At 53.6% G+C, this 57671-nt stretch carries 22 protein-coding genes, 11 tRNA genes, 18 rRNA genes and 3 pseudogenes (2 of these 54 running past the window's edge); 47 read left to right on the top strand and 7 right to left on the bottom strand.

Annotation, left to right across the window (positions count from 1 at the left end; translation table 11 throughout):
* From J8G15_RS12075 to rrf (J8G15_RS11915), 33 genes are all read left to right on the top strand, one after another.
* Nucleotides 1-296, top strand: the 3' portion of a protein-coding gene (locus tag J8G15_RS12075; protein ID WP_210542240.1) for a chemotaxis protein CheW. 196 nt of this gene lie to the left of the window's left edge; only the last 296 of its 492 coding nucleotides appear in the window; its start codon lies off the left edge, out of view; its stop codon occupies nucleotides 294-296.
* Between the two features lie 37 nt (nucleotides 297-333).
* On the top strand, nucleotides 334-1227 hold the full coding sequence (locus J8G15_RS12070; RefSeq protein WP_210542238.1) for a CheR family methyltransferase: 894 nt from the start codon (nucleotides 334-336) through the stop codon (nucleotides 1225-1227).
* A gap of 63 nt (nucleotides 1228-1290) precedes the next feature.
* Nucleotides 1291-1968 carry a chemoreceptor glutamine deamidase CheD gene (cheD, locus tag J8G15_RS12065; RefSeq protein WP_370627418.1) on the top strand — a complete coding sequence of 226 codons (678 nt, stop codon included), beginning with the start codon at nucleotides 1291-1293 and terminating at the stop codon, nucleotides 1966-1968.
* Nucleotides 1969-2269: 301 nt separating this feature from the next.
* Nucleotides 2270-3340 (top strand): chemotaxis response regulator protein-glutamate methylesterase, encoded by a 1071-nt coding sequence (locus tag J8G15_RS12060; RefSeq protein ID WP_210542237.1) that lies wholly within the window; start codon nucleotides 2270-2272, stop codon nucleotides 3338-3340.
* A gap of 303 nt (nucleotides 3341-3643) precedes the next feature.
* Nucleotides 3644-5180, top strand: a 16S ribosomal RNA gene (locus J8G15_RS12055).
* Between the two features lie 99 nt (nucleotides 5181-5279).
* Nucleotides 5280-5356, top strand: a tRNA-Ile gene (locus J8G15_RS12050).
* A gap of 26 nt (nucleotides 5357-5382) precedes the next feature.
* Nucleotides 5383-5458 (top strand) — tRNA-Ala (locus J8G15_RS12045).
* Nucleotides 5459-5792: 334 nt separating this feature from the next.
* Nucleotides 5793-8671: ribosomal RNA gene (locus J8G15_RS12040) — 23S ribosomal RNA — on the top strand.
* Nucleotides 8672-8836: 165 nt separating this feature from the next.
* A 5S ribosomal RNA gene (gene rrf / locus J8G15_RS12035) occupies nucleotides 8837-8949 on the top strand.
* A gap of 335 nt (nucleotides 8950-9284) precedes the next feature.
* Nucleotides 9285-10821: ribosomal RNA gene (locus J8G15_RS12030) — 16S ribosomal RNA — on the top strand.
* A 99-nt stretch (nucleotides 10822-10920) separates the two neighbouring features.
* A tRNA-Ile gene (locus J8G15_RS12025) sits at nucleotides 10921-10997 on the top strand.
* 26 nt (nucleotides 10998-11023) lie between these two features.
* Nucleotides 11024-11099: transfer RNA gene (locus J8G15_RS12020), tRNA-Ala, on the top strand.
* Between the two features lie 334 nt (nucleotides 11100-11433).
* Nucleotides 11434-14311 (top strand): 23S ribosomal RNA (locus tag J8G15_RS12015).
* A 165-nt stretch (nucleotides 14312-14476) separates the two neighbouring features.
* A 5S ribosomal RNA gene (gene rrf, locus J8G15_RS12010) occupies nucleotides 14477-14589 on the top strand.
* Nucleotides 14590-14924: 335 nt separating this feature from the next.
* A 16S ribosomal RNA gene (locus J8G15_RS12005) occupies nucleotides 14925-16461 on the top strand.
* Between the two features lie 99 nt (nucleotides 16462-16560).
* Nucleotides 16561-16637: transfer RNA gene (locus J8G15_RS12000), tRNA-Ile, on the top strand.
* Nucleotides 16638-16663: 26 nt separating this feature from the next.
* A tRNA-Ala gene (locus J8G15_RS11995) sits at nucleotides 16664-16739 on the top strand.
* A 334-nt stretch (nucleotides 16740-17073) separates the two neighbouring features.
* A 23S ribosomal RNA gene (locus J8G15_RS11990) occupies nucleotides 17074-19952 on the top strand.
* A gap of 165 nt (nucleotides 19953-20117) precedes the next feature.
* Nucleotides 20118-20230: ribosomal RNA gene (rrf, locus tag J8G15_RS11985) — 5S ribosomal RNA — on the top strand.
* Between the two features lie 335 nt (nucleotides 20231-20565).
* Nucleotides 20566-22102: ribosomal RNA gene (locus tag J8G15_RS11980) — 16S ribosomal RNA — on the top strand.
* A gap of 99 nt (nucleotides 22103-22201) precedes the next feature.
* Nucleotides 22202-22278: transfer RNA gene (locus J8G15_RS11975), tRNA-Ile, on the top strand.
* A gap of 26 nt (nucleotides 22279-22304) precedes the next feature.
* Nucleotides 22305-22380: transfer RNA gene (locus J8G15_RS11970), tRNA-Ala, on the top strand.
* Nucleotides 22381-22714: 334 nt separating this feature from the next.
* A 23S ribosomal RNA gene (locus J8G15_RS11965) occupies nucleotides 22715-25592 on the top strand.
* A 165-nt stretch (nucleotides 25593-25757) separates the two neighbouring features.
* Nucleotides 25758-25870, top strand: a 5S ribosomal RNA gene (gene rrf / locus J8G15_RS11960).
* A gap of 335 nt (nucleotides 25871-26205) precedes the next feature.
* A 16S ribosomal RNA gene (locus J8G15_RS11955) occupies nucleotides 26206-27742 on the top strand.
* A 99-nt stretch (nucleotides 27743-27841) separates the two neighbouring features.
* Nucleotides 27842-27918: transfer RNA gene (locus J8G15_RS11950), tRNA-Ile, on the top strand.
* Nucleotides 27919-28353: 435 nt separating this feature from the next.
* Nucleotides 28354-31232 (top strand): 23S ribosomal RNA (locus J8G15_RS11945).
* A 165-nt stretch (nucleotides 31233-31397) separates the two neighbouring features.
* Nucleotides 31398-31510, top strand: a 5S ribosomal RNA gene (gene rrf / locus J8G15_RS11940).
* Between the two features lie 335 nt (nucleotides 31511-31845).
* Nucleotides 31846-33382, top strand: a 16S ribosomal RNA gene (locus J8G15_RS11935).
* Nucleotides 33383-33481: 99 nt separating this feature from the next.
* Nucleotides 33482-33558, top strand: a tRNA-Ile gene (locus tag J8G15_RS11930).
* Nucleotides 33559-33584: 26 nt separating this feature from the next.
* Nucleotides 33585-33660 (top strand) — tRNA-Ala (locus J8G15_RS11925).
* A gap of 334 nt (nucleotides 33661-33994) precedes the next feature.
* Nucleotides 33995-36873, top strand: a 23S ribosomal RNA gene (locus J8G15_RS11920).
* 165 nt (nucleotides 36874-37038) lie between these two features.
* Nucleotides 37039-37151, top strand: a 5S ribosomal RNA gene (gene rrf / locus J8G15_RS11915).
* Together the 16S, 23S and 5S rRNA genes with 11 tRNA genes alongside form the textbook arrangement of a ribosomal RNA operon.
* A gap of 310 nt (nucleotides 37152-37461) precedes the next feature.
* Here the strand turns inward: rrf (J8G15_RS11915) and istB are convergent.
* Both istB and istA read right to left on the bottom strand, forming a co-directional pair.
* Complete coding sequence (gene istB, locus J8G15_RS11910; protein WP_210542236.1) at nucleotides 37462-38268, bottom strand: IS21-like element helper ATPase IstB; 807 nt, start codon at nucleotides 38266-38268, stop codon at nucleotides 37462-37464.
* Nucleotides 38258-39760, bottom strand: a complete 1503-nt coding sequence (gene istA / locus J8G15_RS11905) for an IS21 family transposase (protein WP_210542235.1) — start codon at nucleotides 39758-39760, stop codon at nucleotides 38258-38260. The genes istB and istA overlap by 11 nt, the downstream gene beginning before the upstream one ends.
* A 115-nt stretch (nucleotides 39761-39875) precedes the next feature.
* On the opposite strand from istA, the pseudogene J8G15_RS11900 reads away from it, so the two are divergent.
* Nucleotides 39876-40145, top strand: a pseudogene (locus J8G15_RS11900) (transposase); the annotation flags it as partial.
* 143 nt (nucleotides 40146-40288) lie between these two features.
* Here the strand turns inward: J8G15_RS11900 and J8G15_RS11895 are convergent.
* Nucleotides 40289-40549 (bottom strand): annotated as a pseudogene (locus J8G15_RS11895) (long-chain fatty acid--CoA ligase); the annotation flags it as partial.
* A 67-nt stretch (nucleotides 40550-40616) separates the two neighbouring features.
* Here J8G15_RS11895 and J8G15_RS11890 point away from each other — a divergent pair.
* A complete protein-coding gene (locus tag J8G15_RS11890; RefSeq protein ID WP_210542233.1) occupies nucleotides 40617-41846 on the top strand; it encodes an IS256 family transposase in 1230 nt (409 codons plus the stop codon).
* Nucleotides 41847-41883: 37 nt separating this feature from the next.
* Here J8G15_RS11890 and J8G15_RS11885 read toward each other — a convergent pair.
* The 3 genes and pseudogenes from J8G15_RS11885 to phhA form a co-directional block, all read right to left on the bottom strand.
* Nucleotides 41884-43315, bottom strand: a pseudogene (locus J8G15_RS11885) (AMP-binding protein); the annotation flags it as partial.
* 46 nt (nucleotides 43316-43361) lie between these two features.
* The gene (locus J8G15_RS11880) at nucleotides 43362-44099 is read right to left on the bottom strand and encodes a hypothetical protein (protein ID WP_210542232.1); all 738 of its coding nucleotides are present in this window, start codon (nucleotides 44097-44099) and stop codon (nucleotides 43362-43364) included.
* Between the two features lie 44 nt (nucleotides 44100-44143).
* Nucleotides 44144-44995 carry a phenylalanine 4-monooxygenase gene (gene phhA, locus J8G15_RS11875; protein WP_210542230.1) on the bottom strand — a complete coding sequence of 284 codons (852 nt, stop codon included), beginning with the start codon at nucleotides 44993-44995 and terminating at the stop codon, nucleotides 44144-44146.
* Nucleotides 44996-45122: 127 nt separating this feature from the next.
* On the opposite strand from phhA, the gene J8G15_RS11870 reads away from it, so the two are divergent.
* The 9 genes from J8G15_RS11870 (at nucleotide 45123) to J8G15_RS11830 (ending at nucleotide 54470) form a co-directional block, all read left to right on the top strand.
* Nucleotides 45123-45596, top strand: coding sequence for an Lrp/AsnC family transcriptional regulator (locus J8G15_RS11870; protein WP_210542228.1), 474 nt, complete (start codon nucleotides 45123-45125; stop codon nucleotides 45594-45596).
* A gap of 52 nt (nucleotides 45597-45648) precedes the next feature.
* Nucleotides 45649-46383 carry a GNAT family N-acetyltransferase gene (locus J8G15_RS11865; protein WP_210542226.1) on the top strand — a complete coding sequence of 245 codons (735 nt, stop codon included), beginning with the start codon at nucleotides 45649-45651 and terminating at the stop codon, nucleotides 46381-46383.
* A gap of 81 nt (nucleotides 46384-46464) precedes the next feature.
* Nucleotides 46465-47331 carry an HlyC/CorC family transporter gene (locus J8G15_RS11860; RefSeq protein WP_210547565.1) on the top strand — a complete coding sequence of 289 codons (867 nt, stop codon included), beginning with the start codon at nucleotides 46465-46467 and terminating at the stop codon, nucleotides 47329-47331.
* Nucleotides 47318-48937, top strand: a complete 1620-nt coding sequence (lnt, locus tag J8G15_RS11855; protein WP_210542224.1) for an apolipoprotein N-acyltransferase — start codon at nucleotides 47318-47320, stop codon at nucleotides 48935-48937. Before J8G15_RS11860 ends, lnt begins: the two co-directional genes overlap by 14 nt.
* 124 nt (nucleotides 48938-49061) lie before the next feature.
* Nucleotides 49062-49967: a glycine--tRNA ligase subunit alpha gene (glyQ, locus tag J8G15_RS11850; RefSeq protein ID WP_210542223.1), complete on the top strand. Its 906-nt coding sequence runs from the start codon at nucleotides 49062-49064 to the stop codon at nucleotides 49965-49967.
* A 2-nt stretch (nucleotides 49968-49969) separates the two neighbouring features.
* The gene (glyS, locus tag J8G15_RS11845; protein ID WP_210542221.1) at nucleotides 49970-52102 is read left to right on the top strand and encodes a glycine--tRNA ligase subunit beta; all 2133 of its coding nucleotides are present in this window, start codon (nucleotides 49970-49972) and stop codon (nucleotides 52100-52102) included.
* A gap of 40 nt (nucleotides 52103-52142) precedes the next feature.
* Nucleotides 52143-52712, top strand: a complete 570-nt coding sequence (gene gmhB, locus J8G15_RS11840) for a D-glycero-beta-D-manno-heptose 1,7-bisphosphate 7-phosphatase (protein WP_210542219.1) — start codon at nucleotides 52143-52145, stop codon at nucleotides 52710-52712.
* Nucleotides 52713-52790: 78 nt separating this feature from the next.
* Nucleotides 52791-53534, top strand: a complete 744-nt coding sequence (locus J8G15_RS11835; RefSeq protein WP_210542217.1) for a 1-acyl-sn-glycerol-3-phosphate acyltransferase — start codon at nucleotides 52791-52793, stop codon at nucleotides 53532-53534.
* 9 nt (nucleotides 53535-53543) lie between these two features.
* Nucleotides 53544-54470, top strand: a complete 927-nt coding sequence (locus tag J8G15_RS11830) for a M48 family metallopeptidase (RefSeq protein WP_210542215.1) — start codon at nucleotides 53544-53546, stop codon at nucleotides 54468-54470.
* 152 nt (nucleotides 54471-54622) lie between these two features.
* On the opposite strand, the gene J8G15_RS11825 is transcribed toward J8G15_RS11830, so the two are convergent.
* Nucleotides 54623-55702, bottom strand: a complete 1080-nt coding sequence (locus tag J8G15_RS11825; protein ID WP_240538257.1) for an MBL fold metallo-hydrolase — start codon at nucleotides 55700-55702, stop codon at nucleotides 54623-54625.
* Between the two features lie 102 nt (nucleotides 55703-55804).
* Between J8G15_RS11825 and J8G15_RS11820 the strand changes: the two genes are divergently transcribed.
* The 3 genes in view from J8G15_RS11820 to J8G15_RS11810 are tightly spaced (at most 24 nt apart) and all read left to right on the top strand, a layout consistent with a single transcriptional unit that may run on beyond the window.
* Complete coding sequence (locus J8G15_RS11820; protein WP_210542211.1) at nucleotides 55805-56230, top strand: MerR family DNA-binding transcriptional regulator; 426 nt, start codon at nucleotides 55805-55807, stop codon at nucleotides 56228-56230.
* Nucleotides 56227-56661 carry a PaaI family thioesterase gene (locus J8G15_RS11815; protein WP_210542210.1) on the top strand — a complete coding sequence of 145 codons (435 nt, stop codon included), beginning with the start codon at nucleotides 56227-56229 and terminating at the stop codon, nucleotides 56659-56661. The genes J8G15_RS11820 and J8G15_RS11815 overlap by 4 nt, the downstream gene beginning before the upstream one ends.
* Before the next feature lie 24 nt (nucleotides 56662-56685).
* On the top strand, nucleotides 56686-57671 hold the 5' portion of the coding sequence (locus J8G15_RS11810) for an isovaleryl-CoA dehydrogenase (protein WP_210542209.1). 196 nt of this gene lie beyond the right edge of the window; the window shows 986 of its 1182 coding nt (coding positions 1-986); it begins with the start codon at nucleotides 56686-56688; the stop codon falls past the right edge of the window.

Below are 57671 nucleotides of genomic sequence, written 5' to 3'. Positions count from 1 at the left end.
CAATTGTCGACATGCGGTTGAAGTTCAACTGCTCAAAAGCAGAATACAACTCGTTCACTGTTGTGATTATTTTGAATTTGGGGAGTCGGATCGCGGGAATTGTTGTGGACTCAGTCAGCGACGTGATGGAGCTTCCTGCCAGTAGTCTTAAAGCTGCTCCAGACGTGGATAGTGTCATTGGAAGCGAATCGGTATTGGGTTTGGGATCGTTGGGAGCGAGAATGCTTATCCTGCTTGATATAGAGAAGTTGATGTCGGGTATTGATATGGGGTTGGCAGCTGAGGCATCACTTTAGTCGCCTCCACTGACGAATGATGAAGGCGATGTTCTGAATGACCCCGATCCTAGAGTCACGTTTGCCAAGTGGGGTCGGTCGCGTCATTCGTGGTGGTGATGCCACTCCTCATGGAGAGTCGCGGGAACTCGAGTTCGTTTGGACTGATGCGGATTTTTGTCGAGTGCAAGCGCTTATCTATGAAAGCGCGGGTATTAGCCTGCACGAAGGCAAGCACGCCATGGTGTACAGCAGGCTTTCTAGGCGTCTGCGAGAGACTGGCCATCAAAGCTTCAAGGAGTATCTTTTGGGCTTGGAGTCTGGAGATGGGCCAGAGTGGCAAGAGTTCGTGAATGCGCTGACCACCAATTTAACATCTTTTTTCCGTGAGTCACACCATTTTGAGATCCTCGCGGCGCACTTGAAAAATAGTCCTGGAGGACGCCCCTGGCGGATCTGGTGTAGTGCTTCGTCGACGGGTGAGGAGCCCTATTCAATTGCCATGACCGCTGTTGAGGTTTTGGGCGACCGTGGTGAATTTTCGTTAATCGCAAGTGACATCGATTCAAAGGTGCTTGCTACAGCGGCGCAGGGCGTCTATCGAGTAGATGGGCTGAAGGGCCTTAGTAGCGAGCGTCTAAGTCGTTTTTTTTTGAAGGGACGGGGTGAGAATTTGGGTTTTGCGCGAGTCAAACCTGTTTTGCAAACAAGGACTGAGTTTGTGAATGTCAATTTGATTCGCGGTGACTGGCCTTTTAAGGAGTCGTTTGATCTTGTTTTTTGTCGCAATGTGATGATTTACTTCGATCCGCCCACGCAAAGAAAGGTTCTCGAGCGAATTCATCGAGCGATGGCGCCGGGCGGACTATTATTTGTTGGACATGCCGAGAATTTCGGTGAGTCTCGTGATCTGTTCGTGCTCAGAGGAAAGACTGTTTACGAGCGCCTTTGAGCGCCGTTGTTTTGGAGAATGCGTCACGTCTCCTTTACTCCAAGCTTAGACCTAAAGGATGCCATGAATTTTCCCCATCCTAGTCCGGTTGGTTCGTCGGGCTCCGTGCCTCCGGGAGGAGGATCCGCGCGCTTGGACATATTGAAAGCGCAACCCCGCAACCCCGGTGAAGCATCCTTTTTCTACAAAGACCATCATTTTCAGTACGATGCGGTCAAAGTGCTGCCGGGTGAGTACTTCGTGTCAACGGAAGATATGGTTCTGATGACTGTATTGGGGTCCTGTATTTCGGCGTGCATTTGGGATGGACGTGTCCGAGCCGGAGGTATGAATCACTTCATGCTTCCTGATGGGGATGCAAGTGACGGATTTGGCCGTTACGGCTCCTATGCGATGGAGCTTTTGATCAATGAAATGCTCAAGAGGGGCGCGCGCCGAGAGTCTATGCAAGCGAAAGTTTTTGGTGGAGCTCAAGTAATGGCGGGGTTTACGTCCATGAATGTAGGCGAGCGAAATACAAAATTCGTGCTCGACTACTTGGCGGCGGAGCGCATACCGGTCGTTTCTCAAGATGTACTGGACATTCACCCGAGGAAGGTCTGCTTTTTCCCGGTGACTGGAAAGGCTCTCGTTAAGCGGCTGGCGCATACTCACCCAGAAACATTGGCCGTTGAGGAAAGAAAAGGCAATGCAGCGGTGGTGGCGCGCTCTACATCAGGCGGTTCAGTGGACCTTTTCTAGGTGACCGTTAGAGTTGTTTTTACTCCCTTTTTGACTTGCCGGTCGGTGCAGATAGGTTTGGCGAGGCTTGCCTTGGCAAAAGACCGTTGCATTCATTTTCATATGAGAAGTGAACAGCGGATGAGGTTGTACTTTGCGTTGACCGGGTGCTTTTGCCCTTCGGTGGTTCTCCGTGCATTGAGGGGACCTGCCGCTTGATATTTGGCTCTTCGTCGGGCCAAGCGTGTTGGTCTCCCTTTTTTATGTACGTACACTTTTCTGTCAGCAGGCGTGGGTTTTGTGAGTCTATGAGGATAGTGGAGTGAAAAAAATTCGTGTGTTGGTTATCGATGACTCAGCTTTGGTCAGACGATTGTTGGCGGAAATCATTAATCGGCAGACCGATATGCAGTGTGTGGGTGTTGCTCATGACCCGCTCATTGCACGGGAGATGATTAGGGAGTTGAATCCCGATGTGCTTACTCTTGATGTCGAGATGCCGCGAATGGATGGCTTGGAGTTTCTTTCGCGGTTGATGCGCTTGCGTCCGATGCCGGTTGTCATGATTTCGACGCTTACGGAAGCGGGGGCTGATGTCACGCTGAGAGCGCTAGAGTTGGGTGCGGTGGATTTCGTCGCGAAGCCGCGGGTGGGGCTTGCGGACGACTTCCATGAAATGTCCCAACCAATTGTCGACCGGATACGGATTGCGGCGGCTGCAAGGATCAAGCGAGTGATGCAAGCCGACCCTGTCCAAGAAATTCGGGCTCGCCCGCCAATCGGCCCATTGGGAAGAGTGTCGACAGAGAAAATTGTCTTTGTTGGCGCGTCTACTGGGGGAACGGAGGCCATTCGAGAGTTTTTGACATATTTGCCGGCAGATGCTCCGGCTGTTGTGATCACTCAGCATATGCCCGCGGGATTCACAGCGAGTTTCGCTGCTCGTTTGAACAGCTTGTGCCGTGTCACAGTGAAGGAGGCGGCGCATGGTGAGCGAATATTGCCTGGGCATGCGTATGTAGCGCCAGGTGGAATGCAGTTCCGAGTGGATCGATCTGGGGCAAATTATGTGGCGGTCGTTGAGGATGGGCCGTTGGTCAATAGACATAGGCCGTCGGTTGAGGTGCTGTTCAAGTCGGCAGCAGGTGTTGTTGGGCGCAATGCTTTCGGAGTCATGTTGACTGGAATGGGGGGGGATGGCGCGAGTGCCATGAGAGAGATGAAGAACGCTGGAAGTTATAACTACGTTCAGGACGAGGCGAGTTGCGTCGTTTTTGGTATGCCGAGGGAGGCGATTTTGAGAGGGGCTGCCGACGAAGTGTTGCCCATCGGTGAGATCGCGCCGGCATTGGTCGCCAAGCTAACGGCGTCCACCGATCGTTTTCGGGTCTGATTTGCTTAATAATATTTTTCGAACCGGTGTCTCACTTTGAGTGGAATTTGTGTGCAATAATAGAAGGCTTCGCTGATCACAGTGAGTCAAAAATCCGAGCAAGACGAGAGTCAAGTTTGGGTGGATCATTAAAAATATACAGCCGATAAGCGTGGGCGTTTGAAGGCGATTGCCAAGTTCTTCGGAACTAAGTCTTAATTGGCTTACAAACGCTCATGAAGTAAAAAAGATGTGAAATTCAGAAATGAAATTCACGTTGATTCCAATTTATGAGTTGCTCGAAAGAGCGAAAAAATCAAGATCGAACTATAGAGTTTGATCCTGGCTCAGATTGAACGCTGGCGGCATGCCTTACACATGCAAGTCGAACGGCAGCACGGGAGCAATCCTGGTGGCGAGTGGCGAACGGGTGAGTAATATATCGGAACGTGCCCAGTCGTGGGGGATAACGCAGCGAAAGCTGTGCTAATACCGCATACGATCTCTGGATGAAAGCGGGGGACTCGCAAGAGCCTCGCGCGATTGGAGCGGCCGATATCAGATTAGCTAGTTGGTGGGGTAAAAGCTCACCAAGGCGACGATCTGTAGCTGGTCTGAGAGGACGACCAGCCACACTGGAACTGAGACACGGTCCAGACTCCTACGGGAGGCAGCAGTGGGGAATTTTGGACAATGGGCGAAAGCCTGATCCAGCAATGCCGCGTGCAGGATGAAGGCCTTCGGGTTGTAAACTGCTTTTGTACGGAACGAAAAAGCTTTCTCTAATAAAGAGAGTTCATGACGGTACCGTAAGAATAAGCACCGGCTAACTACGTGCCAGCAGCCGCGGTAATACGTAGGGTGCGAGCGTTAATCGGAATTACTGGGCGTAAAGCGTGCGCAGGCGGTTATGCAAGACAGATGTGAAATCCCCGGGCTCAACCTGGGACCTGCATTTGTGACTGCATAGCTAGAGTACGGTAGAGGGGGATGGAATTCCGCGTGTAGCAGTGAAATGCGTAGATATGCGGAGGAACACCGATGGCGAAGGCAATCCCCTGGACCTGTACTGACGCTCATGCACGAAAGCGTGGGGAGCAAACAGGATTAGATACCCTGGTAGTCCACGCCCTAAACGATGTCAACTGGTTGTTGGGTCTTCACTGACTCAGTAACGAAGCTAACGCGTGAAGTTGACCGCCTGGGGAGTACGGCCGCAAGGTTGAAACTCAAAGGAATTGACGGGGACCCGCACAAGCGGTGGATGATGTGGTTTAATTCGATGCAACGCGAAAAACCTTACCCACCTTTGACATGTACGGAAGTCGCTAGAGATAGCTTCGTGCTCGAAAGAGAGCCGTAACACAGGTGCTGCATGGCTGTCGTCAGCTCGTGTCGTGAGATGTTGGGTTAAGTCCCGCAACGAGCGCAACCCTTGTCATTAGTTGCTACATTTAGTTGGGCACTCTAATGAGACTGCCGGTGACAAGCCGGAGGAAGGTGGGGATGACGTCAAGTCCTCATGGCCCTTATAGGTGGGGCTACACACGTCATACAATGGCTGGTACAAAGGGTTGCCAACCCGCGAGGGGGAGCTAATCCCACAAAGCCAGTCGTAGTCCGGATCGTAGTCTGCAACTCGACTACGTGAAGTCGGAATCGCTAGTAATCGTGGATCAGAATGTCACGGTGAATACGTTCCCGGGTCTTGTACACACCGCCCGTCACACCATGGGAGCGGGTTCTGCCAGAAGTAGTTAGCCTAACCGCAAGGAGGGCGATTACCACGGCAGGGTTCGTGACTGGGGTGAAGTCGTAACAAGGTAGCCGTATCGGAAGGTGCGGCTGGATCACCTCCTTTCTGGAAACTGCAATTTAATTTGAACGCTCACACTTATCGGTTGTTGGATGGTTGTCGCTGACGGGCATGGCTAAGGCTGTGCTCACAGGTGACCGGCTTGGGTCTGTAGCTCAGTTGGTTAGAGCACTGTGTTGATAACGCAGGGGTCGTTGGTTCGAAACCAACCAGACCCACCATTGTCGTCCAACGTCCTTCTGGTTTTGGGGGTGTAGCTCAGCTGGGAGAGCGGCTGCTTTGCAAGCAGTAGGTAGCGGGTTCGAGTCCTGTCACCTCCACCAATCTTCTTATCTGAGAGTGAATACTCAACACCAAAGTAGCTTTGAAGAAGGCTGCTTTGTTGTTGATCGAGATTACTTGATCAATCGGCTGTTCTTTAAAAATTTATAGAGTTTAATCAGCGTTGCTAGCGGAAAGTGCACATTCGTAAAGGTTTAGTGCACACCGTGCCGCTAGTGACAAATTTTTGATTGCGTCAAAATGAATATCAGACTTCACGTTTGAATTCGAATTATTTAAGTGAAAGCTTGGATACGGCATAACGCGATTGGTGAAAGACCAATCAAACATTCCTTGTGATAACTTTTAATCTCGAAAGAGATGTCAAAGTTATAGGGTCAAGTGAATAAGAGCATGTGGTGGATGCCTTGGCAATGATAGGCGACGAAGGACGTGATAGCCTGCGATAAGCTTCGGGGAGCTGGCAAATTAGCTTTGATCCGGAGATTTCCGAATGGGGAAACCCACCGAAAGGTATCGCATAGTGAATACATAGCTATGCGAGGCGAACCGGGTGAACTGAAACATCTCAGTAGCTCGAGGAAAAGACATCAACCGAGATTCCGAAAGTAGTGGCGAGCGAAATCGGAAAAGCCTGTTAGTGATAGCACGACTCTTAGCAAAACGGTTTGGAAAGGCCGACCATAGCAGGTGATAGTCCTGTATGCGAAAAGAGACGTGTGGTACTAAGTTAACGACAAGTAGGGCGGGACACGAGAAATCCTGTCTGAATATGGGGGGACCATCCTCCAAGGCTAAATACTCATCATTGACCGATAGTGAACTAGTACCGTGAGGGAAAGGCGAAAAGAACCCCGGGAGGGGAGTGAAATAGATCCTGAAACCGCATGCTTACAAAAAGTAGGAGCCTCGTAAGGGGTGACTGCGTACCTTTTGTATAATGGGTCAGCGACTTACATTCAGTGGCAAGGTTAACCGAATAGGGAAGCCGTAGAGAAATCGAGTCCGAATAGGGCGAATTAGTCGCTGGGTGTAGACCCGAAACCAAGTGATCTATCCATGGCCAGGATGAAGGTGCCGTAACAGGTACTGGAGGTCCGAACCGACTAGTGTTGCAAAACTAGCGGATGAGCTGTGGATAGGGGTGAAAGGCTAAACAAACTTGGAAATAGCTGGTTCTCTCCGAAAACTATTTAGGTAGTGCCTCAAGTATTACCGTTGGGGGTAGAGCACTGTTTAGGCTAGGGGGTCATGGCGACTTACCAAACCTATGCAAACTCCGAATACCGACGAGTACAGCTTGGGAGACAGAGCACCGGGTGCTAACGTCCGGACTCAAGAGGGAAACAACCCAGACCGCCAGCTAAGGTCCCTAAAATTGGCTAAGTGGGAAACGAAGTGGGAAGGCTAAAACAGTCAGGATGTTGGCTTAGAAGCAGCCATCATTTAAAGAAAGCGTAATAGCTCACTGATCGAGTCGTCCTGCGCGGAAGATGTAACGGGGCTAAGCCAGTTACCGAAGCTGCGGATTTGCAATTTATTGCAAGTGGTAGGAGAGCGTTCTGTAAGCCTGTGAAGGTGCGTTGTAAAGCGTGCTGGAGGTATCAGAAGTGCGAATGCTGACATGAGTAGCGTTAAAGGGGGTGAAAAGCCCCCTCGCCGTAAGCGCAAGGTTTTCTACGCAACGTTCATCGGCGTAGAGTGAGTCGGCCCCTAAGGCGAGGCAGAGATGCGTAGTTGATGGGAAACAGGTCAATATTCCTGTACCGATGTGTAGTGCGATGTGGGGACGGAGAAGGTTAGCTCAGCCAACTGTTGGACATGTTGGTTCAAGCCTGTAGTCGTGCCTGGTAGGTAAATCCGCCGGGCTTAGATGAGGGGTGATAACGAGTCTGCTTGCAGACGAAGTGAGTGATACCCTGCTTCCAGGAAAAGCCACTAAGCTTCAGCTACACACGACCGTACCGCAAACCGACACTGGTGCGCGAGATGAGTATTCTAAGGCGCTTGAGAGAACTCAGGAGAAGGAACTCGGCAAATTGACACCGTAACTTCGGAAGAAGGTGTGCCTTTAGTAGGTGAAGTCCCTCGCGGATGGAGCCGAGAAAGGTTGCAAAAAATCGGTGGCTGCGACTGTTTATTAAAAACACAGCACTCTGCAAACACGAAAGTGGACGTATAGGGTGTGACGCCTGCCCGGTGCTGGAAGATTAAATGATGGGGTGCAAGCTCTTGATTGAAGTCCCAGTAAACGGCGGCCGTAACTATAACGGTCCTAAGGTAGCGAAATTCCTTGTCGGGTAAGTTCCGACCTGCACGAATGGCGTAACGATGGCCACACTGTCTCCTCCTGAGACTCAGCGAAGTTGAAATGTTTGTGATGATGCAATCTCCCCGCGGAAAGACGGAAAGACCCCATGAACCTTTACTGTAGCTTTGTATTGGACTTTGAACAGATCTGTGTAGGATAGGTGGGAGGCTTTGAAGCGGTGCCGCTAGGTATCGTGGAGCCAACGTTGAAATACCACCCTGGTGTGTTTGAGGTTCTAACCTAGGTCCATTATCTGGATCGGGGACAGTGCATGGTAGGCAGTTTGACTGGGGCGGTCTCCTCCCAAAGCGTAACGGAGGAGTTCGAAGGTACGCTAGTTACGGTCGGACATCGTGACGATAGTGCAATGGCATAAGCGTGCTTAACTGCGAGACTGACAAGTCGAGCAGATGCGAAAGCAGGACATAGTGATCCGGTGGTTCTGTATGGAAGGGCCATCGCTCAACGGATAAAAGGTACTCTGGGGATAACAGGCTGATACCGCCCAAGAGTTCATATCGACGGCGGTGTTTGGCACCTCGATGTCGGCTCATCTCATCCTGGGGCTGTAGCCGGTCCCAAGGGTATGGCTGTTCGCCATTTAAAGAGGTACGTGAGCTGGGTTTAAAACGTCGTGAGACAGTTTGGTCCCTATCTTCCGTGGGCGCTGCAGATTTGAGGAAGCCTGCTCCTAGTACGAGAGGACCGGAGTGGACACACCTCTGGTGTATCGGTTGTCACGCCAGTGGCATTGCCGAGTAGCTAAGTGTGGAAGAGATAACCGCTGAAAGCATCTAAGCGGGAAACTCGTTTCAAGATGAGATCTGCCGGGGCCTTGAGCCCCCTAAAGAGTCGTTCAAGACCAGGACGTTGATAGGCCGGGTGTGGAAGCGCAGTAATGCGTTAAGCTAACCGGTACTAATTGCTCGTGCGGCTTGACCCTATAACTTTGATCTACGACAAGTAGTTTCAAGGAAGTTATGCCAAGTTGACGCATTCAAAAATCCTGTGCGCAGTCATATGCACATAGGTTCGTTAAATCGATGAAGCTGATTAGCTCTATAAATTCGTTGTCCAGACCTGGTGTCTGGGTGACAAAAAGTTTAAGTCTGACGACCATAGCGAAGTGGTACCACTCCTTCCCATCCCGAACAGGACAGTGAAACGCTTCAGCGCCGATGATAGTGCGGGTTCCCGTGTGAAAGTAGGTCATCGTCAGACTAGCCAACCGGAAACGCCCAGTCCAACGACTGGGCGTTTTTCTTAGAGCTCTGAAAAGAATTCTGAGAAAAGCGCCAATAAGCGTGATAGAATAAAAGGCTTCGCTGATCACAGTGAGTCAAAAATCCGAGCAAGACGAGAGTCAAGTTTGGGTGGATCATTAAAAATATACAGCCGATAAGCGTGGGCGTTTGAAGGCGATTGCCAAGTTCTTCGGAACTAAGTCTTAATTGGCTTACAAACGCTCATGAAGTAAAAAAGATGTGAAATTCAGAAATGAAATTCACGTTGATTCCAATTTATGAGTTGCTCGAAAGAGCGAAAAAATCAAGATCGAACTATAGAGTTTGATCCTGGCTCAGATTGAACGCTGGCGGCATGCCTTACACATGCAAGTCGAACGGCAGCACGGGAGCAATCCTGGTGGCGAGTGGCGAACGGGTGAGTAATATATCGGAACGTGCCCAGTCGTGGGGGATAACGCAGCGAAAGCTGTGCTAATACCGCATACGATCTCTGGATGAAAGCGGGGGACTCGCAAGAGCCTCGCGCGATTGGAGCGGCCGATATCAGATTAGCTAGTTGGTGGGGTAAAAGCTCACCAAGGCGACGATCTGTAGCTGGTCTGAGAGGACGACCAGCCACACTGGAACTGAGACACGGTCCAGACTCCTACGGGAGGCAGCAGTGGGGAATTTTGGACAATGGGCGAAAGCCTGATCCAGCAATGCCGCGTGCAGGATGAAGGCCTTCGGGTTGTAAACTGCTTTTGTACGGAACGAAAAAGCTTTCTCTAATAAAGAGAGTTCATGACGGTACCGTAAGAATAAGCACCGGCTAACTACGTGCCAGCAGCCGCGGTAATACGTAGGGTGCGAGCGTTAATCGGAATTACTGGGCGTAAAGCGTGCGCAGGCGGTTATGCAAGACAGATGTGAAATCCCCGGGCTCAACCTGGGACCTGCATTTGTGACTGCATAGCTAGAGTACGGTAGAGGGGGATGGAATTCCGCGTGTAGCAGTGAAATGCGTAGATATGCGGAGGAACACCGATGGCGAAGGCAATCCCCTGGACCTGTACTGACGCTCATGCACGAAAGCGTGGGGAGCAAACAGGATTAGATACCCTGGTAGTCCACGCCCTAAACGATGTCAACTGGTTGTTGGGTCTTCACTGACTCAGTAACGAAGCTAACGCGTGAAGTTGACCGCCTGGGGAGTACGGCCGCAAGGTTGAAACTCAAAGGAATTGACGGGGACCCGCACAAGCGGTGGATGATGTGGTTTAATTCGATGCAACGCGAAAAACCTTACCCACCTTTGACATGTACGGAAGTCGCTAGAGATAGCTTCGTGCTCGAAAGAGAGCCGTAACACAGGTGCTGCATGGCTGTCGTCAGCTCGTGTCGTGAGATGTTGGGTTAAGTCCCGCAACGAGCGCAACCCTTGTCATTAGTTGCTACATTTAGTTGGGCACTCTAATGAGACTGCCGGTGACAAGCCGGAGGAAGGTGGGGATGACGTCAAGTCCTCATGGCCCTTATAGGTGGGGCTACACACGTCATACAATGGCTGGTACAAAGGGTTGCCAACCCGCGAGGGGGAGCTAATCCCACAAAGCCAGTCGTAGTCCGGATCGTAGTCTGCAACTCGACTACGTGAAGTCGGAATCGCTAGTAATCGTGGATCAGAATGTCACGGTGAATACGTTCCCGGGTCTTGTACACACCGCCCGTCACACCATGGGAGCGGGTTCTGCCAGAAGTAGTTAGCCTAACCGCAAGGAGGGCGATTACCACGGCAGGGTTCGTGACTGGGGTGAAGTCGTAACAAGGTAGCCGTATCGGAAGGTGCGGCTGGATCACCTCCTTTCTGGAAACTGCAATTTAATTTGAACGCTCACACTTATCGGTTGTTGGATGGTTGTCGCTGACGGGCATGGCTAAGGCTGTGCTCACAGGTGACCGGCTTGGGTCTGTAGCTCAGTTGGTTAGAGCACTGTGTTGATAACGCAGGGGTCGTTGGTTCGAAACCAACCAGACCCACCATTGTCGTCCAACGTCCTTCTGGTTTTGGGGGTGTAGCTCAGCTGGGAGAGCGGCTGCTTTGCAAGCAGTAGGTAGCGGGTTCGAGTCCTGTCACCTCCACCAATCTTCTTATCTGAGAGTGAATACTCAACACCAAAGTAGCTTTGAAGAAGGCTGCTTTGTTGTTGATCGAGATTACTTGATCAATCGGCTGTTCTTTAAAAATTTATAGAGTTTAATCAGCGTTGCTAGCGGAAAGTGCACATTCGTAAAGGTTTAGTGCACACCGTGCCGCTAGTGACAAATTTTTGATTGCGTCAAAATGAATATCAGACTTCACGTTTGAATTCGAATTATTTAAGTGAAAGCTTGGATACGGCATAACGCGATTGGTGAAAGACCAATCAAACATTCCTTGTGATAACTTTTAATCTCGAAAGAGATGTCAAAGTTATAGGGTCAAGTGAATAAGAGCATGTGGTGGATGCCTTGGCAATGATAGGCGACGAAGGACGTGATAGCCTGCGATAAGCTTCGGGGAGCTGGCAAATTAGCTTTGATCCGGAGATTTCCGAATGGGGAAACCCACCGAAAGGTATCGCATAGTGAATACATAGCTATGCGAGGCGAACCGGGTGAACTGAAACATCTCAGTAGCTCGAGGAAAAGACATCAACCGAGATTCCGAAAGTAGTGGCGAGCGAAATCGGAAAAGCCTGTTAGTGATAGCACGACTCTTAGCAAAACGGTTTGGAAAGGCCGACCATAGCAGGTGATAGTCCTGTATGCGAAAAGAGACGTGTGGTACTAAGTTAACGACAAGTAGGGCGGGACACGAGAAATCCTGTCTGAATATGGGGGGACCATCCTCCAAGGCTAAATACTCATCATTGACCGATAGTGAACTAGTACCGTGAGGGAAAGGCGAAAAGAACCCCGGGAGGGGAGTGAAATAGATCCTGAAACCGCATGCTTACAAAAAGTAGGAGCCTCGTAAGGGGTGACTGCGTACCTTTTGTATAATGGGTCAGCGACTTACATTCAGTGGCAAGGTTAACCGAATAGGGAAGCCGTAGAGAAATCGAGTCCGAATAGGGCGAATTAGTCGCTGGGTGTAGACCCGAAACCAAGTGATCTATCCATGGCCAGGATGAAGGTGCCGTAACAGGTACTGGAGGTCCGAACCGACTAGTGTTGCAAAACTAGCGGATGAGCTGTGGATAGGGGTGAAAGGCTAAACAAACTTGGAAATAGCTGGTTCTCTCCGAAAACTATTTAGGTAGTGCCTCAAGTATTACCGTTGGGGGTAGAGCACTGTTTAGGCTAGGGGGTCATGGCGACTTACCAAACCTATGCAAACTCCGAATACCGACGAGTACAGCTTGGGAGACAGAGCACCGGGTGCTAACGTCCGGACTCAAGAGGGAAACAACCCAGACCGCCAGCTAAGGTCCCTAAAATTGGCTAAGTGGGAAACGAAGTGGGAAGGCTAAAACAGTCAGGATGTTGGCTTAGAAGCAGCCATCATTTAAAGAAAGCGTAATAGCTCACTGATCGAGTCGTCCTGCGCGGAAGATGTAACGGGGCTAAGCCAGTTACCGAAGCTGCGGATTTGCAATTTATTGCAAGTGGTAGGAGAGCGTTCTGTAAGCCTGTGAAGGTGCGTTGTAAAGCGTGCTGGAGGTATCAGAAGTGCGAATGCTGACATGAGTAGCGTTAAAGGGGGTGAAAAGCCCCTCGCCGTAAGCGCAAGGTTTTCTACGCAACGTTCATCGGCGTAGAGTGAGTCGGCCCCTAAGGCGAGGCAGAGATGCGTAGTTGATGGGAAACAGGTCAATATTCCTGTACCGATGTGTAGTGCGATGTGGGGACGGAGAAGGTTAGCTCAGCCAACTGTTGGACATGTTGGTTCAAGCCTGTAGTCGTGCCTGGTAGGTAAATCCGCCGGGCTTAGATGAGGGGTGATAACGAGTCTGCTTGCAGACGAAGTGAGTGATACCCTGCTTCCAGGAAAAGCCACTAAGCTTCAGCTACACACGACCGTACCGCAAACCGACACTGGTGCGCGAGATGAGTATTCTAAGGCGCTTGAGAGAACTCAGGAGAAGGAACTCGGCAAATTGACACCGTAACTTCGGAAGAAGGTGTGCCTTTAGTAGGTGAAGTCCCTCGCGGATGGAGCCGAGAAAGGTTGCAAAAAATCGGTGGCTGCGACTGTTTATTAAAAACACAGCACTCTGCAAACACGAAAGTGGACGTATAGGGTGTGACGCCTGCCCGGTGCTGGAAGATTAAATGATGGGGTGCAAGCTCTTGATTGAAGTCCCAGTAAACGGCGGCCGTAACTATAACGGTCCTAAGGTAGCGAAATTCCTTGTCGGGTAAGTTCCGACCTGCACGAATGGCGTAACGATGGCCACACTGTCTCCTCCTGAGACTCAGCGAAGTTGAAATGTTTGTGATGATGCAATCTCCCCGCGGAAAGACGGAAAGACCCCATGAACCTTTACTGTAGCTTTGTATTGGACTTTGAACAGATCTGTGTAGGATAGGTGGGAGGCTTTGAAGCGGTGCCGCTAGGTATCGTGGAGCCAACGTTGAAATACCACCCTGGTGTGTTTGAGGTTCTAACCTAGGTCCATTATCTGGATCGGGGACAGTGCATGGTAGGCAGTTTGACTGGGGCGGTCTCCTCCCAAAGCGTAACGGAGGAGTTCGAAGGTACGCTAGTTACGGTCGGACATCGTGACGATAGTGCAATGGCATAAGCGTGCTTAACTGCGAGACTGACAAGTCGAGCAGATGCGAAAGCAGGACATAGTGATCCGGTGGTTCTGTATGGAAGGGCCATCGCTCAACGGATAAAAGGTACTCTGGGGATAACAGGCTGATACCGCCCAAGAGTTCATATCGACGGCGGTGTTTGGCACCTCGATGTCGGCTCATCTCATCCTGGGGCTGTAGCCGGTCCCAAGGGTATGGCTGTTCGCCATTTAAAGAGGTACGTGAGCTGGGTTTAAAACGTCGTGAGACAGTTTGGTCCCTATCTTCCGTGGGCGCTGCAGATTTGAGGAAGCCTGCTCCTAGTACGAGAGGACCGGAGTGGACACACCTCTGGTGTATCGGTTGTCACGCCAGTGGCATTGCCGAGTAGCTAAGTGTGGAAGAGATAACCGCTGAAAGCATCTAAGCGGGAAACTCGTTTCAAGATGAGATCTGCCGGGGCCTTGAGCCCCCTAAAGAGTCGTTCAAGACCAGGACGTTGATAGGCCGGGTGTGGAAGCGCAGTAATGCGTTAAGCTAACCGGTACTAATTGCTCGTGCGGCTTGACCCTATAACTTTGATCTACGACAAGTAGTTTCAAGGAAGTTATGCCAAGTTGACGCATTCAAAAATCCTGTGCGCAGTCATATGCACATAGGTTCGTTAAATCGATGAAGCTGATTAGCTCTATAAATTCGTTGTCCAGACCTGGTGTCTGGGTGACAAAAAGTTTAAGTCTGACGACCATAGCGAAGTGGTACCACTCCTTCCCATCCCGAACAGGACAGTGAAACGCTTCAGCGCCGATGATAGTGCGGGTTCCCGTGTGAAAGTAGGTCATCGTCAGACTAGCCAACCGGAAACGCCCAGTCCAACGACTGGGCGTTTTTCTTAGAGCTCTGAAAAGAATTCTGAGAAAAGCGCCAATAAGCGTGATAGAATAAAAGGCTTCGCTGATCACAGTGAGTCAAAAATCCGAGCAAGACGAGAGTCAAGTTTGGGTGGATCATTAAAAATATACAGCCGATAAGCGTGGGCGTTTGAAGGCGATTGCCAAGTTCTTCGGAACTAAGTCTTAATTGGCTTACAAACGCTCATGAAGTAAAAAAGATGTGAAATTCAGAAATGAAATTCACGTTGATTCCAATTTATGAGTTGCTCGAAAGAGCGAAAAAATCAAGATCGAACTATAGAGTTTGATCCTGGCTCAGATTGAACGCTGGCGGCATGCCTTACACATGCAAGTCGAACGGCAGCACGGGAGCAATCCTGGTGGCGAGTGGCGAACGGGTGAGTAATATATCGGAACGTGCCCAGTCGTGGGGGATAACGCAGCGAAAGCTGTGCTAATACCGCATACGATCTCTGGATGAAAGCGGGGGACTCGCAAGAGCCTCGCGCGATTGGAGCGGCCGATATCAGATTAGCTAGTTGGTGGGGTAAAAGCTCACCAAGGCGACGATCTGTAGCTGGTCTGAGAGGACGACCAGCCACACTGGAACTGAGACACGGTCCAGACTCCTACGGGAGGCAGCAGTGGGGAATTTTGGACAATGGGCGAAAGCCTGATCCAGCAATGCCGCGTGCAGGATGAAGGCCTTCGGGTTGTAAACTGCTTTTGTACGGAACGAAAAAGCTTTCTCTAATAAAGAGAGTTCATGACGGTACCGTAAGAATAAGCACCGGCTAACTACGTGCCAGCAGCCGCGGTAATACGTAGGGTGCGAGCGTTAATCGGAATTACTGGGCGTAAAGCGTGCGCAGGCGGTTATGCAAGACAGATGTGAAATCCCCGGGCTCAACCTGGGACCTGCATTTGTGACTGCATAGCTAGAGTACGGTAGAGGGGGATGGAATTCCGCGTGTAGCAGTGAAATGCGTAGATATGCGGAGGAACACCGATGGCGAAGGCAATCCCCTGGACCTGTACTGACGCTCATGCACGAAAGCGTGGGGAGCAAACAGGATTAGATACCCTGGTAGTCCACGCCCTAAACGATGTCAACTGGTTGTTGGGTCTTCACTGACTCAGTAACGAAGCTAACGCGTGAAGTTGACCGCCTGGGGAGTACGGCCGCAAGGTTGAAACTCAAAGGAATTGACGGGGACCCGCACAAGCGGTGGATGATGTGGTTTAATTCGATGCAACGCGAAAAACCTTACCCACCTTTGACATGTACGGAAGTCGCTAGAGATAGCTTCGTGCTCGAAAGAGAGCCGTAACACAGGTGCTGCATGGCTGTCGTCAGCTCGTGTCGTGAGATGTTGGGTTAAGTCCCGCAACGAGCGCAACCCTTGTCATTAGTTGCTACATTTAGTTGGGCACTCTAATGAGACTGCCGGTGACAAGCCGGAGGAAGGTGGGGATGACGTCAAGTCCTCATGGCCCTTATAGGTGGGGCTACACACGTCATACAATGGCTGGTACAAAGGGTTGCCAACCCGCGAGGGGGAGCTAATCCCACAAAGCCAGTCGTAGTCCGGATCGTAGTCTGCAACTCGACTACGTGAAGTCGGAATCGCTAGTAATCGTGGATCAGAATGTCACGGTGAATACGTTCCCGGGTCTTGTACACACCGCCCGTCACACCATGGGAGCGGGTTCTGCCAGAAGTAGTTAGCCTAACCGCAAGGAGGGCGATTACCACGGCAGGGTTCGTGACTGGGGTGAAGTCGTAACAAGGTAGCCGTATCGGAAGGTGCGGCTGGATCACCTCCTTTCTGGAAACTGCAATTTAATTTGAACGCTCACACTTATCGGTTGTTGGATGGTTGTCGCTGACGGGCATGGCTAAGGCTGTGCTCACAGGTGACCGGCTTGGGTCTGTAGCTCAGTTGGTTAGAGCACTGTGTTGATAACGCAGGGGTCGTTGGTTCGAAACCAACCAGACCCACCATTGTCGTCCAACGTCCTTCTGGTTTTGGGGGTGTAGCTCAGCTGGGAGAGCGGCTGCTTTGCAAGCAGTAGGTAGCGGGTTCGAGTCCTGTCACCTCCACCAATCTTCTTATCTGAGAGTGAATACTCAACACCAAAGTAGCTTTGAAGAAGGCTGCTTTGTTGTTGATCGAGATTACTTGATCAATCGGCTGTTCTTTAAAAATTTATAGAGTTTAATCAGCGTTGCTAGCGGAAAGTGCACATTCGTAAAGGTTTAGTGCACACCGTGCCGCTAGTGACAAATTTTTGATTGCGTCAAAATGAATATCAGACTTCACGTTTGAATTCGAATTATTTAAGTGAAAGCTTGGATACGGCATAACGCGATTGGTGAAAGACCAATCAAACATTCCTTGTGATAACTTTTAATCTCGAAAGAGATGTCAAAGTTATAGGGTCAAGTGAATAAGAGCATGTGGTGGATGCCTTGGCAATGATAGGCGACGAAGGACGTGATAGCCTGCGATAAGCTTCGGGGAGCTGGCAAATTAGCTTTGATCCGGAGATTTCCGAATGGGGAAACCCACCGAAAGGTATCGCATAGTGAATACATAGCTATGCGAGGCGAACCGGGTGAACTGAAACATCTCAGTAGCTCGAGGAAAAGACATCAACCGAGATTCCGAAAGTAGTGGCGAGCGAAATCGGAAAAGCCTGTTAGTGATAGCACGACTCTTAGCAAAACGGTTTGGAAAGGCCGACCATAGCAGGTGATAGTCCTGTATGCGAAAAGAGACGTGTGGTACTAAGTTAACGACAAGTAGGGCGGGACACGAGAAATCCTGTCTGAATATGGGGGGACCATCCTCCAAGGCTAAATACTCATCATTGACCGATAGTGAACTAGTACCGTGAGGGAAAGGCGAAAAGAACCCCGGGAGGGGAGTGAAATAGATCCTGAAACCGCATGCTTACAAAAAGTAGGAGCCTCGTAAGGGGTGACTGCGTACCTTTTGTATAATGGGTCAGCGACTTACATTCAGTGGCAAGGTTAACCGAATAGGGAAGCCGTAGAGAAATCGAGTCCGAATAGGGCGAATTAGTCGCTGGGTGTAGACCCGAAACCAAGTGATCTATCCATGGCCAGGATGAAGGTGCCGTAACAGGTACTGGAGGTCCGAACCGACTAGTGTTGCAAAACTAGCGGATGAGCTGTGGATAGGGGTGAAAGGCTAAACAAACTTGGAAATAGCTGGTTCTCTCCGAAAACTATTTAGGTAGTGCCTCAAGTATTACCGTTGGGGGTAGAGCACTGTTTAGGCTAGGGGGTCATGGCGACTTACCAAACCTATGCAAACTCCGAATACCGACGAGTACAGCTTGGGAGACAGAGCACCGGGTGCTAACGTCCGGACTCAAGAGGGAAACAACCCAGACCGCCAGCTAAGGTCCCTAAAATTGGCTAAGTGGGAAACGAAGTGGGAAGGCTAAAACAGTCAGGATGTTGGCTTAGAAGCAGCCATCATTTAAAGAAAGCGTAATAGCTCACTGATCGAGTCGTCCTGCGCGGAAGATGTAACGGGGCTAAGCCAGTTACCGAAGCTGCGGATTTGCAATTTATTGCAAGTGGTAGGAGAGCGTTCTGTAAGCCTGTGAAGGTGCGTTGTAAAGCGTGCTGGAGGTATCAGAAGTGCGAATGCTGACATGAGTAGCGTTAAAGGGGGTGAAAAGCCCCCTCGCCGTAAGCGCAAGGTTTTCTACGCAACGTTCATCGGCGTAGAGTGAGTCGGCCCCTAAGGCGAGGCAGAGATGCGTAGTTGATGGGAAACAGGTCAATATTCCTGTACCGATGTGTAGTGCGATGTGGGGACGGAGAAGGTTAGCTCAGCCAACTGTTGGACATGTTGGTTCAAGCCTGTAGTCGTGCCTGGTAGGTAAATCCGCCGGGCTTAGATGAGGGGTGATAACGAGTCTGCTTGCAGACGAAGTGAGTGATACCCTGCTTCCAGGAAAAGCCACTAAGCTTCAGCTACACACGACCGTACCGCAAACCGACACTGGTGCGCGAGATGAGTATTCTAAGGCGCTTGAGAGAACTCAGGAGAAGGAACTCGGCAAATTGACACCGTAACTTCGGAAGAAGGTGTGCCTTTAGTAGGTGAAGTCCCTCGCGGATGGAGCCGAGAAAGGTTGCAAAAAATCGGTGGCTGCGACTGTTTATTAAAAACACAGCACTCTGCAAACACGAAAGTGGACGTATAGGGTGTGACGCCTGCCCGGTGCTGGAAGATTAAATGATGGGGTGCAAGCTCTTGATTGAAGTCCCAGTAAACGGCGGCCGTAACTATAACGGTCCTAAGGTAGCGAAATTCCTTGTCGGGTAAGTTCCGACCTGCACGAATGGCGTAACGATGGCCACACTGTCTCCTCCTGAGACTCAGCGAAGTTGAAATGTTTGTGATGATGCAATCTCCCCGCGGAAAGACGGAAAGACCCCATGAACCTTTACTGTAGCTTTGTATTGGACTTTGAACAGATCTGTGTAGGATAGGTGGGAGGCTTTGAAGCGGTGCCGCTAGGTATCGTGGAGCCAACGTTGAAATACCACCCTGGTGTGTTTGAGGTTCTAACCTAGGTCCATTATCTGGATCGGGGACAGTGCATGGTAGGCAGTTTGACTGGGGCGGTCTCCTCCCAAAGCGTAACGGAGGAGTTCGAAGGTACGCTAGTTACGGTCGGACATCGTGACGATAGTGCAATGGCATAAGCGTGCTTAACTGCGAGACTGACAAGTCGAGCAGATGCGAAAGCAGGACATAGTGATCCGGTGGTTCTGTATGGAAGGGCCATCGCTCAACGGATAAAAGGTACTCTGGGGATAACAGGCTGATACCGCCCAAGAGTTCATATCGACGGCGGTGTTTGGCACCTCGATGTCGGCTCATCTCATCCTGGGGCTGTAGCCGGTCCCAAGGGTATGGCTGTTCGCCATTTAAAGAGGTACGTGAGCTGGGTTTAAAACGTCGTGAGACAGTTTGGTCCCTATCTTCCGTGGGCGCTGCAGATTTGAGGAAGCCTGCTCCTAGTACGAGAGGACCGGAGTGGACACACCTCTGGTGTATCGGTTGTCACGCCAGTGGCATTGCCGAGTAGCTAAGTGTGGAAGAGATAACCGCTGAAAGCATCTAAGCGGGAAACTCGTTTCAAGATGAGATCTGCCGGGGCCTTGAGCCCCCTAAAGAGTCGTTCAAGACCAGGACGTTGATAGGCCGGGTGTGGAAGCGCAGTAATGCGTTAAGCTAACCGGTACTAATTGCTCGTGCGGCTTGACCCTATAACTTTGATCTACGACAAGTAGTTTCAAGGAAGTTATGCCAAGTTGACGCATTCAAAAATCCTGTGCGCAGTCATATGCACATAGGTTCGTTAAATCGATGAAGCTGATTAGCTCTATAAATTCGTTGTCCAGACCTGGTGTCTGGGTGACAAAAAGTTTAAGTCTGACGACCATAGCGAAGTGGTACCACTCCTTCCCATCCCGAACAGGACAGTGAAACGCTTCAGCGCCGATGATAGTGCGGGTTCCCGTGTGAAAGTAGGTCATCGTCAGACTAGCCAACCGGAAACGCCCAGTCCAACGACTGGGCGTTTTTCTTAGAGCTCTGAAAAGAATTCTGAGAAAAGCGCCAATAAGCGTGATAGAATAAAAGGCTTCGCTGATCACAGTGAGTCAAAAATCCGAGCAAGACGAGAGTCAAGTTTGGGTGGATCATTAAAAATATACAGCCGATAAGCGTGGGCGTTTGAAGGCGATTGCCAAGTTCTTCGGAACTAAGTCTTAATTGGCTTACAAACGCTCATGAAGTAAAAAAGATGTGAAATTCAGAAATGAAATTCACGTTGATTCCAATTTATGAGTTGCTCGAAAGAGCGAAAAAATCAAGATCGAACTATAGAGTTTGATCCTGGCTCAGATTGAACGCTGGCGGCATGCCTTACACATGCAAGTCGAACGGCAGCACGGGAGCAATCCTGGTGGCGAGTGGCGAACGGGTGAGTAATATATCGGAACGTGCCCAGTCGTGGGGGATAACGCAGCGAAAGCTGTGCTAATACCGCATACGATCTCTGGATGAAAGCGGGGGACTCGCAAGAGCCTCGCGCGATTGGAGCGGCCGATATCAGATTAGCTAGTTGGTGGGGTAAAAGCTCACCAAGGCGACGATCTGTAGCTGGTCTGAGAGGACGACCAGCCACACTGGAACTGAGACACGGTCCAGACTCCTACGGGAGGCAGCAGTGGGGAATTTTGGACAATGGGCGAAAGCCTGATCCAGCAATGCCGCGTGCAGGATGAAGGCCTTCGGGTTGTAAACTGCTTTTGTACGGAACGAAAAAGCTTTCTCTAATAAAGAGAGTTCATGACGGTACCGTAAGAATAAGCACCGGCTAACTACGTGCCAGCAGCCGCGGTAATACGTAGGGTGCGAGCGTTAATCGGAATTACTGGGCGTAAAGCGTGCGCAGGCGGTTATGCAAGACAGATGTGAAATCCCCGGGCTCAACCTGGGACCTGCATTTGTGACTGCATAGCTAGAGTACGGTAGAGGGGGATGGAATTCCGCGTGTAGCAGTGAAATGCGTAGATATGCGGAGGAACACCGATGGCGAAGGCAATCCCCTGGACCTGTACTGACGCTCATGCACGAAAGCGTGGGGAGCAAACAGGATTAGATACCCTGGTAGTCCACGCCCTAAACGATGTCAACTGGTTGTTGGGTCTTCACTGACTCAGTAACGAAGCTAACGCGTGAAGTTGACCGCCTGGGGAGTACGGCCGCAAGGTTGAAACTCAAAGGAATTGACGGGGACCCGCACAAGCGGTGGATGATGTGGTTTAATTCGATGCAACGCGAAAAACCTTACCCACCTTTGACATGTACGGAAGTCGCTAGAGATAGCTTCGTGCTCGAAAGAGAGCCGTAACACAGGTGCTGCATGGCTGTCGTCAGCTCGTGTCGTGAGATGTTGGGTTAAGTCCCGCAACGAGCGCAACCCTTGTCATTAGTTGCTACATTTAGTTGGGCACTCTAATGAGACTGCCGGTGACAAGCCGGAGGAAGGTGGGGATGACGTCAAGTCCTCATGGCCCTTATAGGTGGGGCTACACACGTCATACAATGGCTGGTACAAAGGGTTGCCAACCCGCGAGGGGGAGCTAATCCCACAAAGCCAGTCGTAGTCCGGATCGTAGTCTGCAACTCGACTACGTGAAGTCGGAATCGCTAGTAATCGTGGATCAGAATGTCACGGTGAATACGTTCCCGGGTCTTGTACACACCGCCCGTCACACCATGGGAGCGGGTTCTGCCAGAAGTAGTTAGCCTAACCGCAAGGAGGGCGATTACCACGGCAGGGTTCGTGACTGGGGTGAAGTCGTAACAAGGTAGCCGTATCGGAAGGTGCGGCTGGATCACCTCCTTTCTGGAAACTGCAATTTAATTTGAACGCTCACACTTATCGGTTGTTGGATGGTTGTCGCTGACGGGCATGGCTAAGGCTGTGCTCACAGGTGACCGGCTTGGGTCTGTAGCTCAGTTGGTTAGAGCACTGTGTTGATAACGCAGGGGTCGTTGGTTCGAAACCAACCAGACCCACCATTGTCGTCCAACGTCCTTCTGGTTTTGGGGGTGTAGCTCAGCTGGGAGAGCGGCTGCTTTGCAAGCAGTAGGTAGCGGGTTCGAGTCCTGTCACCTCCACCAATCTTCTTATCTGAGAGTGAATACTCAACACCAAAGTAGCTTTGAAGAAGGCTGCTTTGTTGTTGATCGAGATTACTTGATCAATCGGCTGTTCTTTAAAAATTTATAGAGTTTAATCAGCGTTGCTAGCGGAAAGTGCACATTCGTAAAGGTTTAGTGCACACCGTGCCGCTAGTGACAAATTTTTGATTGCGTCAAAATGAATATCAGACTTCACGTTTGAATTCGAATTATTTAAGTGAAAGCTTGGATACGGCATAACGCGATTGGTGAAAGACCAATCAAACATTCCTTGTGATAACTTTTAATCTCGAAAGAGATGTCAAAGTTATAGGGTCAAGTGAATAAGAGCATGTGGTGGATGCCTTGGCAATGATAGGCGACGAAGGACGTGATAGCCTGCGATAAGCTTCGGGGAGCTGGCAAATTAGCTTTGATCCGGAGATTTCCGAATGGGGAAACCCACCGAAAGGTATCGCATAGTGAATACATAGCTATGCGAGGCGAACCGGGTGAACTGAAACATCTCAGTAGCTCGAGGAAAAGACATCAACCGAGATTCCGAAAGTAGTGGCGAGCGAAATCGGAAAAGCCTGTTAGTGATAGCACGACTCTTAGCAAAACGGTTTGGAAAGGCCGACCATAGCAGGTGATAGTCCTGTATGCGAAAAGAGACGTGTGGTACTAAGTTAACGACAAGTAGGGCGGGACACGAGAAATCCTGTCTGAATATGGGGGGACCATCCTCCAAGGCTAAATACTCATCATTGACCGATAGTGAACTAGTACCGTGAGGGAAAGGCGAAAAGAACCCCGGGAGGGGAGTGAAATAGATCCTGAAACCGCATGCTTACAAAAAGTAGGAGCCTCGTAAGGGGTGACTGCGTACCTTTTGTATAATGGGTCAGCGACTTACATTCAGTGGCAAGGTTAACCGAATAGGGAAGCCGTAGAGAAATCGAGTCCGAATAGGGCGAATTAGTCGCTGGGTGTAGACCCGAAACCAAGTGATCTATCCATGGCCAGGATGAAGGTGCCGTAACAGGTACTGGAGGTCCGAACCGACTAGTGTTGCAAAACTAGCGGATGAGCTGTGGATAGGGGTGAAAGGCTAAACAAACTTGGAAATAGCTGGTTCTCTCCGAAAACTATTTAGGTAGTGCCTCAAGTATTACCGTTGGGGGTAGAGCACTGTTTAGGCTAGGGGGTCATGGCGACTTACCAAACCTATGCAAACTCCGAATACCGACGAGTACAGCTTGGGAGACAGAGCACCGGGTGCTAACGTCCGGACTCAAGAGGGAAACAACCCAGACCGCCAGCTAAGGTCCCTAAAATTGGCTAAGTGGGAAACGAAGTGGGAAGGCTAAAACAGTCAGGATGTTGGCTTAGAAGCAGCCATCATTTAAAGAAAGCGTAATAGCTCACTGATCGAGTCGTCCTGCGCGGAAGATGTAACGGGGCTAAGCCAGTTACCGAAGCTGCGGATTTGCAATTTATTGCAAGTGGTAGGAGAGCGTTCTGTAAGCCTGTGAAGGTGCGTTGTAAAGCGTGCTGGAGGTATCAGAAGTGCGAATGCTGACATGAGTAGCGTTAAAGGGGGTGAAAAGCCCCCTCGCCGTAAGCGCAAGGTTTTCTACGCAACGTTCATCGGCGTAGAGTGAGTCGGCCCCTAAGGCGAGGCAGAGATGCGTAGTTGATGGGAAACAGGTCAATATTCCTGTACCGATGTGTAGTGCGATGTGGGGACGGAGAAGGTTAGCTCAGCCAACTGTTGGACATGTTGGTTCAAGCCTGTAGTCGTGCCTGGTAGGTAAATCCGCCGGGCTTAGATGAGGGGTGATAACGAGTCTGCTTGCAGACGAAGTGAGTGATACCCTGCTTCCAGGAAAAGCCACTAAGCTTCAGCTACACACGACCGTACCGCAAACCGACACTGGTGCGCGAGATGAGTATTCTAAGGCGCTTGAGAGAACTCAGGAGAAGGAACTCGGCAAATTGACACCGTAACTTCGGAAGAAGGTGTGCCTTTAGTAGGTGAAGTCCCTCGCGGATGGAGCCGAGAAAGGTTGCAAAAAATCGGTGGCTGCGACTGTTTATTAAAAACACAGCACTCTGCAAACACGAAAGTGGACGTATAGGGTGTGACGCCTGCCCGGTGCTGGAAGATTAAATGATGGGGTGCAAGCTCTTGATTGAAGTCCCAGTAAACGGCGGCCGTAACTATAACGGTCCTAAGGTAGCGAAATTCCTTGTCGGGTAAGTTCCGACCTGCACGAATGGCGTAACGATGGCCACACTGTCTCCTCCTGAGACTCAGCGAAGTTGAAATGTTTGTGATGATGCAATCTCCCCGCGGAAAGACGGAAAGACCCCATGAACCTTTACTGTAGCTTTGTATTGGACTTTGAACAGATCTGTGTAGGATAGGTGGGAGGCTTTGAAGCGGTGCCGCTAGGTATCGTGGAGCCAACGTTGAAATACCACCCTGGTGTGTTTGAGGTTCTAACCTAGGTCCATTATCTGGATCGGGGACAGTGCATGGTAGGCAGTTTGACTGGGGCGGTCTCCTCCCAAAGCGTAACGGAGGAGTTCGAAGGTACGCTAGTTACGGTCGGACATCGTGACGATAGTGCAATGGCATAAGCGTGCTTAACTGCGAGACTGACAAGTCGAGCAGATGCGAAAGCAGGACATAGTGATCCGGTGGTTCTGTATGGAAGGGCCATCGCTCAACGGATAAAAGGTACTCTGGGATAACAGGCTGATACCGCCCAAGAGTTCATATCGACGGCGGTGTTTGGCACCTCGATGTCGGCTCATCTCATCCTGGGGCTGTAGCCGGTCCCAAGGGTATGGCTGTTCGCCATTTAAAGAGGTACGTGAGCTGGGTTTAAAACGTCGTGAGACAGTTTGGTCCCTATCTTCCGTGGGCGCTGCAGATTTGAGGAAGCCTGCTCCTAGTACGAGAGGACCGGAGTGGACACACCTCTGGTGTATCGGTTGTCACGCCAGTGGCATTGCCGAGTAGCTAAGTGTGGAAGAGATAACCGCTGAAAGCATCTAAGCGGGAAACTCGTTTCAAGATGAGATCTGCCGGGGCCTTGAGCCCCCTAAAGAGTCGTTCAAGACCAGGACGTTGATAGGCCGGGTGTGGAAGCGCAGTAATGCGTTAAGCTAACCGGTACTAATTGCTCGTGCGGCTTGACCCTATAACTTTGATCTACGACAAGTAGTTTCAAGGAAGTTATGCCAAGTTGACGCATTCAAAAATCCTGTGCGCAGTCATATGCACATAGGTTCGTTAAATCGATGAAGCTGATTAGCTCTATAAATTCGTTGTCCAGACCTGGTGTCTGGGTGACAAAAAGTTTAAGTCTGACGACCATAGCGAAGTGGTACCACTCCTTCCCATCCCGAACAGGACAGTGAAACGCTTCAGCGCCGATGATAGTGCGGGTTCCCGTGTGAAAGTAGGTCATCGTCAGACTAGCCAACCGGAAACGCCCAGTCCAACGACTGGGCGTTTTTCTTAGAGCTCTGAAAAGAATTCTGAGAAAAGCGCCAATAAGCGTGATAGAATAAAAGGCTTCGCTGATCACAGTGAGTCAAAAATCCGAGCAAGACGAGAGTCAAGTTTGGGTGGATCATTAAAAATATACAGCCGATAAGCGTGGGCGTTTGAAGGCGATTGCCAAGTTCTTCGGAACTAAGTCTTAATTGGCTTACAAACGCTCATGAAGTAAAAAAGATGTGAAATTCAGAAATGAAATTCACGTTGATTCCAATTTATGAGTTGCTCGAAAGAGCGAAAAAATCAAGATCGAACTATAGAGTTTGATCCTGGCTCAGATTGAACGCTGGCGGCATGCCTTACACATGCAAGTCGAACGGCAGCACGGGAGCAATCCTGGTGGCGAGTGGCGAACGGGTGAGTAATATATCGGAACGTGCCCAGTCGTGGGGGATAACGCAGCGAAAGCTGTGCTAATACCGCATACGATCTCTGGATGAAAGCGGGGGACTCGCAAGAGCCTCGCGCGATTGGAGCGGCCGATATCAGATTAGCTAGTTGGTGGGGTAAAAGCTCACCAAGGCGACGATCTGTAGCTGGTCTGAGAGGACGACCAGCCACACTGGAACTGAGACACGGTCCAGACTCCTACGGGAGGCAGCAGTGGGGAATTTTGGACAATGGGCGAAAGCCTGATCCAGCAATGCCGCGTGCAGGATGAAGGCCTTCGGGTTGTAAACTGCTTTTGTACGGAACGAAAAAGCTTTCTCTAATAAAGAGAGTTCATGACGGTACCGTAAGAATAAGCACCGGCTAACTACGTGCCAGCAGCCGCGGTAATACGTAGGGTGCGAGCGTTAATCGGAATTACTGGGCGTAAAGCGTGCGCAGGCGGTTATGCAAGACAGATGTGAAATCCCCGGGCTCAACCTGGGACCTGCATTTGTGACTGCATAGCTAGAGTACGGTAGAGGGGGATGGAATTCCGCGTGTAGCAGTGAAATGCGTAGATATGCGGAGGAACACCGATGGCGAAGGCAATCCCCTGGACCTGTACTGACGCTCATGCACGAAAGCGTGGGGAGCAAACAGGATTAGATACCCTGGTAGTCCACGCCCTAAACGATGTCAACTGGTTGTTGGGTCTTCACTGACTCAGTAACGAAGCTAACGCGTGAAGTTGACCGCCTGGGGAGTACGGCCGCAAGGTTGAAACTCAAAGGAATTGACGGGGACCCGCACAAGCGGTGGATGATGTGGTTTAATTCGATGCAACGCGAAAAACCTTACCCACCTTTGACATGTACGGAAGTCGCTAGAGATAGCTTCGTGCTCGAAAGAGAGCCGTAACACAGGTGCTGCATGGCTGTCGTCAGCTCGTGTCGTGAGATGTTGGGTTAAGTCCCGCAACGAGCGCAACCCTTGTCATTAGTTGCTACATTTAGTTGGGCACTCTAATGAGACTGCCGGTGACAAGCCGGAGGAAGGTGGGGATGACGTCAAGTCCTCATGGCCCTTATAGGTGGGGCTACACACGTCATACAATGGCTGGTACAAAGGGTTGCCAACCCGCGAGGGGGAGCTAATCCCACAAAGCCAGTCGTAGTCCGGATCGTAGTCTGCAACTCGACTACGTGAAGTCGGAATCGCTAGTAATCGTGGATCAGAATGTCACGGTGAATACGTTCCCGGGTCTTGTACACACCGCCCGTCACACCATGGGAGCGGGTTCTGCCAGAAGTAGTTAGCCTAACCGCAAGGAGGGCGATTACCACGGCAGGGTTCGTGACTGGGGTGAAGTCGTAACAAGGTAGCCGTATCGGAAGGTGCGGCTGGATCACCTCCTTTCTGGAAACTGCAATTTAATTTGAACGCTCACACTTATCGGTTGTTGGATGGTTGTCGCTGACGGGCATGGCTAAGGCTGTGCTCACAGGTGACCGGCTTGGGTCTGTAGCTCAGTTGGTTAGAGCACTGTGTTGATAACGCAGGGGTCGTTGGTTCGAAACCAACCAGACCCACCATTGTCGTCCAACGTCCTTCTGGTTTTGGGGTGTAGCTCAGCTGGGAGAGCGGCTGCTTTGCAAGCAGTAGGTAGCGGGTTCGAGTCCTGTCACCTCCACCAATCTTCTTATCTGAGAGTGAATACTCAACACCAAAGTAGCTTTGAAGAAGGCTGCTTTGTTGTTGATCGAGATTACTTGATCAATCGGCTGTTCTTTAAAAATTTATAGAGTTTAATCAGCGTTGCTAGCGGAAAGTGCACATTCGTAAAGGTTTAGTGCACACCGTGCCGCTAGTGACAAATTTTTGATTGCGTCAAAATGAATATCAGACTTCACGTTTGAATTCGAATTATTTAAGTGAAAGCTTGGATACGGCATAACGCGATTGGTGAAAGACCAATCAAACATTCCTTGTGATAACTTTTAATCTCGAAAGAGATGTCAAAGTTATAGGGTCAAGTGAATAAGAGCATGTGGTGGATGCCTTGGCAATGATAGGCGACGAAGGACGTGATAGCCTGCGATAAGCTTCGGGGAGCTGGCAAATTAGCTTTGATCCGGAGATTTCCGAATGGGGAAACCCACCGAAAGGTATCGCATAGTGAATACATAGCTATGCGAGGCGAACCGGGTGAACTGAAACATCTCAGTAGCTCGAGGAAAAGACATCAACCGAGATTCCGAAAGTAGTGGCGAGCGAAATCGGAAAAGCCTGTTAGTGATAGCACGACTCTTAGCAAAACGGTTTGGAAAGGCCGACCATAGCAGGTGATAGTCCTGTATGCGAAAAGAGACGTGTGGTACTAAGTTAACGACAAGTAGGGCGGGACACGAGAAATCCTGTCTGAATATGGGGGGACCATCCTCCAAGGCTAAATACTCATCATTGACCGATAGTGAACTAGTACCGTGAGGGAAAGGCGAAAAGAACCCCGGGAGGGGAGTGAAATAGATCCTGAAACCGCATGCTTACAAAAAGTAGGAGCCTCGTAAGGGGTGACTGCGTACCTTTTGTATAATGGGTCAGCGACTTACATTCAGTGGCAAGGTTAACCGAATAGGGAAGCCGTAGAGAAATCGAGTCCGAATAGGGCGAATTAGTCGCTGGGTGTAGACCCGAAACCAAGTGATCTATCCATGGCCAGGATGAAGGTGCCGTAACAGGTACTGGAGGTCCGAACCGACTAGTGTTGCAAAACTAGCGGATGAGCTGTGGATAGGGGTGAAAGGCTAAACAAACTTGGAAATAGCTGGTTCTCTCCGAAAACTATTTAGGTAGTGCCTCAAGTATTACCGTTGGGGGTAGAGCACTGTTTAGGCTAGGGGGTCATGGCGACTTACCAAACCTATGCAAACTCCGAATACCGACGAGTACAGCTTGGGAGACAGAGCACCGGGTGCTAACGTCCGGACTCAAGAGGGAAACAACCCAGACCGCCAGCTAAGGTCCCTAAAATTGGCTAAGTGGGAAACGAAGTGGGAAGGCTAAAACAGTCAGGATGTTGGCTTAGAAGCAGCCATCATTTAAAGAAAGCGTAATAGCTCACTGATCGAGTCGTCCTGCGCGGAAGATGTAACGGGGCTAAGCCAGTTACCGAAGCTGCGGATTTGCAATTTATTGCAAGTGGTAGGAGAGCGTTCTGTAAGCCTGTGAAGGTGCGTTGTAAAGCGTGCTGGAGGTATCAGAAGTGCGAATGCTGACATGAGTAGCGTTAAAGGGGGTGAAAAGCCCCCTCGCCGTAAGCGCAAGGTTTTCTACGCAACGTTCATCGGCGTAGAGTGAGTCGGCCCCTAAGGCGAGGCAGAGATGCGTAGTTGATGGGAAACAGGTCAATATTCCTGTACCGATGTGTAGTGCGATGTGGGGACGGAGAAGGTTAGCTCAGCCAACTGTTGGACATGTTGGTTCAAGCCTGTAGTCGTGCCTGGTAGGTAAATCCGCCGGGCTTAGATGAGGGGTGATAACGAGTCTGCTTGCAGACGAAGTGAGTGATACCCTGCTTCCAGGAAAAGCCACTAAGCTTCAGCTACACACGACCGTACCGCAAACCGACACTGGTGCGCGAGATGAGTATTCTAAGGCGCTTGAGAGAACTCAGGAGAAGGAACTCGGCAAATTGACACCGTAACTTCGGAAGAAGGTGTGCCTTTAGTAGGTGAAGTCCCTCGCGGATGGAGCCGAGAAAGGTTGCAAAAAATCGGTGGCTGCGACTGTTTATTAAAAACACAGCACTCTGCAAACACGAAAGTGGACGTATAGGGTGTGACGCCTGCCCGGTGCTGGAAGATTAAATGATGGGGTGCAAGCTCTTGATTGAAGTCCCAGTAAACGGCGGCCGTAACTATAACGGTCCTAAGGTAGCGAAATTCCTTGTCGGGTAAGTTCCGACCTGCACGAATGGCGTAACGATGGCCACACTGTCTCCTCCTGAGACTCAGCGAAGTTGAAATGTTTGTGATGATGCAATCTCCCCGCGGAAAGACGGAAAGACCCCATGAACCTTTACTGTAGCTTTGTATTGGACTTTGAACAGATCTGTGTAGGATAGGTGGGAGGCTTTGAAGCGGTGCCGCTAGGTATCGTGGAGCCAACGTTGAAATACCACCCTGGTGTGTTTGAGGTTCTAACCTAGGTCCATTATCTGGATCGGGGACAGTGCATGGTAGGCAGTTTGACTGGGGCGGTCTCCTCCCAAAGCGTAACGGAGGAGTTCGAAGGTACGCTAGTTACGGTCGGACATCGTGACGATAGTGCAATGGCATAAGCGTGCTTAACTGCGAGACTGACAAGTCGAGCAGATGCGAAAGCAGGACATAGTGATCCGGTGGTTCTGTATGGAAGGGCCATCGCTCAACGGATAAAAGGTACTCTGGGGATAACAGGCTGATACCGCCCAAGAGTTCATATCGACGGCGGTGTTTGGCACCTCGATGTCGGCTCATCTCATCCTGGGGCTGTAGCCGGTCCCAAGGGTATGGCTGTTCGCCATTTAAAGAGGTACGTGAGCTGGGTTTAAAACGTCGTGAGACAGTTTGGTCCCTATCTTCCGTGGGCGCTGCAGATTTGAGGAAGCCTGCTCCTAGTACGAGAGGACCGGAGTGGACACACCTCTGGTGTATCGGTTGTCACGCCAGTGGCATTGCCGAGTAGCTAAGTGTGGAAGAGATAACCGCTGAAAGCATCTAAGCGGGAAACTCGTTTCAAGATGAGATCTGCCGGGGCCTTGAGCCCCCTAAAGAGTCGTTCAAGACCAGGACGTTGATAGGCCGGGTGTGGAAGCGCAGTAATGCGTTAAGCTAACCGGTACTAATTGCTCGTGCGGCTTGACCCTATAACTTTGATCTACGACAAGTAGTTTCAAGGAAGTTATGCCAAGTTGACGCATTCAAAAATCCTGTGCGCAGTCATATGCACATAGGTTCGTTAAATCGATGAAGCTGATTAGCTCTATAAATTCGTTGTCCAGACCTGGTGTCTGGGTGACAAAAAGTTTAAGTCTGACGACCATAGCGAAGTGGTACCACTCCTTCCCATCCCGAACAGGACAGTGAAACGCTTCAGCGCCGATGATAGTGCGGGTTCCCGTGTGAAAGTAGGTCATCGTCAGACTAGCCAACCGGAAACGCCCAGTCCAACGACTGGGCGTTTTTCTTAGAGCTCTGAAAAGAATTCTGAGAAAAGCGCCAATAAGCGTGATAGAATAAAAGGCTTCGCTGATCACAGTGAGTCAAAAATCCGAGCAAGACGAGAGTCAAGTTTGGGTGGATCATTAAAAATATACAGCCGATAAGCGTGGGCGTTTGAAGGCGATTGCCAAGTTCTTCGGAACTAAGTCTTAATTGGCTTACAAACGCTCATGAAGTAAAAAAGATGTGAAATTCAGAAATGAAATTCACGTTGATTCCAATTTATGAGTTGCTCGAAAGAGCGAAAAAATCAAGATCGAACTATAGAGTTTGATCCTGGCTCAGATTGAACGCTGGCGGCATGCCTTACACATGCAAGTCGAACGGCAGCACGGGAGCAATCCTGGTGGCGAGTGGCGAACGGGTGAGTAATATATCGGAACGTGCCCAGTCGTGGGGGATAACGCAGCGAAAGCTGTGCTAATACCGCATACGATCTCTGGATGAAAGCGGGGGACTCGCAAGAGCCTCGCGCGATTGGAGCGGCCGATATCAGATTAGCTAGTTGGTGGGGTAAAAGCTCACCAAGGCGACGATCTGTAGCTGGTCTGAGAGGACGACCAGCCACACTGGAACTGAGACACGGTCCAGACTCCTACGGGAGGCAGCAGTGGGGAATTTTGGACAATGGGCGAAAGCCTGATCCAGCAATGCCGCGTGCAGGATGAAGGCCTTCGGGTTGTAAACTGCTTTTGTACGGAACGAAAAAGCTTTCTCTAATAAAGAGAGTTCATGACGGTACCGTAAGAATAAGCACCGGCTAACTACGTGCCAGCAGCCGCGGTAATACGTAGGGTGCGAGCGTTAATCGGAATTACTGGGCGTAAAGCGTGCGCAGGCGGTTATGCAAGACAGATGTGAAATCCCCGGGCTCAACCTGGGACCTGCATTTGTGACTGCATAGCTAGAGTACGGTAGAGGGGGATGGAATTCCGCGTGTAGCAGTGAAATGCGTAGATATGCGGAGGAACACCGATGGCGAAGGCAATCCCCTGGACCTGTACTGACGCTCATGCACGAAAGCGTGGGGAGCAAACAGGATTAGATACCCTGGTAGTCCACGCCCTAAACGATGTCAACTGGTTGTTGGGTCTTCACTGACTCAGTAACGAAGCTAACGCGTGAAGTTGACCGCCTGGGGAGTACGGCCGCAAGGTTGAAACTCAAAGGAATTGACGGGGACCCGCACAAGCGGTGGATGATGTGGTTTAATTCGATGCAACGCGAAAAACCTTACCCACCTTTGACATGTACGGAAGTCGCTAGAGATAGCTTCGTGCTCGAAAGAGAGCCGTAACACAGGTGCTGCATGGCTGTCGTCAGCTCGTGTCGTGAGATGTTGGGTTAAGTCCCGCAACGAGCGCAACCCTTGTCATTAGTTGCTACATTTAGTTGGGCACTCTAATGAGACTGCCGGTGACAAGCCGGAGGAAGGTGGGGATGACGTCAAGTCCTCATGGCCCTTATAGGTGGGGCTACACACGTCATACAATGGCTGGTACAAAGGGTTGCCAACCCGCGAGGGGGAGCTAATCCCACAAAGCCAGTCGTAGTCCGGATCGTAGTCTGCAACTCGACTACGTGAAGTCGGAATCGCTAGTAATCGTGGATCAGAATGTCACGGTGAATACGTTCCCGGGTCTTGTACACACCGCCCGTCACACCATGGGAGCGGGTTCTGCCAGAAGTAGTTAGCCTAACCGCAAGGAGGGCGATTACCACGGCAGGGTTCGTGACTGGGGTGAAGTCGTAACAAGGTAGCCGTATCGGAAGGTGCGGCTGGATCACCTCCTTTCTGGAAACTGCAATTTAATTTGAACGCTCACACTTATCGGTTGTTGGATGGTTGTCGCTGACGGGCATGGCTAAGGCTGTGCTCACAGGTGACCGGCTTGGGTCTGTAGCTCAGTTGGTTAGAGCACTGTGTTGATAACGCAGGGGTCGTTGGTTCGAAACCAACCAGACCCACCATTGTCGTCCAACGTCCTTCTGGTTTTGGGGGTGTAGCTCAGCTGGGAGAGCGGCTGCTTTGCAAGCAGTAGGTAGCGGGTTCGAGTCCTGTCACCTCCACCAATCTTCTTATCTGAGAGTGAATACTCAACACCAAAGTAGCTTTGAAGAAGGCTGCTTTGTTGTTGATCGAGATTACTTGATCAATCGGCTGTTCTTTAAAAATTTATAGAGTTTAATCAGCGTTGCTAGCGGAAAGTGCACATTCGTAAAGGTTTAGTGCACACCGTGCCGCTAGTGACAAATTTTTGATTGCGTCAAAATGAATATCAGACTTCACGTTTGAATTCGAATTATTTAAGTGAAAGCTTGGATACGGCATAACGCGATTGGTGAAAGACCAATCAAACATTCCTTGTGATAACTTTTAATCTCGAAAGAGATGTCAAAGTTATAGGGTCAAGTGAATAAGAGCATGTGGTGGATGCCTTGGCAATGATAGGCGACGAAGGACGTGATAGCCTGCGATAAGCTTCGGGGAGCTGGCAAATTAGCTTTGATCCGGAGATTTCCGAATGGGGAAACCCACCGAAAGGTATCGCATAGTGAATACATAGCTATGCGAGGCGAACCGGGTGAACTGAAACATCTCAGTAGCTCGAGGAAAAGACATCAACCGAGATTCCGAAAGTAGTGGCGAGCGAAATCGGAAAAGCCTGTTAGTGATAGCACGACTCTTAGCAAAACGGTTTGGAAAGGCCGACCATAGCAGGTGATAGTCCTGTATGCGAAAAGAGACGTGTGGTACTAAGTTAACGACAAGTAGGGCGGGACACGAGAAATCCTGTCTGAATATGGGGGGACCATCCTCCAAGGCTAAATACTCATCATTGACCGATAGTGAACTAGTACCGTGAGGGAAAGGCGAAAAGAACCCCGGGAGGGGAGTGAAATAGATCCTGAAACCGCATGCTTACAAAAAGTAGGAGCCTCGTAAGGGGTGACTGCGTACCTTTTGTATAATGGGTCAGCGACTTACATTCAGTGGCAAGGTTAACCGAATAGGGAAGCCGTAGAGAAATCGAGTCCGAATAGGGCGAATTAGTCGCTGGGTGTAGACCCGAAACCAAGTGATCTATCCATGGCCAGGATGAAGGTGCCGTAACAGGTACTGGAGGTCCGAACCGACTAGTGTTGCAAAACTAGCGGATGAGCTGTGGATAGGGGTGAAAGGCTAAACAAACTTGGAAATAGCTGGTTCTCTCCGAAAACTATTTAGGTAGTGCCTCAAGTATTACCGTTGGGGGTAGAGCACTGTTTAGGCTAGGGGGTCATGGCGACTTACCAAACCTATGCAAACTCCGAATACCGACGAGTACAGCTTGGGAGACAGAGCACCGGGTGCTAACGTCCGGACTCAAGAGGGAAACAACCCAGACCGCCAGCTAAGGTCCCTAAAATTGGCTAAGTGGGAAACGAAGTGGGAAGGCTAAAACAGTCAGGATGTTGGCTTAGAAGCAGCCATCATTTAAAGAAAGCGTAATAGCTCACTGATCGAGTCGTCCTGCGCGGAAGATGTAACGGGGCTAAGCCAGTTACCGAAGCTGCGGATTTGCAATTTATTGCAAGTGGTAGGAGAGCGTTCTGTAAGCCTGTGAAGGTGCGTTGTAAAGCGTGCTGGAGGTATCAGAAGTGCGAATGCTGACATGAGTAGCGTTAAAGGGGGTGAAAAGCCCCCTCGCCGTAAGCGCAAGGTTTTCTACGCAACGTTCATCGGCGTAGAGTGAGTCGGCCCCTAAGGCGAGGCAGAGATGCGTAGTTGATGGGAAACAGGTCAATATTCCTGTACCGATGTGTAGTGCGATGTGGGGACGGAGAAGGTTAGCTCAGCCAACTGTTGGACATGTTGGTTCAAGCCTGTAGTCGTGCCTGGTAGGTAAATCCGCCGGGCTTAGATGAGGGGTGATAACGAGTCTGCTTGCAGACGAAGTGAGTGATACCCTGCTTCCAGGAAAAGCCACTAAGCTTCAGCTACACACGACCGTACCGCAAACCGACACTGGTGCGCGAGATGAGTATTCTAAGGCGCTTGAGAGAACTCAGGAGAAGGAACTCGGCAAATTGACACCGTAACTTCGGAAGAAGGTGTGCCTTTAGTAGGTGAAGTCCCTCGCGGATGGAGCCGAGAAAGGTTGCAAAAAATCGGTGGCTGCGACTGTTTATTAAAAACACAGCACTCTGCAAACACGAAAGTGGACGTATAGGGTGTGACGCCTGCCCGGTGCTGGAAGATTAAATGATGGGGTGCAAGCTCTTGATTGAAGTCCCAGTAAACGGCGGCCGTAACTATAACGGTCCTAAGGTAGCGAAATTCCTTGTCGGGTAAGTTCCGACCTGCACGAATGGCGTAACGATGGCCACACTGTCTCCTCCTGAGACTCAGCGAAGTTGAAATGTTTGTGATGATGCAATCTCCCCGCGGAAAGACGGAAAGACCCCATGAACCTTTACTGTAGCTTTGTATTGGACTTTGAACAGATCTGTGTAGGATAGGTGGGAGGCTTTGAAGCGGTGCCGCTAGGTATCGTGGAGCCAACGTTGAAATACCACCCTGGTGTGTTTGAGGTTCTAACCTAGGTCCATTATCTGGATCGGGGACAGTGCATGGTAGGCAGTTTGACTGGGGCGGTCTCCTCCCAAAGCGTAACGGAGGAGTTCGAAGGTACGCTAGTTACGGTCGGACATCGTGACGATAGTGCAATGGCATAAGCGTGCTTAACTGCGAGACTGACAAGTCGAGCAGATGCGAAAGCAGGACATAGTGATCCGGTGGTTCTGTATGGAAGGGCCATCGCTCAACGGATAAAAGGTACTCTGGGGATAACAGGCTGATACCGCCCAAGAGTTCATATCGACGGCGGTGTTTGGCACCTCGATGTCGGCTCATCTCATCCTGGGGCTGTAGCCGGTCCCAAGGGTATGGCTGTTCGCCATTTAAAGAGGTACGTGAGCTGGGTTTAAAACGTCGTGAGACAGTTTGGTCCCTATCTTCCGTGGGCGCTGCAGATTTGAGGAAGCCTGCTCCTAGTACGAGAGGACCGGAGTGGACACACCTCTGGTGTATCGGTTGTCACGCCAGTGGCATTGCCGAGTAGCTAAGTGTGGAAGAGATAACCGCTGAAAGCATCTAAGCGGGAAACTCGTTTCAAGATGAGATCTGCCGGGGCCTTGAGCCCCCTAAAGAGTCGTTCAAGACCAGGACGTTGATAGGCCGGGTGTGGAAGCGCAGTAATGCGTTAAGCTAACCGGTACTAATTGCTCGTGCGGCTTGACCCTATAACTTTGATCTACGACAAGTAGTTTCAAGGAAGTTATGCCAAGTTGACGCATTCAAAAATCCTGTGCGCAGTCATATGCACATAGGTTCGTTAAATCGATGAAGCTGATTAGCTCTATAAATTCGTTGTCCAGACCTGGTGTCTGGGTGACAAAAAGTTTAAGTCTGACGACCATAGCGAAGTGGTACCACTCCTTCCCATCCCGAACAGGACAGTGAAACGCTTCAGCGCCGATGATAGTGCGGGTTCCCGTGTGAAAGTAGGTCATCGTCAGACTAGCCAACCGGAAACGCCCAGTCCAACGACTGGGCGTTTTTTTTGTCTGCTGATTTGTGACGCTGAGCACTCCACTTGCTTGAGGTGCAGTGAGTTGACTCATTGTCAGCGCCGATTGAATATTGAGCCACCCTGCCGATCCAATATTGAGCCAGGGCGGGTTGCCAGTTTTTGAATTGGCAACTGTGGATAAGTGTACCCAGTCGCTGTTTTTTTGAACTCTCCTGTCTTGGTGGTTTTGAATCAGAAACAGCAAAGGGGAAAGGAGCGCAGGGCGACGCCTGTAGCGGATTTCCCCTTTGCGCCCCCTTCAGAAGGGCTCCTCTACTGGCGTTTCTTTGCTCCCTTTACGCGCTTGCTCCCGGGCCTTGATCCGTGACTTCGCCGCCATGGAGCTGTGCTGGAAACGGTATGACTCGTTGCCCGTCTCAACGATATGACAGTGGTGGGTGAGCCGGTCCAGCAGCGCCGTGGTCATCTTGGCATCGATAAACACACTGGACCACTCCGCGAAGCTCAGGTTGGTGGTGGTGATCACACTGGTGTGCTCGTACAGCTTGGAGAGCAGGTGAAACAGCAAGGCCCCACCGGCTTGACTGAACGGCAAATAGCCCAGTTCATCAAGGATCACCAGATCCATGCGCATCAGTGACAGTGCGATGCGCCCGGCCTTGCCATCGCGCTTTTCTTTCTCCAGCACATTGACCAAATCGACGGTGGAATAAAAACGTACCCGTTTGCCTTTGGATGCGATACCGGCCACCGCAATGGCGGTGGCCAAATGGGTCTTGCCGGTGCCCGGCCCACCAATGAGAACGGCGTTCTGTGCGGTGTCCGTAAATGCCAGCGTGGCCAACTGCTTGACCAGTGCCTGATCTACTTTGGAACAAGCAAAGTCAAACCCTGCCAGGTCGCGATGCAAGGGGAACTTGGCCGCGTTCATTTGGTGGCGCACTGAGCGCATGGCACGGTCGGTGTGTTCTGCCTCCAGCAGGTGTTCAATCAACCACTTTGAGGATGCCGTTGATGCCTCGCCTTGAGCCATCAAATCCGTCCAGGCACCCACCATGCCGTGCAAGCGCAGTTCTTTGAGTTCAGTGGTTACATCAGGACGCATGGCTCACCTCCGTCAGCGTACGCAGGCTGTCATAACGCCCTGTATTGGCCACGGGTGCCTCCTGAAGCAGCAAAGTCGTCTCCACCGCCTCGGGTATCGGCTTGGCATTGAGCCGGGCCAGCACGTTGAGGACGTGCTCGGTACTGAGCGCGCCGGACTCAACGACCAGTTCCACCGCCACCAGCACTGCCTCCAGCCCAGCGCTTGGCACTGCGGCCAGCACCTGTGCCATCACCTTGTCACCGCCGTCATGGCGCATCAGGCCCAGCTTCAGTTTCTTCAGGGGCTCGGGCATGTCTGCAAAGGGGGCACCGTTTCGCAAGGCACCGGGTTTGCGCTGTACCAAGTCGATGTAGTGCTGCCAGTCGTAGCTGGTGTGCCCACGGTCCGATAAGCGCTCGTGACTGGCCACCACCGCGTCATGCGCCACCACGCTGATGCGCGTGGGATAGAGCCTGGTGCTAACCCGCTGGCCAGCGAGCTCACAAGGCACCGAATAGCGGTTGCGCTGCACACTCACCAGGCAGGTGCTGGTGACCTTGGCCGGGCTCTCCACGTAGCCGTCAAATGGGGTGGGCATGGGCATCATCTCTGTGCGCTCTTGCTCCAGCATCTCAAGCACACTGAAGTGCTTGTATTCGGGGTGGCGGATCTCGCCCCACAGGGCGCGGCAGCGCTCGCCCAGCCAGGCGTTGAGTTGATCAAATGAATGCCACTGGCGTGTCTGCGCCTCGATCCAGATTCGCCTGCGGCTGTCCTGGACGTTCTTCTCCACGACTCCTTTCTCCCAGCCACTGGCGACGTTGCAGAAGTCGGCATCAAACAGGTAGTGCGTGCACATGACAGCAAAGCGGGCGTTCACAACACGGCCCTTGCCCTTCTTGACTTTGTCCACGGCGGTCTTCATGTTGTCGTAGATGCCGCGCCTGGCCACACCACCCAGGGCCGCAAATGAGCGTGTATGGGCATCGAACAGCATTTCATGACCCTGGCTGGGGTAGGCCACCAGCCAGAAGGCGCGGCTGGCACACAGCTTCATGTGCGACACCTGCATGCGCCGGTAAATGCCACCGACCACCAAACCTTCTTCGCTCCAGTCGAACTGGAAGGCTTCGCCCAGATCAAACTTCAAAGGAACGAAGGCATGAGGCTTCTTCCCCTCGGTGGCGCGCCACTCCCGGATGAAGTCTGTGACACGGCTGTATCCACCCAGGTAGCCACTGGCCTTGATTTGGGCAAACAGTGCTTTGCCTGTGCGTTGGTCTTGTTTGTGGCGGTGGGCATCGGCCTTGAGGGCTTGTTCCAACTCGTCAGTGAGGGCTGTCAGTTTGCCAAACGTCTTGGCCCGTACGTACTTGGGAGCCTCAACTTCTTCGGGGGTCTCCAGCCATTTGTGCACGGTGTTGCGTGACAGTCCCGTGCGTTTTGCAATGGCCCGCTCTGAGAGCTTGTCGCGCATCTGCATGCGCCTTATCTTGCCTAAAAGTTCCATGGTGATCACCTTGTTTGCTCCTGCCTAAAAAATCGGCAGAGCTAGTAAAACACCTGGCTCAGTTTTGAATCGGCACAGCCTCTAAAAGTGGCTCAGTTTTCGGTCGGCGGCAACACCGGAGTACATCAGCAAACTGATCCAGGACTGGGCCAAAGGCATGGGCATCCGGCTGGACTACATCCAGGCCGGCAATCCCCAGCAAAATGCCTATGTAGAGAGATTCAACCGGACGGTCCGCTACGAGTGGCTTTCACATAATCACTGGTCAACGATTGACGAGGTTCAGGAGCACGCCACGCAATGGACCTGGTCCTACAATCACGACCGCCCGCACATGGCCTTGGGTGGATTGACCCCGAAGCAGCACTTGGCCAAGGCTGCATAACCCTTCTACTTCTGACGTCAGTGGAAAACGGGGGGATTGCCCTTCAGGCAATTTTTATTCAAGTGATTGGTTGTCACGCGTGGTTAACGCTACTTGATTTGGCCCGGCCTATTCGCGCTCGATTGTCAAAGGATTTAGGGGGTCTACTTCTCGCTCCTCAGCGAACGTCGCAGAATTTTCCCGACGTTTGATTTGGGCAATTCGTCTCGGAATTCAATGTACTTGGGCCGCTTGTAGCCGGTCAGGTTTTCTTGGCAGAAGTCGGCAATCAGGTCCTCCGTCACCATAGAGTTGTGACGGACGACAAATACCTTGATGGCCTCTCCCTGCTTCTCATCAGGTGTTCCGATTGCGGCGCATTCAATGACGCCGTCACACATTGAGATCACATTCTCCAGTTCACTTGAGGGTGTAAGAAGTTTTGTGTAAACGGTTATTTGGCAGGAAACTGCTGTCTTGCATGGAGCCGAGATGACCGTAGAGATGAAACCCTTACCCGCCGAGCTGATTGACGCCCTGTTGGCCGACTACAAAAAGCCCGAAGACCTGATTGGCCAGAATGGCCTCTTGACGCAGCTCACCAAAGCCTTGGTCGAGCGAGCTTTGCAAGCCGAATTGACCGGCCACCTGGGTCACGGCAAGAACCAGTTGGTTGCCAATGAAGCGGGCAACACCCGCAACGGGTGCAGCAAGAAAACGCTCAAAGGCGATTTTGGCCAGCTACCCATAGAAATCCCCCGTGACCGCGCCGGCACCTTCGAGCCCCAACTGATTGGCAAACACCAGACCCGCTGGAGCGGCTTTGACGACAAGATACTGTCGCTGTATGCCCGAGGCATGACGGTACGCGAGATTCAAGGCCATCTGCAGGAGATGTACGGCGCCGAAGTGTCTCCTACCCTGATTTCATCCGTGACCGACGCCGTCATGGACGAGGTCAAAGCCTGGCAGTCGCGCCCCTTGGAGGCGCTGTACCCCATCGTCTACATGGACTGCATTCACGTCAAGGTGCGCGACAACGGTACTGTGCGGGTCAAGGCCCTGTACTTGGCCATTGGCGTCAACCTGGACGGCCTCAAAGAGGTACTGGGCCTGTGGATGGCCCAAACCGAAGGGGCCAAGTTCTGGCTGCAGGTGGTGACTGAACTGAAGAATCGGGGCGTGGCTGACATCTTTATCGCCTGCGTAGATGGGCTCAAAGGTTTCCCTGACGCCATTGAGGCAGTCTTCCCCAAGGCGACGGTGCAGCTTTGCATTGTTCACATGGTGCGTCACAGCCTGAACTTCGTGGGGTGGAAACAGCGCAAGGAAGTCGCCGCGGATTTGCGGCTGATTTACGCTGCGCCCACTGAATCCGAAGCTGAGCGACAACTCACGGCATTCGAGGTCAAATGGGACGATTCCTTCGCTCCGATTGGGCGCTCCTGGCGGCGCAACTGGACACACTTGATACCGTTCTTTGAATACCCGCCAGACATCCGAAAAGTGATTTACACGACCAACGCCATTGAGTCCGTGAACATGAGCCTGCGCAAAATAACCAAGACCCGCGGCTCGTTCCCATCTGAGGACGCAGTGTTCAAGCTGTTCTATCTGGCACTGAACAACATCAGCCAGAAATGGACGATGCCGATTCGGGATTGGAAGGCTGCTCTGAACCGCTTTACCATTCAGTTTGACGAGCGCATGCCGCGCGTCTAACTTAACCGCCGTTTACACAAAATACGGGACACCCTCGTTCACTTGGGAAAACGTTGAAACCACTGACAAGAATCATGTCTTTGATTCGGTCAACGATGCGGATATAACCGTTGGAATCCATAATCCCAATGTCGCCGGTACGCATGAATCCATCGGCGGTGAATGCCGTTTTGTTTTCCTCCGGTTGTTGGTAATAGCCCGTCATGACATTCGGGCCTTTGATACAAATTTCGCCCGCGTCTCCATGCTGCAAAGTGACTCCTTCGTCGCTTTTAATCGCTATTTCAATACCGGGCAACGGCAGGCCGATGGTCCCGGAGAACTCAGTTGTGGTGACGGGGTTGTTTGTCCCGAGCGCGCAGGTTTCACTCATGCCCCAACCCTCGACCATGGCACAACCCGTAACCTCATACCAGTGTTTGGCCGTACCGGACGACGCCGCCATGCCCCCAGCCTGTGAAACACAAAGGCTAGAGAAATCAACTGTCTTGAATTGGGGGTGCTGAAGCAGGGCGTTGAATAGGGTGTTGACTGCCGGGAGAATGTGAAAGGGCCGTTTCTTCAAGGTTTGAATAAATCCGCCGAAATCTCTCGGGTTGGGAATCAAAGTCAAATGGGATCCCCATCGAATCGCAACCAGGGAGATGGTCAGCGCAATGATGTGATACAGAGGCAAGGCCGCGATGCTGTTTGTTTGACGTACGTCTCCCACACGTTCTAATGCGGGGGTGAACCACGCTTCAGCTTGAAGCATGGCGGCAACGATATTCCGATGTGTGAGCACAGCGCCTTTGCTCAATCCGGTGTTGCCCCCGGTGTATTGCAAGAACGCGATAGAGTCCAAAGTGGACCCCGCGGGGGCGAGTTTCAGCGACGCACCTTTCGCAAGGGCCTGTTCGAAGGACGTGACAGTGCGGCCCCCGGTCAATGGCAACGAGAAGGCCGGGACCATTTTGGCCAGATGGCGCACCGCAAATGTCATCCATCGCCCATACCAGAAACCAAGTAGGTCGCCCATTGAGGCCACCACCACATGTTGAACGGCCGTGTGGTCGATCACTTCTGCCAGCGTTGCAACAAAATCTTCCAAAACGACAATTACTGTGGCCCCTGAGTCCTTGAGTTGATGGGCCAACTCTCGGGCTGTGTAAAGCGGGTTCACGTTGACACAGGTGTAGCCGCCGCGCAGCACCCCGGACATGGTCACCGGAAACTGCGGAAGATTGGGCAGCATGATGGCAACTCTTGCGCCTTCTTCCAATCCAAGGTTTTGAAGCCAAGCGCCCATGGCCGCAGAGAGGTCGTCGAGTTGCCCGTAACTCATCCAACTTTCCATGCAAACCGAAAACGGAAATGCCGCATTCATTCTTGAATGACAACTCCAACATCTCAGTGAGAGATCGGTATTGATCGGGATCCACCTCGTGTGGAACGCCCGGGGGATAACTCTTCAGCCAAATTTTTTCCATCGTCAACTCCTGTGCCTTCGTTTTTAACGGTGTCAGGCGTTGGCGCCTATCGGGGTTCTCCCAGTAGGCTGGTGATTTCAGTCTCGCAAGAGACAGATGGCCCGTTGAAAAACTGATCCATCAGCGTCGACTCCCTTGTGTCAACCAGTTCTAGGAAGTGCGTAACCGCATTCGACTGTTTACCCATCGTCGCAAAAGTGTCAAAGCCCGCTTCCAGGAACTGCTGCAATGAGCCAAGCCCGGCTATCTGGGCTGGTCTGCGCATCATGCGCAGCATGGTGCGCAGACCAGGCTTGCGGGTCAGCCGGTCCAGCTCCGCACCAACCTCCAGCGTGCTCGCCAATTGCTGGCTTCGGTCCGAGCGTCGGCCAACATCACGCCAAGCTGCTATGTAGCGGGCCGCATCGCTCCCGCTGGGGTGCCCTAACCAATGCTCTGCCATGGCGAAGTCCAGCTCCTCCGTCAGCGAATGAAGCTGCGCGAGCGAGACGGCGGTATGAATCACTTGCTCGGGGAATATTCTCTCAAGCGCCCCGGCGATGCGAGAAAACTGCGCGTCGCGCTCCGTGTAGTCTTTGTCACTGTACAACTCGTTCAGAAAGAAGAGGGCTGCAGGGCGGTAGCGGGGGGCCGCTAGCAAGTCGGCGTAGGTGCCCTCGAATCGCCGGGCCTGCAGGTGTTTGATCTCGGACACTGCATGCGCCAGACCAGGGAGACCTGTTGCCGCCTGGCGCAATGCCTCTACCCGGTCCACAGCACTGCGTATGATTGTTTTCGCATCCATATAGGCGGTAAGTCTATAGGGGCCGTGCCCCGGGGTGATGCGCCTTATTCAATATAAATAGAGTCTGACGGCAATGATGCGTTGGCGACGAAGTCGGGTTTGCCCTTGATGGCGTCGTATAGCGGGGTGAAGTCCGGTGCTGTTTGGCTCAACAAGTCATCGATGCTGTCAATGACGAAATAGGTCTGCTGGTAGGTGTCAATCTTGTAGCGGGTGCGCATGACGCGCTTCAGGTCCAGTTTGATGCGTTGGGGCTCCGCACTGGTTACCGCGTAGGTTAACTCGCCGCTTGAGCTCAAAATGCCGGCGCCGTAGGCACGCAGGCCGTCCGCCTGGGCGATCAGGCCAAATTCGATGGTATACCAATAGAGCCGGGACAACTGTTCGCAGACGCCCTGTTCGTGGGCTTTGAGGCCACCCTGGCCATAGCGCTGCACAAAATCGGCAAACACGGGGTTAAACAGCAGCGGCACATGGCCAAAGAGATCGTGAAACACATCCGGCTCCACGATGTAATCAAATTCCTCCGGGGTACGAATCCAATCTGTGACGGGAAACTTGCGATTCGCCAACAGCGTGAAAAATGGCACCTCTGGAATCAATCCGGGCACGGTGACGATCTCCCAGCCGGTCGCCTTGCGAAGACGCTCGTTGATGTCTTCAAAGTGAGGAATACGACTCTTCACGCCCAGCGACGGCAGGGCAGCGATGAACTCGTCACAGGCCAATCCCGGAAGCAGCGCCTCCTGGCGTTCGTAGAGCCGACGGTAGGTATCGTGGTCCGTGTCTGTGTACTGGGCGTAGTCCTGCTCGCAGGTGTAGTCCGCGCCGGCCCGGGAGTAGTCGCCGCGCGGCGGGCGATCGCTGGCGCCGTAAACAACAGGTTCTGTGGCCATGGTGTCGCGCTCCTTTTTACTGGTTGTGGTTGTGCCTGCCGCAGTCTAGTGGTGATGCCCCGGAGAATACCTGCAAGATCAAGCCTCTGTTTTGCCCAAAAAGCAGTAATCCTGCAAAATACAAAGGATGGAAACACTCGATAAGCTTGATCGTCAAATATTAAACAGTTTGCAGGCGAACGGTCGCGCCACCTATGACCAAATCGCCGAGGTGGTCAGCCTTTCGCCTAGCGCCGTTCTGAGGCGTGTCAAGCGCCTGGAGGAAAGCGGGATGATTGACCGCTACGTGGCGCTGGTGACGCCGGAAAACGTGGGCCTGGGATTGAGGGCGCACATCAATGTGCGTCTGGAAAAGAACACGGAGAGCCACAAGCGCAATCCTCGCGACCTGTTTCGGGCCAGCATTCAGACTTGGCCCGAGGTGGTTGAGTGTGATGCGCTGAGCGGGGAGATGGACTATTTTCTGAAAGTACTGGTGCGCGACATGAGCGCCTACTCCCACTTTGTGATGAACACACTTCTCAACCACCCTAGCGTGCAAGACTGCAAAACAAGCTTTGTGCTGGATCGGGTCAAGTCGACCACGGCGGTCCCTTTGTAGGTATATTTGTAACTGGGCTGACAACCCTAGGGAATACCCTTATATTGTCACCATGGTCGAAACACAATTACCCATTGCCAAGTCGTTGGAAGCACCTGGCAGTACCTTGGGGCAATCACACCCGGTTCTTGCGCCTGCCCGCACGGCGAGCAAGTCCAGTGCGAGAGTGCCCATTCGCACGCTGGGGGCGAGCCACCGTGAACGCATTGCCAAGCACTTGCTGGCGCTGGACCAGCATGACCGGTATTTGCGCTTTGGCTTTAACGCCAACGATGAGCAGATTCAACGCTATGCCGACAAGCTGAATTTTGAACGGGATGAGATCTTTGGCATCTACAACCGGCGTTTGGAATTGATTGCCATGGCGCATTTGGCGTTTTCCACTGATGGTCAGCTCAAACCTTGCGCTGAGTTTGGGGTGTCGGTGTCGGCGGCGGTGCGAGGTCGGGGTTATGGTGCCCGCCTATTTGACCGGGCCGCCATGCATGCTCGCAATGAGGGCGTCAGTCTCATGTTCATTCACGCGCTCAGCGAAAACGCGGTCATGCTCAAAATTGCCCGCCAGGCCGGTGCGGTGGTCGAGCGCGATGGCGCTGAGTCTGAAGCGCATTTGAGGCTGTTGCCTGCCACGCTGGACACGCGCCTGACTGAGTTGCTGGAAGAGCAGATGGCGCGCGCCGACTACCGCTTGAAATGGCAATTCAAGACGCTGGGCGATCTTTTTACCCCGTCGCCAACCGGAGCGCAAGCCACAAATCGGGACACGACGGACCCTGAATCACGTTGAGCAAGGCATCGATTCGCGCAATGCCTGCGCAATCCGCTATCCTTGCAGTTCTTTAACAACGGCATTCCCTGCCCCCTGTCTGTGTCAGACCCCCATCCTTCGCGTCCCGATCGGGAAGATAAACGTACTTTTCTTCAAAAACTGGCCGAGTTCATTCACCCCGGGCCAGACTCGACGGACGAGCTGATAGAAACACTGGTTGATGCCGAGCAGAACAACATCATTGGCGCCGAGTCGCGCCAGATGTTGGAAGGCGTGCTGCGCATGGCTGATATGACGGCAGGCGACGTGATGGTGCCAACCACCCGCATGGACTTGGTAGACATTGGCGAGCCCATGGACTCCTTGCTGCGCGGCGTGATTGACGCCGGCCACTCGCGCTTTCCCGTGTTTGAGGGGGACCGGGAAAATATTATTGGCATTTTGCTGGCCAAAGACCTGCTCAAGTTGTACCGAGCTCCTGAGCACAACATCCGGGCCATGCTGCGCCCTGCCGTGTTTGTGCCCGAGAGCAAGTGGCTCAATGACCTGCTGACGGACTTTCGTGGCAACCGCAATCACCTGGCGGTGGTCATTGACGAATTTGGCCGCGTGGCAGGCTTGGTCACCATTGAAGACGTGCTGGAAGAAATTGTGGGCGAGATCGAAGACGAGTTCGATATCGCCGATGACGAGGGTGATATTTTCAGCCTGGCCGATCGCACCTATCGCGTCAGCGGCGACACCACCATTGAACGGGTTGACGAAGCTTTTAAGGTGAAGCTCATCGGGTCTGACCCGGAAGACGAATTCGACACCATTGGCGGCCTGATTGCCCATGAGATGGGCCATGTGCCCAAGCGCGGCGAGCGCTTCACCCTGGCTGGCCTGAATTTTGTAGTCATGCACACCAAGGGTGGCGCCGTCAAGTGGTTCAAAGTCTCACCCGTGGTTGATGAAACCCCTTAACGGGGCTTTGGGCGACCAACGACGGTTCGTCCCTCTCTGGCAGGCAATTTTGGCGCTGTTGGCCGGCGCCGGACAGGCGGCCAGCCTGGCTTGGCCGTTGGCCAACGCGCCGTTCTCTGAGTCCCTTGGTTTGCACTATGGGCAAGCTGTGTGGTGGCTGCCTTTGTTGTCATTGGGCTTGCTGGCTTGGCTGCTCGACGGCTGGCGACAGATCGCATTGACACAAGGCGCGCGCCAAGCTTTGCAACCTGCGGCTTGGTTGGGCGGGTTGTTTGCCACCGCCTGGCTGGCGGGCACTTTCTGGTGGATCTTTATCGCGCTGCACACCTATGGCGGTTTGCCAGCCGTGCTGTCGGTGGTCGCGGTGATTGCGTTGGCGGCGCTGCTGGCGATCTACTATGCGGCTGTTTGTGGTGCTTTTGTGCTTCTGGTCCCGGTTAAATCTGCGTGGGCTGCTATCATTTTTGCAAGCCTTTGGTTGCTGGCCGAGTTGGCACGGGGCGTTTGGCTGACCGGCTTTGGCTGGGGCGCGGTGGCCTACGCGCAGTTGGATGGCCCGCTGATTGCGTATGCACCGTGGGTTGGCATGTACGGAGTCTGCCTGTTGGTGGCGTGGTTAGTGATGACGATGGCGCAGGCCGTTCGCTTGCGCTGCAACTGGGTGGCGGCTTTACTGGCCGGGGTCGCGCTCGTGGCGCCCGTTGTGGGCGGCGCCCCTTGGGTGTCGACGACGTCCGCCGGTCGCCTCGATGTGACGTTGTTGCAGGGCAACATCCCGCAGGACGAAAAGTTTGAACCGGGCAGTGGTGTGCCGCTTGCCTTGAAGTGGTACCACGAGCAGCTTCTGGCCAGTCGCACCTCTCTGGTCATCGCCCCGGAAACCGCCATACCCCTTTTGCCCCAACAGTTGAGCCCCGACTACTGGCAGTCGCTACAGAACCGATTTGCCACCGGCGAGCAGGCCGCGCTCATCGGCATGCCGCTGGGCAATAACCAGGCGGGCTACACCAATTCGGTGGTCGGCTTCTTGCCCGGGCAGGAAGCGGCCTGGCGTTACGACAAGCAGCATCTCGTGCCTTTTGGTGAGTTCATCCCCCCCTTGTTCAAGTGGTTCACCGAGATGATGAGCATTCCGCTGGGCGACTTCAACCGGGGCGCCATGAAGCAGCCGCTGTTTGACTGGAAAGGTCAGCGCTTGGCACTCAACATCTGTTACGAAGATCTGTTTGGCGAGGAGCTGGGCCTGCAGTTCAGCGATCCGGCGCAAACTCCCACCGTATTCGTCAACGTCAGCAACCTGGCCTGGTTTGGCAACAGCCTGGCGATGGACCAGCATTTGCACATTGCCCGCATGCGCGCGCTGGAGTTTGCGCGACCCTTCGTGCTGGCGACCAACACAGGTGCGACGGCCATCGTTGACCACCAGGGGCGCGTTGTCAGTGCCCTGGCGCGGGACACGCGGGGCGTGCTTGTGACCGAGGTGGAGGGCCGCGAGGGCGTCACGCCGTTTGCGACTTGGGTGGCGCGATTCGGTTTGTGGCCGTATTGGGCGCTGATTGGCATCGTGCTGTCGGTGGCTGCATGGGGTGCTTTGAGAAAACCCTAAGTTGTCGTCATTCGGCCCGCTTAGGCTTGCGCGCTGGAACCCCCGTAAAATCATTTGCTTGCGCGCCATTCGCGCGCGTGTTTTCACCAACTCAGGGCGCCGCCCGTCGGCCCCCTCACATGTCATGTTGACCTTCCAACAAATTATTCTGAAATTGCAGTCGTACTGGGACGTCCAGGGCTGCGCGCTTTTGCAGCCGATTGACATGGAAGTCGGCGCCGGCACCAGCCACACCGCCACGTTTCTGCGGGCGCTGGGCCCTGAGCCCTGGAAGGCCGCCTACGTGCAGCCCAGCCGCCGCCCCAAAGACGGTCGTTATGGCGAGAACCCCAACCGCTTGCAGCACTATTACCAGTACCAAGTCGTGTTGAAGCCGGCCCCAGCCAACATTCTGGAGCTGTACCTCGGCTCGCTCGAAGCCCTTGGCTTTGACTTGAAGAAAAACGACATCCGTTTTGTGGAAGACGACTGGGAAAACCCAACCCTGGGCGCCTGGGGCCTGGGCTGGGAAGTCTGGCTCAACGGGATGGAGGTGACCCAGTTCACCTACTTTCAGCAAGTGGGCGGCATTGACTGCAAGCCCATCACCGGCGAGATCACCTACGGCCTGGAGCGGCTGGCCATGTATTTGCAGGGCGTGGACAGCGTTTACAACCTGAAGTGGACCGACACCCTGAGCTATGGCGATGTGTACCTGCAAAACGAAAAAGAGCAGTCGACCTACAACTTTGAGCACAGCGACGCCGACTTTTTGTTCACGGCCTTTGCCGCGCACGAGAAGCAAGCCAAGCATTTGATTGGAGTGCAACTGGCTTTGCCCGCCTACGAGCAAGTGCTCAAGTGCGCGCACAGCTTCAACCTGCTGGACGCCCGCGGCGCCATCAGCGTGACCGAGCGCGCCGCCTACATGGGGCGTATCCGCAATCTGGCCCGCGCTGTGGCCCAGAGTTACTACGAGAGCCGTGAGCGTTTGGGATTCCCCATGGCGCCGCGGGAATGGGTTGAGCAGATGACGACGAAGGTGGCCTAAACATGACAACGAAAAACCTTCTGGTCGAATTGTTTGTTGAAGAGTTGCCCCCGAAGGCGCTCAAAAAATTGGGCGAGGCCTTTGCCAGCCAGCTGGCCGACCAGCTGCGCGCCCAGGGCTTGGCCAATGACGACTCGGTCGTCACCTCGTTCGCCTCACCCCGCCGTTTGGCCGCGCATGTGAGCCATGTCTGGCTCAAAGCGGCTGACAAGGCGGTGCAGCAAAAGCTGATGCCCGTGAGCGTCGGTTTGACCGCCGATGGCCAAGCCAGTCCCGCCTTGCTGAAAAAGCTGCAAGCCCTGGGCGCTGACGTGAGCGACCCGGTGGCCACTATGGCCGCCTTGAAGCGCGCCCCGGACGGCAAAGCCGAGGCCTTGTTTTATGACAGCCTTGTCACCGGCGCCACGCTGGACACCGGCTTGCAAAAAGCGCTGGACGAGGCCATTCGCCTGTTGCCCATTCCCAAGGTCATGAGCTACCAGTTGGAGACCGACTGCGAGTTGCCCGGCTGGACCAGCGTGAACTTTGTGCGCCCGGCGCACAGCTTGTTGGCTTTGTATGGCAACACCGTGGTGCCCGTGAAGGTGTTGGGTTTGACGGCCGGCAACACCACCCAAGGCCATCGTTTTGAAGCGAAGGTGTCGCCCGTCGTGATCGCGGACGCAGACCAGTATGCAGCTACGCTGCTGAAAGATGGCACGGTGATTGCCAGTTTTGCCGAGCGACGCGCAGAAATCGTTCGCCAACTCGCCGCTGCGGCGGCTGTGGTCGGCCAGGGTGCGCGCCCGATTGACGATGAGGCCTTGCTCGACGAGGTCACCGGGCTGGTCGAGCATCCCAACGTGCTGACCTGCTCGTTTGAAGCCGAGTTCTTGAACGTGCCGCAGGAGTGCCTGATTCTGACCATGAAGGCCAATCAGAAATACTTCCCGCTGGTTGACGCCGCCGGCAAGCTCACCAACAAATTTTTGGTTGTGAGCAACATCTCGCCAGAAGACACCAGTTTTGTCATCGGCGGCAATGAGCGCGTGGTGCGCCCGCGCCTGGCCGATGCCAAGTTCTTCTTTGACCAAGACCGCAAGAAAACGCTCGAATCCCGCGTGGCGGGCTTGGATAAAGTGGTTTATCACAACAAACTGGGCACGCAGGGCGAGCGCGTGGAGCGCGTGCGCGCCATCGCCAAGGCCATTGGCCAGCAACTTGGCGGCGATGGGCTGGCGCAAAGTGCCGACACCGCAGCCAAATTGGCCAAGTCCGATTTGCTCACCGACATGGTGGGTGAATTCCCTGAGCTGCAAGGCATCATGGGCGGCTACTACGCCCGCCACGATGGCCTGAGCGAGGAAGTGGCCGACGCCATTGAAGACCATTACAAACCCCGTTTTGCCGGCGACGAGTTGCCCCGCAACACGACGGGCTTGGTCGTCGCCCTGGCCGACAAGCTGGAAACCCTGGTGGGCATGTTTGGCATCGGCAACCTGCCCACGGGTGACAAAGACCCGTTTGCGCTGCGCCGTCACGCCTTGGGCGTGATTCGCATGCTGGCCGAGAAAGATCTCGAACTCAATGTGGGCGACTTGGTGGCCGCTGCCCAGCCTGCTTTTTGCGACAAGATCACGGACGCAGGTGCCGCGCTGATCGACTTTATGTTCGATCGCCTAGCTGGCTCCTTGCGCGAGCAGGGCTACAGCGCGCAGGAAGTGGACGCCGTGCTGGCCCTGCGCCCGCAGCGTCTGGGAGACGTGGCCAAGCGTCTGGAGGCGGTGCGCAGCTTTGCCGCTTTGCCCGAAGCCGCCGCCCTGGCTGCTGCCAACAAGCGCATTGGCAATATCCTGAAAAAAGCCGGTGAGGTGGATGCCCACGTCAGCGAGGTGTTGTTGAAAGAGCCGGCTGAGATCGCGCTCTACGCCGCCATGCAAGACGTGGCACCGCGTGCCAAGACACAGTTTGAGGCCGGCGACTACACCGCGTCGTTACAAACCCTGGCCGCTTTGCGTGCGCCGGTGGATGCCTTCTTTGACGGTGTCATGGTGAATGCCGAGGAAATGGACTTGCGCCTGAACCGCCAGGGCCTGCTCAAGACCTTGCACGAAGCCATGAACCGCGTGGCAGACCTGTCGCGTCTGGCGGCGTAATCCGTCCTCACCGACATTCCTCACGCAGGTCACACCGCCCATGAAACTCGTCATTCTCGACCGCGACGGCACCATCAACCAAGACAGTGCCGATTTCGTCAAGACCCCGGAAGAGTGGGTGCCGCTGCCCGGCGCGCTGGACGCCATTGCCCGGTTGAACCATGCCGGCTGGCATGTGGTGATCGCCAGCAACCAGTCGGGACTGGGGCGCGGTTTGTTTGATGTGTCCACCCTCAACGCCATGCACACCAAGATGCATGGTCTGCTGACCGCCGCCGGTGGCCGAGTGGATGCGGTGTTTTACTGCCCCCATTCGCCCGGCGACGCCTGCCGTTGCCGCAAGCCCGAGCCGGGCCTGTTTGAACAAATTGCCGAGCGCTACGGGGTGGATCTAAAGGGTGTACCTGCGGTGGGCGACGCGCCTCGCGACCTGGTGGCGGGTGCGGCGCTGGGATGTGAGCCGCATTTGGTGCTCACTGGTAAAAGCGCAGGGTTGACCATGGGCAAGCTGCCAGAGTCGTATCCCAAAGACACCATCATGCACACCGATCTGGCAGCCTTTGCGGACTTTCTGATCGCCCGAAAAGAGGCGGCAGAAGAAGCCGCCTGAGCGCAGGTGTTTGATTGCTCTAAAAATAATAGCTGCTCATGCAGGGCCGACGGGGGCTAGAGGCCTAAAACAATAAATATGTCATTGATTCGTTCTGTTTTGCACATGGCGTGGATTCTGCTCACGGTGATCCCGTGGGGGCTCTCGCTGCTGGTCGCGTCCTTGTGGGTCAAGCGCACGCCGTTGTGGTGGTTTGCCGTGAACTGGTTTCGGCTGGTTATCTGGGGCACGCGCCACATTTTGGGCGTGAAGATCCAGGTTAATGGACTGGAGAACCTGCCTGCCGGTGCAGCCGCGCAAGCGATTCTGCTGTCCAAGCACCAGTCCACGCTGGAAACCTTGTTGCTGCCGACCCTGATGACGCACCCGCTGGCGTTTGTATTCAAGCGCGAGCTGCTGAAGATTCCGTTCTTTGGCTGGTCCATGGCGCGGCTGGACATGATTCACATTGACCGCGAGTCTCGCGCTGCCGCGTTGAAGCACGTGGTCGCCCAGGGCAAGCGCCTGCTCGGCCAAGGCACCTGGGTCATCATGTTTCCTGAAGGCACACGCATCGCGCGCGGCCAAAGTGGCACCTACCAAACCGCCGGCACCCGCTTGGCGGTAGAGGTGGGCGCACCGGTGATTCCGATTGCGGTGTCCACCGGCAAATGCTGGCCGCGCGAGGGTTTTGTGAAACACCCCGGCGTGGTTCATGTGTCGATTGGCCCGGTGATTCACAGTGTCGGGCGCGAGCCCAAAGAGTTGATGCGCGAAGTCGAGGCCTGGATTGAAGCCGAAATGCGCCGCATTGACCCCGAGGCTTACACCCCGGTCGCCTAGGTTTTGCTCATGCACCCGCTGCTTCGGTTCACGCTCGATTTGTTTGATTCCAATCAGCCGCTGGCGCCCGTCCGTTCTGCGCAAAGTGCTATCAATTTCGTAGTCGATAAGGCCGTCGAGCCCTCGGTGGTTGTGGCCCCAAAGCCCGCTCCCCTGGTTGAGGTCATTCAGTTCACTCACCCCCGCGCCAACCGCGAGACCCGCCTGGGCGGACAGCGGGTTGGTTATGAGTTCAAGCGAGGACAGCGGCGCACCATTGGTTTCTCAGTGAGTGCAGAGGGGCTGGTCGTGCGGGCGCCCAAGTGGGTGACGCTGGCCCAAGTTGAGGCCGCGCTGCAGGAGAAATCGACCTGGATTGTTCGCAAGCTCGATGAAACCCGTGCCCGCCATGCTCAAGTCCAGTCCCAGCGCATGGAGTGGCGCCGCGGGGCCAAGTTGCCGCTGCTGGGTGCGTCGGTGGCCTTGGTGCTGGACCCGGAGCGACGTCTGCGCGCCGGCTCAGAGTTGCAATCTGTGTCGTCGGCCGATGTTGACGCCGTGCCGTCTCAACAACTGGTGATTCCCTTGCCTCTGTCCGCCACGGCCGAGCAGGTGCAGGCAGCAGTGCAGCTTTGGCTCATGCGCCACGCCCGCGCCCTGTTTGTAGAGCGTTTGAATCACTTTGCGCCCCAGTTGCAGGTGCAGTGGGGCAAACTGGCCTTGAGCAACGCCGCGACCCGCTGGGGCAGTGCCAAGAGCGATGGCTCCATTCGCCTGAACTGGCGGCTCATTCACTTCGATATCAGCGTGATTGACTATGTGGTGGTGCATGAACTGAGCCATTTGCGCGTCATGGACCACAGCCCGCGCTTCTGGGCCACCGTGGCCTCGGTGATGCCGGACTACGACCAGCGCCGTCGCCTACTCAAAGCCGAACCTGCACCACGCGGGGCGTGATGGCCCAAGTGGCCATCGGGTGTCTTCAAACCGTCATCTGAGGGCGATACAGTCAAGGCCATGTCGGTGCCGGGGCGAACATCCCCGGCGAACAGGGCACCAGTGAGGAGGACGTGGTGCGACCGGCGCCATCTTCAACGCCCGCCCCGTGCTCAACCGGGCAGGGCGCCAAAACGGTAAATACCGTCATCCCCCAACCTGCGTTGCAACTGCCCGTCAAACCACAGGGCATGCAGGTGGGCAATCGATTCCCCCATCGCAAAAGTGGTCTGGTGCAGGTCCAGTGTGCGCTTGAAAAGCACCGGCAGCATGTCGGCCGCGCTGCTGGGTGTGGCCGTGCAGGCCACCAGCACCTCGGCCAGACGGTCGCGGTGGTGCTCGTGCAGCTGCTCAATGCGGGCATACAAGCCGGTGAAAGGCTTGCCGTGGGACGGCAGCGTCAGCGTCTGGGCGTCCAGCGCCTTGAACTTGTCAATTGACGCCAGAAACAGCTTGAGCGAGTTGGCCTCGGGCTCCTGGTCGTACACGCTCACATTGGTGGAAATGCGCGGCAGCATCATGTCGCCCCCAATCAGCACCTTGAGTTCGTCGCAGTACAGCGCGATGTGCTCAGGCGCGTGGCCAAAACCGCTGATGCAGCGCCATTCGCGCCCGCCAATGGCCAGAGTGTCGCCGTCCTGCATGCGCCGGTATTGCGCGGGCACGGCAGGCACCAGTGTGGGGTAGTAGTTGCCGCGCGCCTTGATTTTGGCGACCGAGTCCGGGTCGGTTAGCCCGTGGGAGGCAAAAAAGTCCGCTGCCGCCGCACCGCAAAAGCCGGTGGGCCCCTGGCTGCCAATGCGCGCCATGGTGTAGTCGGTGGCGCTGATCCACAGGCGCACGTTCCAGCGCTCGCACAGCCAGTGCGCCAAGCCAATGTGGTCCGGGTGCATATGGGTCACGATGACGCGCAGAATAGGCAAACCTTCCAGCTCGTTGGCAAACACCTGTTCCCACTGAGCCTTGGCCTCGTCCGCGCTGATGCAGCAATCCACAATGCTCCAGCCGGCCACGCCATCAATCTCATCGCGCAGCAGCCACAGGTTGATGTGGTTCAGGGCAAAAGGCAGCGTCATGCGCAGCCATTTCACGCCCGGCGCCACGGTGACCGTGCCGCCGGGTGAGGGCAGGGTGTCGCCCAACGGGTAGTGCAAGGCTTTCTCAAGGGTGTCGGCGTGGTGGTTCAAAGGCATCCCCGGTTTTGACTGATAATTGACGTTTACGTAAACGTCAATCAAAATAGACATTTTAGGCGGAGACTTCTCAAGCCGCAGTCACTCAGGGCAACCCACTTTATGGCAATCACTTACAGCATCAGCGATTTGGCGAAAGAGTTCGACCTGACCACGCGGGCCATGCGTTTCTATGAAGACATGGGTCTGCTGCAACCTGAACGCAGCGGCCCCGGCGGGCGCAGTCGCATCTACAGCGGTCGTGATCGTACCCGCCTCAAGCTGACCCTGCGGGCCAAACGCCTGGGACTGAGTTTGACCGAGGCCAAAGACATCATCGACATGTACGACAGCCCGCGCGACACCGGGCCGCAGTTGGAAAAATTCTTGGAAGTGCTGGCCGACCACCAAAAGCAGTTGGAGGCCCAAATGACCGACCTGCAAGCCAATATGGATGAGCTCAAAGTGCACCAGCGCGAAGCCCGTGCGCTGCTCGTCAAGGCCCAGAAAAAGGCGGAGAGCGCCAAGTCGGCGGTGGCCACCCCATGAGCGCGGGTAACGCTCTGTGGGAACGGGTGGCGGCCAGTTTTGCGCGCCAGGGCTTGATGACGCACCTGGGCGCCCGCCTGGTTCGCGTGGAGCCGGGCCTGTGCGAGGTGGCGCTGCCGTACTCCGACAAGGTCACCCAGCAACAGCTTGGCTTTCACGGTGGCGCCATTGGCGCGTTGGCCGACATTGCCGGCGGTTACGCCGGGCTCACCCAGGCGCCAGAAGGCATGGAAGTGACCAGCGTCGAATTCAAAATCAACTTTATGGCCGCCTTTCAGGGCGGCGAGTTGCGCGCCACCGGCCAGGTCGTCAAGGCGGGCCGACGCGTCATCGTGACCACGGCCGAGGTGATTCACCTCAGTCCTGAAGGCAAAGAGAGCGTCTGCGCTGTGATGCAGCAAACGTTGATGCCCGTCCCCAAAACTTTCTGAACCCAAAAATACAAGGAGATCCCCATGAACAACATGCCCGGACTGAACTTCCAACTCGGCGAAGACATTGACGCCTTGCGCGACGCCGTTCGCGACTTTGCGCAAGCCGAGATCGCCCCTCGGGCCGCCGAGATCGACAAAAACGACCAGTTCCCCATGGACCTCTGGCGCAAGATGGGCGACCTTGGCGTGCTCGGCATCACGGTGGGTGAAGAGTTTGGCGGCGCCAACATGGGCTACCTGGCGCACATGATTGCCATGGAAGAAATCTCCCGCGCCAGCGCCTCGGTGGGTCTGTCTTACGGCGCGCACAGCAACTTGTGCGTGAACCAGATCAACCGCAATGGCACACCCGAGCAGCGCGCCAAGTATCTGCCCAAACTCATCAGCGGCGAGCATGTGGGTGCGCTGGCCATGAGCGAGCCCGGTGCCGGCTCTGACGTCATCAGCATGAAGCTCAAGGCCGAAGACAAGGGCGGCTACTACCTGCTCAACGGCAACAAGATGTGGATCACCAACGGCCCCGACGCCGACACCCTGGTGGTGTACGCCAAGACCGAGCCCGAGCTGGGTGCACGCGGCGTCACCGCCTTTCTGATCGAAAAGGACATGAAGGGCTTCTCCGTGGCCCAAAAGCTCGACAAGCTGGGCATGCGCGGCTCCCACACCGGCGAGCTGGTGTTCAACAACGTGGAAGTGCCCGTCTCGCAAATTTTGGGCAACCTCAACAGCGGCGCCAAGGTGCTGATGAGCGGGCTGGACTACGAGCGCGCGGTGCTCACCGGCGGGCCGCTGGGCATCATGCAATCCGTCATGGACAACGTGCTGCCTTACATCCATGACCGCAAGCAGTTTGGCCAGAGCATTGGTGAATTCCAGTTGATACAGGGCAAGGTCGCTGACATGTACACGGTGCTTCAGGCCGGGCGTTCGTTTGCCTACACCGTGGCCAAAAACCTTGACCTGCTGGGCACCGAGCATGTGCGCCAGGTGCGCAAAGACTGCGCCAG

Source organism: Rhodoferax sp. PAMC 29310 (genome assembly GCF_017948265.1).
In the GTDB taxonomy this organism is placed as follows: Bacteria; Pseudomonadota; Gammaproteobacteria; order Burkholderiales; family Burkholderiaceae_C; genus Rhodoferax.
The sequence above is the reverse complement of the archived record's forward strand: the minus strand, read 5'-3'. Positions and strand labels throughout refer to the sequence as shown.

Bases quoted from the DNA above. Each gene is read 5' to 3' on its own strand.
- J8G15_RS12070 (WP_210542238.1), top strand. From the start codon at position 334: ATGACCCCGATCCTAGAGTCACGTTTGCCAAGTGGGGTCGGTCGCGTC.
- cheD (WP_370627418.1), top strand. From the start codon at position 1,291: ATGAATTTTCCCCATCCTAGTCCGGTTGGTTCGTCGGGCTCCGTGCCT.
- istB (WP_210542236.1), bottom strand. From the start codon at position 38,268: ATGCGTCCTGATGTAACCACTGAACTCAAAGAACTGCGCTTGCACGGC.
- istA (WP_210542235.1), bottom strand. From the start codon at position 39,760: ATGGAACTTTTAGGCAAGATAAGGCGCATGCAGATGCGCGACAAGCTC.
- J8G15_RS11890 (WP_210542233.1), top strand. From the start codon at position 40,617: ATGACCGTAGAGATGAAACCCTTACCCGCCGAGCTGATTGACGCCCTG.
- J8G15_RS11880 (WP_210542232.1), bottom strand. From the start codon at position 44,099: ATGGATGCGAAAACAATCATACGCAGTGCTGTGGACCGGGTAGAGGCA.
- phhA (WP_210542230.1), bottom strand. From the start codon at position 44,995: ATGGCCACAGAACCTGTTGTTTACGGCGCCAGCGATCGCCCGCCGCGC.
- J8G15_RS11870 (WP_210542228.1), top strand. From the start codon at position 45,123: ATGGAAACACTCGATAAGCTTGATCGTCAAATATTAAACAGTTTGCAG.
- J8G15_RS11865 (WP_210542226.1), top strand. From the start codon at position 45,649: ATGGTCGAAACACAATTACCCATTGCCAAGTCGTTGGAAGCACCTGGC.
- lnt (WP_210542224.1), top strand. From the start codon at position 47,318: ATGAAACCCCTTAACGGGGCTTTGGGCGACCAACGACGGTTCGTCCCT.
- glyQ (WP_210542223.1), top strand. From the start codon at position 49,062: ATGTTGACCTTCCAACAAATTATTCTGAAATTGCAGTCGTACTGGGAC.
- glyS (WP_210542221.1), top strand. From the start codon at position 49,970: ATGACAACGAAAAACCTTCTGGTCGAATTGTTTGTTGAAGAGTTGCCC.
- gmhB (WP_210542219.1), top strand. From the start codon at position 52,143: ATGAAACTCGTCATTCTCGACCGCGACGGCACCATCAACCAAGACAGT.
- J8G15_RS11835 (WP_210542217.1), top strand. From the start codon at position 52,791: ATGTCATTGATTCGTTCTGTTTTGCACATGGCGTGGATTCTGCTCACG.
- J8G15_RS11830 (WP_210542215.1), top strand. From the start codon at position 53,544: ATGCACCCGCTGCTTCGGTTCACGCTCGATTTGTTTGATTCCAATCAG.
- J8G15_RS11825 (WP_240538257.1), bottom strand. From the start codon at position 55,702: ATGCCTTTGAACCACCACGCCGACACCCTTGAGAAAGCCTTGCACTAC.
- J8G15_RS11820 (WP_210542211.1), top strand. From the start codon at position 55,805: ATGGCAATCACTTACAGCATCAGCGATTTGGCGAAAGAGTTCGACCTG.
- J8G15_RS11815 (WP_210542210.1), top strand. From the start codon at position 56,227: ATGAGCGCGGGTAACGCTCTGTGGGAACGGGTGGCGGCCAGTTTTGCG.